The sequence below is a fragment of the Pseudomonas sp. P7759 genome (assembly GCF_013386445.1).
Taxonomy (GTDB): Bacteria; Pseudomonadota; Gammaproteobacteria; order Pseudomonadales; family Pseudomonadaceae; genus Aquipseudomonas; species Aquipseudomonas azotoformans_A.
The window spans coordinates 1-43190 of the sequence record NZ_JACART010000051.1; the positions used below are offsets into that span (position 1 = coordinate 1).

The 43190-nt window shown below is 60.5% G+C and carries 30 protein-coding genes and 1 pseudogene; 12 read left to right on the top strand and 19 right to left on the bottom strand.

The annotated features are described in order from the left end of the window. Window positions 1-32: 32 nt before the first annotated feature. Entirely contained in the window at window positions 33-1970 is a 1938-nt protein-coding gene (iolC, locus tag HX823_RS27230) for a 5-dehydro-2-deoxygluconokinase (RefSeq protein WP_177077627.1), read from the bottom strand. 284 nt (window positions 1971-2254) lie between these two features. On the opposite strand from iolC, the gene HX823_RS27235 reads away from it, so the two are divergent. Next, a complete protein-coding gene (locus HX823_RS27235) occupies window positions 2255-3163 on the top strand; it encodes a MurR/RpiR family transcriptional regulator (RefSeq protein ID WP_038848466.1) in 909 nt (302 codons plus the stop codon). Here HX823_RS27235 and HX823_RS27240 read toward each other — a convergent pair. The 5 genes from HX823_RS27240 to HX823_RS27260 form a co-directional block, all read right to left on the bottom strand. Then, the gene (locus HX823_RS27240; protein WP_177077629.1) at window positions 3093-6251 is read right to left on the bottom strand and encodes an efflux RND transporter permease subunit; all 3159 of its coding nucleotides are present in this window, start codon (window positions 6249-6251) and stop codon (window positions 3093-3095) included. The genes HX823_RS27235 and HX823_RS27240 overlap by 71 nt on opposite strands. Then, a complete protein-coding gene (locus tag HX823_RS27245) occupies window positions 6248-7426 on the bottom strand; it encodes an efflux RND transporter periplasmic adaptor subunit (protein ID WP_177077632.1) in 1179 nt (392 codons plus the stop codon). The genes HX823_RS27240 and HX823_RS27245 overlap by 4 nt, the downstream gene beginning before the upstream one ends. Further along, window positions 7419-8648 carry a TolC family protein gene (locus tag HX823_RS27250; RefSeq protein ID WP_177077634.1) on the bottom strand — a complete coding sequence of 410 codons (1230 nt, stop codon included), beginning with the start codon at window positions 8646-8648 and terminating at the stop codon, window positions 7419-7421. Before HX823_RS27250 ends, HX823_RS27245 begins: the two co-directional genes overlap by 8 nt. Window positions 8649-8743: 95 nt before the next feature. Further along, complete coding sequence (locus tag HX823_RS27255) at window positions 8744-9082, bottom strand: hypothetical protein (RefSeq protein WP_177077636.1); 339 nt, start codon at window positions 9080-9082, stop codon at window positions 8744-8746. A 26-nt stretch (window positions 9083-9108) separates the two neighbouring features. Then, a complete protein-coding gene (locus tag HX823_RS27260; protein ID WP_177077638.1) occupies window positions 9109-10530 on the bottom strand; it encodes a PLP-dependent aminotransferase family protein in 1422 nt (473 codons plus the stop codon). Between the two features lie 92 nt (window positions 10531-10622). On the opposite strand from HX823_RS27260, the gene HX823_RS27265 reads away from it, so the two are divergent. Beyond that, the gene (locus HX823_RS27265) at window positions 10623-11834 is read left to right on the top strand and encodes a multidrug effflux MFS transporter (RefSeq protein ID WP_177077640.1); all 1212 of its coding nucleotides are present in this window, start codon (window positions 10623-10625) and stop codon (window positions 11832-11834) included. 99 nt (window positions 11835-11933) lie between these two features. On the opposite strand, the gene HX823_RS27270 is transcribed toward HX823_RS27265, so the two are convergent. Then, entirely contained in the window at window positions 11934-12839 is a 906-nt protein-coding gene (locus HX823_RS27270; RefSeq protein ID WP_177077642.1) for a hypothetical protein, read from the bottom strand. Between the two features lie 332 nt (window positions 12840-13171). On the opposite strand from HX823_RS27270, the gene HX823_RS27275 reads away from it, so the two are divergent. Then, window positions 13172-13855, top strand: a complete 684-nt coding sequence (locus HX823_RS27275; protein ID WP_010211030.1) for a response regulator transcription factor — start codon at window positions 13172-13174, stop codon at window positions 13853-13855. Beyond that, window positions 13833-15224 carry a HAMP domain-containing sensor histidine kinase gene (locus HX823_RS27280; RefSeq protein WP_038843468.1) on the top strand — a complete coding sequence of 464 codons (1392 nt, stop codon included), beginning with the start codon at window positions 13833-13835 and terminating at the stop codon, window positions 15222-15224. The genes HX823_RS27275 and HX823_RS27280 overlap by 23 nt, the downstream gene beginning before the upstream one ends. 58 nt (window positions 15225-15282) lie before the next feature. Here the strand turns inward: HX823_RS27280 and HX823_RS27285 are convergent, their stop codons facing one another. From HX823_RS27285 to HX823_RS27295, 3 genes and pseudogenes are all read right to left on the bottom strand, one after another. Next, a complete protein-coding gene (locus tag HX823_RS27285; protein ID WP_177077644.1) occupies window positions 15283-15699 on the bottom strand; it encodes an SRPBCC family protein in 417 nt (138 codons plus the stop codon). 29 nt (window positions 15700-15728) lie between these two features. After that, the gene (locus HX823_RS27290) at window positions 15729-16526 is read right to left on the bottom strand and encodes an SDR family NAD(P)-dependent oxidoreductase (protein WP_177077646.1); all 798 of its coding nucleotides are present in this window, start codon (window positions 16524-16526) and stop codon (window positions 15729-15731) included. A 17-nt stretch (window positions 16527-16543) separates the two neighbouring features. Further along, a pseudogene (locus tag HX823_RS27295) lies at window positions 16544-17549 on the bottom strand (aldo/keto reductase). A 113-nt stretch (window positions 17550-17662) separates the two neighbouring features. Between HX823_RS27295 and HX823_RS27300 the strand changes: the two are divergent. Then, the gene (locus HX823_RS27300; protein ID WP_038843462.1) at window positions 17663-18556 is read left to right on the top strand and encodes a LysR substrate-binding domain-containing protein; all 894 of its coding nucleotides are present in this window, start codon (window positions 17663-17665) and stop codon (window positions 18554-18556) included. Between the two features lie 59 nt (window positions 18557-18615). Here the strand turns inward: HX823_RS27300 and HX823_RS27305 are convergent, their stop codons facing one another. From HX823_RS27305 to HX823_RS27315, 3 genes are read right to left on the bottom strand one after another with little or no spacing between them, the layout of a single operon-like run. Continuing rightward, window positions 18616-19908: an FAD-binding oxidoreductase gene (locus HX823_RS27305; protein WP_177077648.1), complete on the bottom strand. Its 1293-nt coding sequence runs from the start codon at window positions 19906-19908 to the stop codon at window positions 18616-18618. Then, window positions 19905-20993 (bottom strand): polyamine ABC transporter substrate-binding protein, encoded by a 1089-nt coding sequence (locus HX823_RS27310; protein WP_033898190.1) that lies wholly within the window; start codon window positions 20991-20993, stop codon window positions 19905-19907. The genes HX823_RS27305 and HX823_RS27310 overlap by 4 nt, the downstream gene beginning before the upstream one ends. A gap of 25 nt (window positions 20994-21018) precedes the next feature. Then, complete coding sequence (locus HX823_RS27315) at window positions 21019-22377, bottom strand: glutamine synthetase family protein (protein ID WP_177077650.1); 1359 nt, start codon at window positions 22375-22377, stop codon at window positions 21019-21021. Window positions 22378-22517: 140 nt separating this feature from the next. Here HX823_RS27315 and HX823_RS27320 point away from each other — a divergent pair, with 140 nt between their 5' ends. Continuing rightward, window positions 22518-23468 carry a helix-turn-helix domain-containing protein gene (locus tag HX823_RS27320; RefSeq protein ID WP_256350280.1) on the top strand — a complete coding sequence of 317 codons (951 nt, stop codon included), beginning with the start codon at window positions 22518-22520 and terminating at the stop codon, window positions 23466-23468. Here HX823_RS27320 and HX823_RS27325 read toward each other — a convergent pair. Then, entirely contained in the window at window positions 23438-27661 is a 4224-nt protein-coding gene (locus tag HX823_RS27325) for a leucine-rich repeat domain-containing protein (protein ID WP_177077652.1), read from the bottom strand. The two genes, HX823_RS27320 and HX823_RS27325, sit on opposite strands and share 31 nt — an antisense overlap. Window positions 27662-27875: 214 nt before the next feature. Between HX823_RS27325 and HX823_RS27330 the strand changes: the two genes are divergently transcribed. Beyond that, window positions 27876-30026, top strand: coding sequence for a TonB-dependent siderophore receptor (locus HX823_RS27330; RefSeq protein WP_177077654.1), 2151 nt, complete (start codon window positions 27876-27878; stop codon window positions 30024-30026). Between the two features lie 3 nt (window positions 30027-30029). Here the strand turns inward: HX823_RS27330 and HX823_RS27335 are convergent, their stop codons facing one another. Next, window positions 30030-30467: a carboxymuconolactone decarboxylase family protein gene (locus HX823_RS27335; RefSeq protein WP_033898184.1), complete on the bottom strand. Its 438-nt coding sequence runs from the start codon at window positions 30465-30467 to the stop codon at window positions 30030-30032. Between the two features lie 310 nt (window positions 30468-30777). Further along, a complete protein-coding gene (sohB, locus tag HX823_RS27340) occupies window positions 30778-31803 on the bottom strand; it encodes a protease SohB (protein WP_038843456.1) in 1026 nt (341 codons plus the stop codon). A gap of 193 nt (window positions 31804-31996) precedes the next feature. Here sohB and HX823_RS27345 point away from each other — a divergent pair, with 193 nt between their 5' ends. After that, entirely contained in the window at window positions 31997-32707 is a 711-nt protein-coding gene (locus HX823_RS27345; RefSeq protein ID WP_038843454.1) for a histidine phosphatase family protein, read from the top strand. Between the two features lie 56 nt (window positions 32708-32763). Further along, on the top strand, window positions 32764-33078 hold the full coding sequence (locus HX823_RS27350; RefSeq protein ID WP_038843452.1) for an SCP2 sterol-binding domain-containing protein: 315 nt from the start codon (window positions 32764-32766) through the stop codon (window positions 33076-33078). Between the two features lie 60 nt (window positions 33079-33138). Here HX823_RS27350 and HX823_RS27355 read toward each other — a convergent pair whose 3' ends face one another. After that, complete coding sequence (locus tag HX823_RS27355) at window positions 33139-35775, bottom strand: glucosidase (RefSeq protein ID WP_177077656.1); 2637 nt, start codon at window positions 35773-35775, stop codon at window positions 33139-33141. Between the two features lie 69 nt (window positions 35776-35844). Beyond that, window positions 35845-37254, bottom strand: a complete 1410-nt coding sequence (locus HX823_RS27360; RefSeq protein WP_177077658.1) for an OprD family outer membrane porin — start codon at window positions 37252-37254, stop codon at window positions 35845-35847. 289 nt (window positions 37255-37543) lie between these two features. Between HX823_RS27360 and HX823_RS27365 the strand changes: the two genes are divergently transcribed. Next, window positions 37544-38920 (top strand): VOC family protein, encoded by a 1377-nt coding sequence (locus HX823_RS27365; protein ID WP_177077660.1) that lies wholly within the window; start codon window positions 37544-37546, stop codon window positions 38918-38920. 322 nt (window positions 38921-39242) lie between these two features. Beyond that, window positions 39243-40145 carry an EamA family transporter gene (locus tag HX823_RS27370; RefSeq protein WP_177077662.1) on the top strand — a complete coding sequence of 301 codons (903 nt, stop codon included), beginning with the start codon at window positions 39243-39245 and terminating at the stop codon, window positions 40143-40145. A 431-nt stretch (window positions 40146-40576) separates the two neighbouring features. Here the strand turns inward: HX823_RS27370 and HX823_RS27375 are convergent, their stop codons facing one another. Further along, the gene (locus tag HX823_RS27375) at window positions 40577-40801 is read right to left on the bottom strand and encodes a DUF465 domain-containing protein (RefSeq protein ID WP_038843444.1); all 225 of its coding nucleotides are present in this window, start codon (window positions 40799-40801) and stop codon (window positions 40577-40579) included. 175 nt (window positions 40802-40976) lie between these two features. Between HX823_RS27375 and tkt the strand changes: the two genes are divergently transcribed. Next, on the top strand, window positions 40977-43031 hold the full coding sequence (gene tkt / locus HX823_RS27380) for a transketolase (RefSeq protein ID WP_177077664.1): 2055 nt from the start codon (window positions 40977-40979) through the stop codon (window positions 43029-43031). Window positions 43032-43190 lie beyond the last annotated feature (159 nt).

Here is a 43190-nt window from a genome sequence, read left to right on the forward strand (position 1 = left end):
CATTTGATTGCATTCCATATCTGGAGCTGTGCTTAGGTTCGAGCACTGCGCCAGGCGTTAATGAGCTGTTCGAAGGTGGCTTGCACCTGCTGGATCAAGGTCTCGTCATCGATCTCCCCCGCCATCCACGCGCGGCTCGGTTCCTGGAAGATCGTGCGTCCCACGGCAAACCCTCGGCAGGTGGTGCTCTGGCTGGCTTGCTGGAAACCGTCGGCGAGAAATTCGGCCGAGGCATTCAGGCCCAGCAGCACCACGCCACGGCAGTACGGGTCGCGCTCCTGGATCAGTTCATCGAGCTTCTTCCAGTCCTCGGCCGATTGCGCCTCGATCTTCCACCACGCCGGATAGATACCCAGGTTGTACAGGCGCTTGAGGCTGCGGTAGAGCACGTCCGGGTAGGTGGACGGGTGATCCTTGGGCGGAATGACTTCCAGCAGCAGTTCATGGCCACTGACAATCGACGCCTCGTACACCGCCTTGAGTTGCGCTTCCTGTTCCAGGCGCAGCATCGGCTCGTCGTCCGGGTGGAATTGCACCAGGCACTTGATGATCTGCTCTTGAGGCCAGGCGATCAGGTTGCTGCCCACTGAACGGCCATGTTCGAACGCCAGGGGGCGCGAGTTCTGCACTTCTACCGGGCGCGCGATCCACCAACCACGGCCACTGGCGGCGTTGAGTGCGTCCTGGCCGAAGCGTTGGTCGGCGAGCAGGCCGACGTCGGCCTCCACCCCTTGCTCGGCGAGTTTTTTCTCGACGCGTTCGATGGCCTGGATAAACAGTTGCTTGGCATCACTGATGCGCGCCGGGTCCTGGCCGCCCTTTTGCGCCAGGTCCACCAGTTGCCAGCGGTGATCGAAGGCAAATACGAACAGCTGTTTCCAGGCCTTGCGCGGCACCGTCACGCGGTGCAGGCGTTGCAGGGTCACGTCCTGGTCCGGACGGGTTATCGGCATGGGGCTGTTGAACAGGTATTCCAGCTCCGCCGGCGTCGGCATGGCCGGCGCGCAGGCGTGGCGGGAGACGACCAGGCCGCCACAGGCATTGGCCAACTGGCTGCAACGCTCGTCACTCGCGTCGTTGATCCAGCCGCTGAGGAAACCCGACATGAACGCATCGCCGGCGCCCAATACGTTGAGCACTTCAACCTGCACACCAGGGTAGATGGCGCCGTCTTCCAGGCGCGCCGGGATGGCGCCGTGGATCACCGTGCAACCCTGCGGGCCGAGCTTGACCACCAAGGTCGCCGGGGTCAGTTCACGCACTCTGCGCAATGCGGCGAGTAAATCTTCACTGCCGCCCGCGATGAGGAATTCTTCTTCGGTGCCGACGATCAAATCAAAACGCGGCAGGATGGTCTGCACGTGCTGGCTGACATTCTGGTCAGCGACAAACCGGGTTTCACCATCGGCCTTGCCCGCCAGGCCCCACAGCACCGGGCGGTAGTCGATATCCAGCACGCGCTTGACGTTGTGCTTGGCCGCGTAGTCCAGGGCCTGGATGCTGGCCTTGTACACGCCGTCGGTGGAGAAATGCGTGCCGGTGATCAGCAACGCCTTGCTGGAGGCGATAAAGGCTTCGCTGATGTCTTCGGCGCGCAGGGCCATGTCGGCGCAGTTTTCGCGGTAGAACACCAGGGGGAAGGTTTCGCGGTCCTTGAGGCCGAGCAACACCAGGGCGGTGAGGCGTTCCGGGTCGACCTTGATGCCGCTGACGTCACAGCCTTCACGGGCCAGGGACTCCACCAGGAAGCGTCCCATATGGTCGTCACCGACCCGGCTCAACATCGCCGACTTGAGCCCTAGCCTGGCGGTGCCGAAGGCAATGTTGGCGGAAGAACCGCCGAGGTACTTGGCGAAGCTGGACACGTCCTCAAGCCGCGCACCCACTTGCTGCGCATAAAGGTCGACGCCCAGGCGCCCGAGGCAAATCAGATCCAATTGACGCCCACTGGCAAAACGAGTCTGGCCCATGCTGGCTCCTGTTATTTTTATCAGCCTGCGTTGTGCCGCCGTGGCGGTGGCAAACGCTCTTGGTGGGAGCAGACTAGAACGTCCGGCGACGCCAATCAATATTTATTCCAGATATTTTTTCATTGGAATATTTTTTCCATTAAGCTTGAACAGAGCCAGTCCCACTACAGTGCATCGTTTCAGCAGGCCACGCCGGCCGTGATGCCGGGGTATTTTTTTGCGCCTACCCTGTAGACTTGCGCCACCCATCAGCGCAACAGACAACAACGCCAGAAGGATTGCCCATGTCCCGCACCGATCCCGAGACCCCCCTGGAAGACACTATCGCCAGCCCTCCGATCAATGCCGAGCGCCTGTTGCAGCTGATCACCGACGAATATGAGAGCCTGCCGCGCCAGCTCAAGCGCATCGCCAGCTACATGAGCCAACAGAGCGACCGAATCATGGTCGACCGCATCAGCGACATCGCCCGCGAGTGCGAGGTGCACCCGTCGGCCATCGTGCGCTTCTCGCAACGCTTCGGGTTCAGTGGCTTCAGTGAGATGCAGGCGTTGTTCCGCGAGGCCTACACCCACAAGACCACGCCGGTGCAGAACTACCAGCAACGCATCCGCAGCATGATCGCCAACAAGTCGCAGAAGGCCAGCGGCGGCGACCTGGCGCGTGAGTGCGTCAACGCGACTTTGTCCGGCATCGAGCGCCTGGGGTTGGAGTTGGATGATGTCGCGTTCGACAAAGCCGTGGACCTGGTGGTCAACGCCGACAATATCTACGTGGTCGGCGTGCGCCGCTCTTTTGCGGTGGCCGATTACCTGGTCTACAACCTGCAGCACACCAACAAGCGCATCCACCTGATCTCGGGACTGGGCGGCAGCTATCGCGAACAGATGCGCAGCGTGCGCGCCAACGACTTGGTGATTGCCATCAGCTTTACGCCCTACGGCAAAGAGACCCAGCACTGTTTGCGGATTGCCCAGCATCATCAGGCCAAGACGTTGATCATCACCGACAGCAACCTGTCGCCCCTGGCCAAGCGGGCGAACGCGGTGCTGTTGGTGAATGAAGGTTCGTCGTTTGCCTTCCGCTCGTTGAGCGCCACCCTGTGCCTGTGCCAGGCGTTGTTTATTGCGGTGGCTTACCGTCTGGAGTTGAAGGTGGATGAGATTCATGAGCAGGTCGGCTTCGACGACTGAGCATCAACCGATAAGCCGCTGGAATCACAAACAGCGACAACAACGGTGCGGTAAGCATCCCGCCGATCATCGGCGCGGCGATGCGGCTCATGACTTCGCTGCCGGTGCCGCCGTCCAGCAGGATCGGCAATAAACCAGCGATGATCACGGCGACGGTCATTGCCTTGGGCCGTACCCGCAGCACCGCGCCCTCGGTGATGGCGGCCAGCAGGTTCCCATCCTTGCGTTCGGCCCAGGCGTTTTTCAGGTAGAGCAGCATGATCACGCCAAACTCCGCCGACACACCGGCCAGCGCGATAAACCCTACGCCCGTGGCCACCGACAGGTTGAAACCCAGCCCGTAAAGCAACCACACCCCGCCTGTCAGTGCGAACGGCAAAGTCGCCAGGATCAGCAATGCTTCATCCGCCCGGCGAAAGGTCAGGTACAGCAGCACGAAGATGATCAGCAAGGTCGCCGGCACCACCAATTTCAAGCGTTGATTGGCCCGCTCCAGGAATTCGAACTGCCCCGAATAGCTGAGGCTCATGCCCGGTTGCAGTTGCACCTGCTGGTTGATCGCTGCGCGCAGGTCCTTCACCACCGACGCCAGGTCGCGATCACGCACGTCGATGTAGACCCAGCCGGAAGGCCGTGCGTTTTCGCTCTTGAGCATCGGTGGGCCGTCGCTCACCTTGACCTTGGCCACCGTGCCCAGGCTGATCTGGCTGCCGGACGGCGTGTAGATCGGCAAGTTTGCCAAGGCCGTCACCGAGTCGCGCCATTCCTTCGGATAGCGCAGGCTGATCGGGAAGCGCGCCAGGCCTTCCACGGTTTCGCCAATGGTTTCCCCGCCGATGGCACCCGACACAATCGACTGCACATCGGCGATGTTCAGTCCGTATTGCGCGGCCGCTGCCCGGTCGATATCCACGTCGATGTAGCGCCCACCGGTCAAGCGTTCGGCCAAGGCTGAACTGACGCCCGGCACGCCCTTGGCGACCTTTTCCACCGCCTGGGTCACTGCGTCGATCTGCATCAGGCTGGTACCGGCGACCTTCACGCCGACCGGGCTTTTCACGCCGGTGGCAAGCATGTCGATACGATTGCGAATCGGCGGAATCCAGATATTGGTCAGCCCCGGCACCTGCACCACGCGGTCGAGTTCCTTCACCAGTTTGTCCGGGGTCATGCCGGGGCGCCATTGGTCACGGGGCTTGAACTCGATAGTGGTCTCGAACATTTCCAGCGGGGCCGGGTCAGTGGCGGTTTCGGCGCGACCGGCCTTGCCAAACACATGGGCGACTTCCGGCACGGACTTGATCAACCGGTCGGTGCGTTGCAGCAACTCACCCGCCGTTTGCGTCGACAGCCCCGGCAGTGCCGAGGGCATGTACAGCAAATCCCCTTCGTCCAGCGGCGGCAGGAATTCCCCGCCCAGTTTGGAGATTGGCCACAGCGCACTGGCGACCACCAGCAACGCCACCACCAGGGTCAGGCGCGGCCGACGCAGCACCGCCTCCAGCGCAGGCTGATAGAGCTTGATCAGGCCGCGATTGAGCGGGTTACGCTGCTCATCCGGAATGCGCCCGCGAATCCAGTAGCCCATCAGCACCGGGATCAAGGTCACCGACAAACCGGCGGCCGCCGCCATGGCGTAGGTCTTGGTGTAGGCCAGCGGACCGAACAGCCGCCCTTCCTGGGCCTGCAAGGTGAACACCGGAATGAACGACAACGTGATGATCAACAGGCAGAAAAACAGCGCCGGGCCGACCTCTACCGCCGCGTCGGTCATGACCTTCCAATGATCTTCGCCCTTCAATTCCCGACCAGGGTTCGCGTGGTGCCAGGCTTCGATTTTCTTGTGGGCGTTTTCGATCATCACCACCGCCGCATCGACCATCGCGCCGATGGCAATCGCGATGCCGCCCAAGGACATGATGTTGGCGTTGATGCCCTGGAAACGCATGACGATAAAAGCGATCAACACCCCAACCGGCAACGAGATGATCGCCACCAGGGACGAACGCAGGTGCCATAGGAAAATCCCACAGACCAGCGCCACCACCACGAACTCTTCCAGCAGCTTGTGGCTGAGGTTGTCCACGGCGCGGTCGATGAGTTTGCTGCGGTCGTAAGTGGTGACGATCTCCACGCCGGGCGGCAGGCTGCTTTTCAGTTGCTCAAGCTTGGTCTTGACGGCGGCGATGGCCTCCCGCGCGTTCTTGCCACTGCGCAGGATCACCACCCCGCCCACGGCTTCGCCCTCCCCGTCCAGCTCGCTCACGCCCCGGCGCAGGTCCGGGCCCAGCTGAATGGTTGCGACGTCGCCAAGCGTCACGGGCACATTATTCGTGTCCAGCCGCAAGGGAATCCCACGAAAATCCTGCAGCGACTTTAGGTAACCGGACGCCCGCACCATGTACTCGGACTCGCCCATGTTCAGTACCGAGCCGCCGGTTTCCTGGTTGGCTTTGCCGATGGCATCCACCACCTGTGCCTGGGTAATGCCGCGACTGGCCAGGGCCAGCGGATCGAGCTGCACCTGGTACTGCTTGACCTGGCCGCCGATGGTCGCGACTTCGGCCACATTGGGCAGGGTCTTGAGTTCGAACTTGAGGAACCAGTCCTGCAAGGCACGCAACTGCGCCAGGTCATGCTGGCCGCTGCGGTCAACCAATGCGTACTGGTAGATCCAGCCAACGCCAGTGGCGTCCGGCCCCAACGCCGGTTTGGCCGATGCGGGCAAGCGCGCCTGCAACTGGCTGAGGTATTCCAGCACCCGCGAGCGCGCCCAATACAGGTCGGTGCCTTCGTCGAACAGCACATAGACGTAGCTGTCGCCGAAGAATGAAAACCCGCGCACGGTCTTGGCGCCCGGCACCGAGAGCATGGTGGTGGTCATCGGGTAGGTGACCTGGTTTTCCACGATCTGCGGCGCCTGGCCGGGATACGGCGTGCGGATGATCACCTGCACATCGGAGAGGTCCGGCAGTGCGTCGACCGGCGTATTTTGCACCGCCCAGACGCCCCAGGCCGTGACAAACAACGTCGCGAGCACTACCAGAAAACGGTTGGCGACTGACCAACGAATCAATAAGGCGATCATGGTTGGATAATCCCGCGCAAACTGGCTTCAGAGTCCAGCAGGAATTGACCGGACGCGACCACCTGCTGGCCTTCCTGCAAACCGCTGCGGATCACCGTCATCTCCTGGCTTTGCGCGCCGACCTCGACATCCACCGGACGGTAATGCCCGCCCTCCTCGGCCAGCATCACCAACGTGCGTTTACCGGTACGGATCAACGCTTCGCTGGGCACTTGCAGCACGGATTGCGGGGAGGATTGCGCCAAACGCACTTGGGCGGTCATGCCGGGGCGCAAGGTGCCGTCTGTATTGGGCAGTTCAACGCGAACCTGCACGGTACGGCTGTCGCCGGCAATCGCCGGCAGAATGGCACTGACGGTGCCCTTGACGACTTGCCCCGGCAGCCCGACAAAGCGGCTCTCCACCGCCTGCCCCACAGCCAGGGTCGCACCTTGAGATTGCGGCACGGCGACCTGCAACCACAGGCGATCCAGGCCATTGATGCGCGCCAGGGTCTGCCCCGCCGCCATCGTCATGCCTTCGCGCACGTCGAGGGTTTGCACCACACCGCCGATGGGGCTGATGACGGTCATTACCGATTGCGCACGGCCGCTGCGCTCCATCTGCGCGATCAACCCGGCGGGCATGCCGCTAAGGCGCAAACGCTGACGCGCTGCCCCCAACAAGCTCGCATCCGCGCTGCGGCGCAAGGCCAGGAATTCTTCCTGAGCCGCCGCCCATTCGGGTATCAACAGGTCAGCCAGAGGCGCACCGGCCTTGAGTACATCCCCTGGCGCGCGGTCATACACGCGCTCGACAAAACCACTGGCCCGCGCCTGTACCACGGCGACGTCGCGCTCATTGAAGGCGAGGATGCCGGAGAGGTCCAGTGTGGACGCCAACACACCACGGGTGACCGTAGCCAGGCGCACACCGAGGTTTTGCGCCACACGGGGGTCGATCTGCACGGCGGCGCTGTCTGCGGCGCCTTCCGCGTAACGCGGCACCAATTGCATGTCCATGAAAGGCGATTTGCCGGGCTTGTCGAATTTCTGCTGTGGGTACATCGGGTCATACCAGTACAGCGCCGGTTTGTTGTCGGCCATGGCCGCGACCGGAGCCGGTGCCTGCGCCAGCCAGTAACCAGCGCCCAGGCCGCCGCCCAACAACGCCACTGCGAGGAGTCGATTAATCATGGGAAGCTTCTCCGTAGGCGAAATACAGCTGCGCGCCAACCAAGGCACGTTGCTCAAGGGCATCGATCTGTTTGAAACGGGCCTCGACCAGCTCACGGCGGGCACTGACCAGGTTGAGCAAGTCACCCTTGCCAGCGCGATAACCGGCCAGGCTCAGTGCGACCTTCTCTTCGGCCAGGGGCACCAGACTGTCCTGGCTGCGCTGCACGGCGCGGTCCAGGCGTTGGTATTGCGCGAGGTCATCATCCAGTTGCTGGGTGTGTTCGCGAGTGACCGCTTCGCGCTCGGCGTCCAGTTGATCCAGTTCGGCTTGCTTGGCGGCGATCCGGGGGTTTTGCCGGCGACCGGGGAAGATCGGCAGGTCGAAACTCAATTGCAGGCTGACCATATCGCCGTATTCACGGCCACGGTGCTGGTAGTCCACTTCCCAACTCCAGTCCGACGTCTTTTGCGCCTTGGCTTCGCGCAACCGCGCTTCGGCTTCGCGGGTGCGCGGTGCAAAGGCTTGTAGCTCAGGGTGTTGATGCAGGTTATAACGCCCGTCGATGGGCCAGTTGGGCAGCTGGCCGCTGGGTGCTTCATTGGCGGCCGGGCCGATCCAGCGCTTGAGCGCCGCGCGGGCCTGGGCGCGTTGCTGGGTCAGTTCGTCTTCACGCCCGGCCAGTTCGGCGGCTTCCTGTCGCGGTATCACCGCATCCGAAGGCTGACCGCGACCACCGGCCAGTTGCGCACGCACGCTGTCTTGCAGCAGGCGGTTCTGCTGGTAGAAGTCCTTGAACAAGGCCTCCTTGCGTTCCACCGCATAGGCACGGATCCAGGCCTGGGCCGTGGCCTGGCGCACGTTCAGGCGTTCGATCCGACCTTCAGCCGCGGTGCGTTCCACCGTGGCATCGGCCAGTTCGATACGCGCCTTGCGCTTGTCGCGGCTGGGCACCTGCTGTTGGATACCGATCATTTGTTCGGTCATGTCATCGCCATACAACGTGCCGCGATTGGGCCCACCGATGGGGAAGTTCTGCAGGCCAACCACCAGCTTCGGGTCGGGCAATTCACCCGCCGGGATCGCCGCCTGGGTCGCGGCCTGCAACTTGGCCGACTCAGCAGCGAGCGACGGTGCGTTGTTCTGCGCCAGGCGCAGGGCGTCGTCCAGGGTCAGCGCACTCGCCCACGCCGGCCACGCCAGCACGCCCACCACCAGGGCGCGCATGTAGAGGGGATTCATGTTGAAGATTCCTGTTCCGTTGCGCTGCGCGCCGCATTACGCGGCCCACAGCAAAGCCATCCCGATCAGGGATGCGTCTTGAGGTGCAACAGGAATCAGGAACGGGGTGGGCGCCAGACGCCGGACGGCGTGCGGTCGGGGATGAAGTCCGAAGCGGCGCTGACGAGCAGCGGATGGGCCAGGGTCAACGGCGCCGTGAGCACCGGCAGGGACAGTTGCAACAGGCCGCCGGTCTTGCATTCCTGGCCGGGTTTGCAAGCCTTGCCATGATCGACGCCGTCCTGGCAGCAGTCCGGGTTCATGTCGGTCATCACCTGCATGTCCGACATCTTCATCGGGCAAGGTTCGGTGCTCGACGGCACACCCGCCATCCCGGTCAGGGGAAGCGTGAGGCTTAAAAGCATGACGAGGATGACGCGTAGAAGGCGGCTCATGGGGCGCGAGTCTAGCCAAGCACGGGTTAAGCCGCTATTAACAATTGCGTGAGAACTCGGCCGTGAAAGCGGATCTGGGCCAGGGTCAACGCGGTGTAGCCGATGATCACCGCCGGCGGCAAGCTCACGCCGTGACAGAACTTGCCCAGAGGCTGCAGCGTCAACCCGGCTTCGGCGGCATGGTTGCAGAAATCGCCCTCTTCGACACCACCTGGCAGCCACACCACAAAATGCAACCCTGCCTGCTCGCCGCTGACCGCGCAGTGCCCACCCAGGCATTCCAACAACGCATCGCGACGGGCCTGGTACGCCTGGCGCGAAGCACGTAGATGACGCACGAAGGCACCGCTGCGCAAGAACTCCACCAATCCCAATTGATCAGTGGCCCCCACCGAATGCCCGGTGAGTTGCAAGGTGCGCAACAGCCCACGACGCAACGCCTTGGGCACCACCATGAAGCCCACGCGCAAACCGGGGAACAGGTTCTTGTTGAAGCTGCCGCAGTAGATCACGCGGTCGGCCGAATCCAGGGACTTGAGGGCGGCCAGTGGCGCAGTGTTGTAGTTGTACTCGCTGTCGTAATCGTCTTCGACCACCCAGGCGTCGGCGCGGGCTGCCCAGTCCAGCAGCGCCAGGCGACGGGACACCGACAGCGTCATGCCCAGGGGCGCCTGGTGCGCCGGGGTGACGTAGGCCAAGCGGGCTGTCTCCGGAAGTTGCGCGGTATCGAGGCCCTCGGCGGTGACGGAGATGCCCTGCACATTGGCGCCTGCCAGCGTGAATAGGCGCCGTGCTGGCAGGTAGCCGGGATCCTCGACACAGGCCCTATCGCCGGCCTTGAGCACGCTGCGCGCGATCAGGTCCAGGGCGTGGCGGATGCCGGTGGTGACAATCACTTCATCGGCTTCGCAATGCAGGCCGCGATAGCTGCGCAGGTAGTCGGCGATCTGCGCGCGCAACTCGGGCAGGCCGGCGGGATGTGACGCTTCCAACACGCCCGGCCCGACTGACAACAGCCCACGGGTGATACAGCGGGCCCAGCTCTTCAGATCGAACAGGCTGGCATCCGGGCGCCGTGCGACAAAGGGCACATGACTCTGCACACCACTGTCCGGCAGATCAGACTCCACAGGCCGACGGGGTATGTCCTTGGCCAACGGTGCGGCGATGAACTGCTCGGGGATCACCGCGCACACCCGCGTGCCGGACCCGGCGACCCGCTGCACGTAGCCTTCGCTGTGCAGGCGGTCGAACACGGCTTCCAGCGTGCCACGGGAAACCCGCCAGCGTTCGGCCAGGCTCCGCGTGGAGGGCAAACGGCTGCCCGCCGGCAGTTGGCGGTTCAGGATCGCACCGCGCAAGGCTTCGTAGGCGCCCTGCTGCTTGCCCGCCTCCAGCGTGTCGGGGCGCGGCAAATCGAGGGCGGATGCGGTTTTTCCTCGGCTCATAGTGGTCCTATCGAACAAGGCACAAGTGGTCCTAATGATTAAACCACAATGCGACTAGAGTCCGGGCTCTACTCTTTGCATCGAGACGTCCCATGACTCAACGCGCCCTCTCCACCGGGTTCTGGCTGGTGCTGCTGACCGTGCTCATCGCCTTGCCACGCATCACCTTGGACATGCACCTGCCGGCCCTGCCCGCTATGGCCGATTACTTCCAGACCAGCGACAGCCAGTTGCAACTGACCCTGACGCTGTACGCCCTCGGCTCGGCGATTTCGCTGCTGGTCAGTGGCCCGCTCACTGACCGCTTTGGTCGTCGTCCGGTGTTGCTGGCAGGGTTGTTTCTGTATGTCCTCGCCACGGCAGCTTGTGCCCTGGCTGACAACATCGCCGTGCTGATCATCGCCCGACTGTTCCAAGCCTTGGGTGGCTGTTGCACCACCGTGATCGGCCGTGTGATCGTGCGCGATTACTTCGACCGCGACGAACAGGCACGCCTGCTCGGTCTGATCTCCATGGCGATGGCAATTTCGCCAATGGCCGCGCCGGTACTGGGTAGCCTGGTGCTGCCGTTCATCAACTGGCGCGGGTTGTTTGTGCTGCTGGGCGTAATCGGAGCTGTGCTGTGCCTGGTGGTGTATCGCCGCCTGCCTGAAACCCGCCCGCCGGAAGTCGCCGCCGCCCCGCCGCGTGGGTTGCTGCGCCTCTACGGCCAACTGCTGCGTGACCGCTACTTCCTGCGTTATTCCCTGGCGATCGGTTGCGTGTACAGCACCTATTTTCCGTTTATCAGCGAGTCATCGGCGTTGCTGCAACGGGGGTTTGATCTGTCCGCGACTGCTTACGCACTGGTATTCGCAGCCACGATCAGCGGCTACATGCTGGGCGCGAACCTGTTTCGTCGGCTGGTGCGGCGCTTCGAGGCAGACCGTTTGATCGTCGCCGGCATAGGCGTGAACGTGCTGGGCAGTGGGATTCTCGCGCTGGCGACCGTCGCGCTGCCAGGGGAATGGCTGGCGATCGTGCTGCCGATGGTACTGATCATGGTGTCGGTGGGGATGGTGATTCCGGCCTGTCAGCTGTCGGTGCTGCAGCCCTATGGTGCAATCGCGGGAACGGCATCCGGGTTGTTCTTTTTCACCCAGATGTTCCTGACGGCTGTGAGCAGTTGGGCGACCGGACTGTTGTCCGATGGCACGTCGGCACCGTTGGTGATGATGACGGCACTGGCAAGTGTGTGGCTGGTGGCAAGCTGGCTGGCCTTGCAGCAAAAAGCCGCGCCTGTTGCTCAGGCGCGGCTCGGGTAACGCAACAATCAGTGCATGAAGATCGCGATCAGGATGATCACCGGAATAGGCACACCGAGGAACCAAAGCAGTAATGAGCGCATCTTGTTCTCCTAATAATTAACGGACGAAGTGTTCGGTTTCGACATACACCACGGCATCGCGACGGCGACCGCCAAAGGTGGCTGCGAAGCTGGCGAAGAACGCGCCGATCAACAGGGCGACAAAGGTCCACAGCGAGGTATAGGCAGCGACCTTGGCGGCGGTATCAGCGGCTTGCTTGGCTTTGAGCTTGGCGTCTTCCACCGCTTTGCGGGCATCGCCGTAGACTTTGTCGATACGCGCTTCGGCATCTGCCTGGCTGAGGTTGGTGCGCTGGCTGATCAACTGGGCCAGGTAGGCACGGTCTTCAGGGGCCAGTTGGCCGTCGTTGCTCAGGGTGCGGGTGAAGATGCGGGCAACCACACCATGGGCGGCGTCATCGCTGACGGCGACCGGACGGTCGTCGCGAAACAGGCTGTCGACGTAGTAATCGAAGTCGCCGCCGTTGACACCTTTGGCGGCACTGCCAGCGGCTTGGGTGATGCCGCTGGCCGCACCGGCTGCGACGCTGGCACCGGCTTTCACGCCGCCGCTGACGACACTGCTCACCGAACCGACCACCAGTACCGCAGTGATCAATGTAGCGACAGCCCAGGCCAGGAAACCATGGGCAGTGTCGCGAAAGTACACCTCATCGCCGTGCATATTCGCCCACTTCACACGCAACCGACCGGCGATGTAGCCGCCCAGCCCTGACGCGACGATTTGGGTAAACGCCAGCCAGACAATCGTGGAAATGCCAAGCCCCTTGGCACTGATACCGCTGTCAGCCCACGGCGACACCGCCGAAAAGCCCAGGCCGAAACCCAGCAGTACCAGGATCAGCGACAACGCGGCCGCAGCGGCCGCCCCGGCAAAAATCGCCCCCCAGGAAACCCCGGAGAGCGTGCTCGACTCTTGCAGCGTGGATGAGGATGTGATCATTGTTGTTGTGCTCCAAGGCAGAAAAATAGTGTTACAAGTCTCAAAAGGGACAGTGCAGGCACCATGCCAGTCGCCACGAAATTAAAAATTCATATATTTCAACGAGTTAACTAATTTGAACTTCTATAAACCATGCAACTTGCAAGAATTGACCGTTTGAGGCGGGCGTTATGCATTCTCTGTAGTGAGCGGGCTTGCCCGCTCACTACAGTCGTCTGCAACCATGAAATCTGTGTCAGTGTTGCCAACATGAAGTTTTATTTAGGAAGCGTTCAGCCATTTCTTGGCAAAATGCCCGTACTTCTAGTGTGAATCGCTCACCAGGTAATCCTATGACCCGTATTTTGACCATCGAGGATGACGCCGTAACGGCCCGCGAGATCGTCGCCGAGCTGAGTAGCCATGGACTGGATGTAGATTGGGTAGACAACGGCCGCGAAGGCCTGGTCCGCGCCGTGAGTGGCGATTACGACCTGATCACCCTCGACCGCATGCTGCCGGAGCTCGATGGGTTGGCCATCGTCACCACGCTGCGCACGATTGGTGTGTCGACGCCGATCCTGATGATCAGCGCCCTCTCCGACGTGGATGAGCGTGTACGCGGCCTGCGTGCCGGCGGTGATGATTACCTCACCAAACCGTTCGCTTCGGATGAAATGGCCGCCCGCGTCGAAGTGCTGCTGCGGCGCAAAAGCACGGTCCAGGAGTTCGAAACCGCCCTGCGCGTGGCCGACCTGGAGCTGAACCTGATCAGCCGCGAAGCCAGTCGCGCCGATCAGCCCCTGAGCCTGCTGCCCACCGAATACAAGTTGCTGGAATTCCTGATGCGCAACACCGGGCAGATCCTGTCGCGGATGATGATCTTCGAAGAAGTCTGGGGCTATCACTTCGACCCCGGCACTAACCTGATCGACGTGCACATCGGCCGTCTGCGCAAGAAGATCGACCCACCGGGCCTCACGCCGCTGATCCGCACGGTACGAGGTTCCGGTTATGTCATTGCTGAACCCCTCTAAGGGCTGGCGCTCTTCCAGCAGCCGTTTGCTGGCGCTGTACAGTTCGTTGTTCGTGGCGTGGAGCTGCATCCTCATGGGGGTGCTGTATTACGAGGTGTCGGGTTACCTGGGCGACCTGTCGCGCCATTCCCTGATGCAGCGCCAGCACTTGTTCCAGCGCTTTGACGGCGAGGAACTGGTGGAAGCTCTGACCACCAGCATGACCTTCGACATGAAGGGCGTGGACGCCTACGGCTTGTTCGACGAGCAATTTCGCCCGTTGAGCGGACCAATTCGCGCGGTACCGCCCGACCTGCCGCTGGACGGCAAGATCCACGCCCTGGCCAATTGCGTCGACTCCGACGACCCCAAGTTGCCCAAGGACAGCTGCGACGCCGTCGCCACCCACACCGAAGACGGCCGCTGGCTGGTGCTGGTGCGCGCCAACGGTTCGCTGTTCGGCGTGACCCGGATCATCTGGCATGCCCTGCTGTGGGCGCTTTCGTTGACAATTATCCCTGGCGCTGCCGGCTGGCACTTATTGCGTCGACGCCCGTTGCGGCGAATCCGCGGGATCCAGGCCAGTGCCGAAGCCATCGTCGCCGGCGACCTGACCCACCGCCTGCCGCTGTCAAACCGACGCGACGAACTGGACATGCTCGCGGCCATCGTCAACGCCATGCTGGATCGCATCGAGAAGTTGATGAATGAGGTCAAGGGCGTGTGCGACAACATCGCCCACGACCTGCGCACCCCGCTGACGCGCCTGCGTGCGCAGCTGTACCGGATCAAGCAGGAGGCCGAGGCGGAGTCGGACTACGCGGTGAAACTGGATGACGCGATTGCCGAAACCGACACCCTGATGGCGCGCTTTCGCGGGCTGTTGCGTATCTCCGAACTGGAAGACCACCAGCGTCGCTCAGGTTTTCTGGTCATGGACCCGTTGCCGCTGTTGCGCGAGTTGCACGACTTCTACCTGCCCCTGGCCGAAGAAGGCGAGCTGCAATTGCGCCTCGAAACCCCGGAATCCCTGCCGTGGATCACCGGCGACCGCGCCTTGCTGTTCGAGGCCCTGGCCAACCTGTTGAGCAACTCGATCAAGTTCTCCCCGCCAGGCGGCGAAGTGATCTTGCGCGGGGTCAATGATGCCGGCAGCACGCGCATTGAAGTGCACGACTCCGGCCCCGGCATACCCGCGGCGGAACGTGACGCGGTGTTCCAGCGCTTCTATCGTGTGGATGAAAGCGACCAGCAAGGCGGGTTCGGGTTGGGCCTGTCGATTGTGGCGGCGATCATCAACTTGCATGGGTTCAAGTTGGAAGTGGGTACCAGCGAGCAAGGCGGTGCCAGATTAGTCCTGGAATGCCGCCAGCAGCTTATGCCCGAATAACACAAGCACCACAAAACCCTGTAATAGCCGGCAAGCCGGCTCCTACAGGGGACGCGGATCAGCCTGGGAAATTGGCGCGCAACGCCTCCAACCCACCGCTGTAGACCCCGGTAAACAACTCCTCCACCGCCGCATCCGTGGTCCCCGCCGCCGGCGTGAACACACCCGACCAGGTCACTTTCGCCGACGACTCGGTCAAGGCCTCAACCTGCAAGGTCGCCAGGTACGCACTCACCGGGAACGGTGACTGCTCGATGGTGTAGCTGTAGGTACGCCCGACGTTGTCAAAACTCTGCAACCGCTCCACCACCACACCACCGTCGGCAGTTTGCAGGTGACGCACGCGGCCGTCGTCGCTTGGCTCGCTTTTGACAATGAACGGCAGCCAATCCGGCAGGCTGTTGAAGCCGCCGACCAATTGCCAGACCTGATCGGCCGAAACCGGGATTTCAATCACAGAAGACGCTGTTGCCACGTTAATTACTCCAGAAAATGAAAAACAATTCAGATGGCCATGCTGTCGACCACACCACCGTCGACCCGCAGCGCGGCACCGGTGGTGGCAGACGACAGGGGTGAAGCAATGTACGCCACCAGGTTGGCGACTTCATCCACATTTGCCGCGCGCTGGATGATCGAGGTCGGCCGTGCGTTACGCACAAACACATCCGCCTCGTCCCGCGCACTGCGCCCCGATTTTGCGGTGGCGTCCTTGAGCATCTGCTCCAGACCGTCGGTAAAGGTCGGCCCAGGCAACACCGCGTTTACCGTCACGCCGGTGCCCGCCAGGCGCTTGGCCAAACCATGGGACACCGCCAGGTTGGCGCTCTTGGTCACGCCGTAGTTGATCATGTCCGCCGGGGTCGCCACGCCGGACTCCGACGACAGGAAAATCACCCGCCCCCAGCCCTGCTCGACCATGCCCGGCGTGTAATGCCGCGCCAGGCGCACGCCGGAGATCACATTGACCTCATAGAAGCGTGTCCACTCGCTGTCCGGGGCTTCAAAAAAATCCACATCGTTGAAGATGCCCAGGTTGTTGACCAGGATGTCGGCACGCGGTTCGGCGGCGAAGAGTTTTTCTGCACCTTCAGCCGTACCGAGATCCGCCACCAAACCACGCAGGTCAGCACCGGGAACAGCCTGGCGGATACTCGCCAAGGCGTCATCCACCTTGCCCGCATCGCGCCCGATCACCACCACCGTGGCGCCGGACTGCGCCAGCGCCTGGCTGATGCCCAGGCCAATTCCAGCGGTGCTGCCGCTGACAATCGCTACTTTGCCGCTTACATCAATTTTCATGGTTGAAACTCCTGAAGTTAAAGCGGCAGTGGTGCACGATCCGAGATCAATCGGGCGTCGCGCAAGGCCTGCCAGAAGGCTGCCGGGATCTTTTTCTGACAACGCGGCAACGTCTTCGGCAATCCTGCCCGGACGGCTGGCACCCGGAATTACCGCCGCCACGGCCGGATGGGCCAGGGAGAATTGCAGCGCGGCGGCTTTCACACTCACACCAAATGCCTGGGCAATCGCCTTGATCTGCTCGACCTTGCTGATGATCGCCGGGCTGGCTTTCTGGTATTCGAAGTGCGCGCCACCGGCAAGGATGCCGGAGCTGTAGGGGCCACCGACGACGATTTCGACGTTCTGTGCCACAGCCGCGTCCATCAGGCGTTGCAGGGCGCGATCGTGGTCCAGCAGAGTGTAGCGGCCGGCCAGCAAAAAGCCGTCGGGTTGCGCTTCCGTAAGGTCCAGGGTCAATTCGCACGGCTCGACGCGGTTCACGCCCAGGCCCCAAGCCTTGATCACGCCCTCTTCGCGCAGGCGGGTCAGCACTTTGAAAGCGCCGGTGCAGGCCTGGTTGAAGTACTCCAGCCACTGGTCGCCGTAGAAGTCCTGGGCGATGTCGTGAATCCACACGATGTCCAGGCGATCGGTGTTCAGGCGGATCAGGCTGTCTTCGATGGAGCGCAAGGTGGCGTCGGCGCTGTAGTCGTTGAGCATCTTGTTCGGGCGGCCGTGTTCGAACACGCCGCTTTTTTCGCCGAGGTCACGCGCGCTGTCTTCGACTTCGTCGAGGATCACCCGGCCGACCTTGGTGCTGAGCACGAAATCATCGCGGTTGTACTGCGACAGCGCTTGGCCCAGGCGGATTTCCGAAAGGCCCGAGCCGTAGAACGGCGCGGTGTCGAAGTAACGCACGCCGGCGTTCCAGGCGGCCTCCACGGTGGCCTGGGCCTCGTCTTCAGGAATCGCGCGGAACATGTTGCCCAGCGGTGCGGTGCCAAAGCCGAGCTGGCCTGGGAGTTTGTCTTTCAAGCTCATGGTGGATCCTCAATGGGTTCAGGGGTCGCTGTGACCGTTGAGCAGATCCTAGATTGCAGATATCGGACCGTCCAAGACATACTACGACCAACTTGAGTCCTCGTAGGTCTAACATGATCGATCTCCGCCAACTGCGCTACTTCGAAGTGGTCGCCGAAGAAGAACACGTCGGCCGTGCTGCCGAACGCCTGCACATCTCCCAGTCGCCGCTGAGCCGGCAGATAGCCCAGCTGGAAGAGCGCCTGGGCCTGACCCTGTTCGAACGCAGCCAGCAACGCATCCGCCTGACCCGTGACGGCCAGACCTTCCTGGCTGAAACCAAAGCGCTGCTGACCCACGCCAACCGCCTGGAGTCCCTGGGCAAGCGCCTGGGCCGTGGTGAAGAAGGTGGGCTGTGCATCGGCTACATCGAAAACGCCATGCATGCCGGTGTGTTGCCCAATGCCCTGCGCATCCTGCGCGACGACCGCCCCACCGTGCATATCAAGCTGTACAACCTGCCCTCTCTCGAACAACTGGAAGGCCTGCGCCAGCGCAGCCTGGATATCGCGCTGGTGAACGAGCCGCCGGCCGACGATGATCCCGACCTGATCGCACTGCAAGTATTGGATGACCCGATGCTGCTGGCCCTGCCTGAACACCACCCATTGGCACGCCAAAGCGAGTTGCTGCCCGAACACCTGGCTGATCAGGAATGGATCGGCGTACAGCGCAAACCCGGCGCACACCCCACCGATGACTTTATCGCCGCCTGCATCCGCGCCGGTTTCACCCCGCAGATCCCCATGGAAGCCGGTGAACCGTTTACCGCCTTGGGCCTGGTCGCTTCGGGCCTGGGCGTGGCCATGGTGCAAAAGGGCCTGAGCCGCAATGCCCCGCCCGGCGTGGTGTTGCGGGAGTTGCCATGGCTGAGCTACACCACGCCGCTGTGGGCGGCGTGGCATCGGATCAACCTGCGGCCACTGGTGGAAACCTTCCGCAAGGTACTCACGGAGCCCAAGGCCTGACGCCGTTCAAAACTGTGGGAGCGGGCTTGCTCGCTCCCACATTTAGATTGTGGTGTCGGTTAGATCAATTCCCGCAACCGATACCACAACATCCCCAACGCCAGCAGCGGCGAGCGCAGCGCCTTACCACCCGGAAAGGTCATGTGTGGCACTTGGCTGAAAATATCCAGGCCCGTGCTGTGGCCGGCGTGGATACCTTCGGCCAGCAGCCTGGCGCACCAGTGGGTCACGTTCAGCCCATGCCCGGAATAGCCCTGGGCATAAAACACATTCGGGTACTGCTTCAACCGGCCCACCTGCGGAAAGCGGTTGGCAGTAATGCCGATCTTGCCGCCCCACTGGAACTCAATGGCGGTATGGGCCAGTTGCGGGAACACCTTGAGCATTTTCGGTTGCATATAGGCGGCGATGTCCGCCGGATCGCGGCCGGAGTAATGGCAAGCGCCGCCGAATAACAGACGGCGGTCAGCGGACAACCGGTAATAATCCAGGCCGACTTTCTGGTCGCACAGCGCGAGGTTCTGTGGGATCAACTGGTTGGCCATCGCCTCGGATAAAGGCTCGGTGGCGATGATATAACTGCCCGCCGGGAGCACCTTGCCGCTCAAGCGCGGCTCCAGTTCCTCCAGATGGGCATTGCACGCCAGCACCAGGTGGTCGGCACGCACGCTGCCGCCAGCGCAGCGCACCTGCACCCTGTCGCCGTGGATCAGTTCGAGGACTTCGGTATGTTCGAAAATCCGCACCCCGAGGGATTCGGCCAACTGCGCCTCACCCAGCACCAGATTCAGCGGATGCAGATGCCCGGAGCCCATGTCTACCAAGCCTCCGGCATACACCGCCGAGCCCACCACTTGCGGCATATCCTGCGGCCCCATCAGGTGGGTTTGGTGGGCATAGCCCAGCGCCGCCAGGTGCGCCTGCTCGCCCTTGAACGCTGCAAATTGCGCCGGGGTATTGGCCAATTCGCAAAAACCCCAGCGCAGGTCGCAGTCGATGTTGTGCTCACGAATACGCTCGCCCACCAACGCCACCGAGTCGATGCCGGCGCGCTCCAGGTAACGCACGCCCTCCCCGCCAACATACTTGGCGAAGCCCGACACGTCATGACCGATACCGCGAATCAACTGCCCGCCATTGCGCCCGCTGGCGCCCCAGCCGATGCGCCGGGCTTCCAGCAAAATCACCGAAAGCCCACGCTGGGCCAGTTCAATGGCGGTATTCACACCGGTGAACCCGCCGCCGATCACGCACACATCGGCGGTCAGGTCGGCGCCCAATGCGGGGCGCTCCGTCAGGGCGTTGGCCGTGGCCCGGTAGTAAGACCGGGCGTGGTCAGTCGACGGCATCATTTGTTGGTCTTCACTTTGCTCCAGGCGCGGGTCATCAGGCGCATGGTCGCCGGGGTCGGCGTGGTGGAAATATAGAGTTTGTCGAGCACCTCCTGAGACGGGTACACCTCAGGGTTGTTCACCAGTTCCGGGTCCATGAACGCCTTGGCGGCCGGGTTGGCGTTGGCATACCCCACCGAGGCGCTAACCTTGGCGATCACCTCAGGGTCGAGCAGGTAGTTGATAAAGGCATGGGCTTCTTTCGGATTGCTCGCGTCGGCGGGAATCGCCAGCAGGTCGAACCACAGGTTGGAGCCTTCCTTGGGAATCGAATAGGCGATGTTCACCCCGTTCTTGGCTTCCTTGGCGCGGTTGGCGGCCTGGAACACGTCGCCGGAATAACCGAAGGCCACGCAGATATCACCGTTGGCCAAATCCGAGATGTACTTGGAAGAATGGAAGTAGGTGATGTACGGCCGCAACGTCAGCAGCTTGGCCTCGGCCTGCTTGTAGTCCTCGGGGTTCTCGCTGCGCGGGTCCTTGCCCATGTAGTTGAGAATCGCCGGGAACAGCTCGTCCGCCGAGTCGAGGAAGGCCACGCCGCATTGGTTGAGTTTCTTGATGTTCTCAGGCTCGAACAGCACCGCCCACGAATCGATATGGTCAATGCCCAGCACCTGCTTGACCTTGTCGACGTTATAGCCGATGCCATTGGTGCCCCACAGGTAAGGCACCGAGTGCGCGTTGCCGGGGTCATTTTTTTCCAGCAGCTTGAGCAGCTTGGGGTCGAGGTTCTTGAAGTTGGGCAGTTGCGCGCGGTCGAGCTTGAGGAACGCACCAGCCTTTACCTGGCGTGCCAGGAAGTGGTTGGACGGCACCACCACGTCATAGCCGGTGCGCCCGGCGAGCAACTTGCCCTCCAGGGTTTCATTGGAGTCGAACACGTCGTAGATCGGCTTGATCCCGGTCTTGGCCTGGAAGTCGGCCAGGGTGGTCTCGCCGATATAGTCGGTCCAGTTATAGACGCTGACCGTCGGCGCCGCCTGGCTGGCGCTGCTGAATGCGGCCACCAGGGCCAGCGGGAGAAGTTGTTTCACAAGACGCATATCGACACCCCTTTTTTTGGTTTTTTTAGACGCTCAACAGCAGGAACTCACGCTCCCAGGAACTGATCACCCGCTTGAAATTCTCGTGCTCGGCACGCTTGACCGCGACGTAGCCCCGCACGAACTTGTCGCCCAGGTACTGCTTGACCGTGTGGCAATCCTCCATGCGTGCCAGCGCATCTTCGAGGGTGAACGGCAGGCGCAGGTTGCGGCGCTCGTAGGCACGCCCTTCCACTGGCGCGCTGGGTTCGATCTGCTCGATCATGCCGAGGTAGCCACACAGCAGACTAGCCGCAATTGCCAGGTAGGGATTGGCATCGGCGCCGGGCAAACGGTTCTCCACGCGCATGGCGTCGGGGCTGGAGGTGGGCACGCGCAGGCCAACGGTGCGGTTCTCTTCGCCCCACTCGACGTTGACCGGTGCCGAGGTGTCCGGCAGGAAGCGGCGGAACGAGTTCACGTTGGGCGCAAACATCGGCAGCAGCTTGGGAATGTACTTCTGCAAGCCGCCGATGTGGTGCAGGAACAGCTGACTCTTGTTGCCATCCGCGTCGACGAACACCGGTTTGCCGGTGGCGATGTCGACCACGCTCTGATGCAGGTGCATGGCGCTGCCCGGCTCGTCGGCCACCGGCTTGGCCATGAACGTGGCGGCCACGTTGTGCTTGAGCGCGGCTTCGCGCAGGGTGCGCTTGAACACAGTGATCTGGTCGGCCAGGTCGAGGGCATCGCCGTGGCGGAAGTTGATTTCCATCTGCGCCGGGCCGTCTTCGTGAATCAGCGTATCGAGGTCCAGGCCCTGGGCTTCGCACCAGTCGTAGACATCTTCGAAGAGCGGGTCGAATTCGTTGGCCGCATCGATGGAAAACGACTGGCGACCGGTTTCGGCGCGGCCAGAGCGGCCTACCGGGGTTTTCAGCGGCAGGTCCGGGTCTTCGCAGCGCTGGGTCAGGTAGAACTCCATTTCCGGCGCGACGATCGGCTGCCAGCCCTGGTCGGTGTACAACTGCAGGACCTTCTTCAGCACGTTGCGCGGCGACAGTTCGATAGGGTTGCCCTGCTTGTCGAAGGTGTCGTGGATCACAATCGCCGTGGGTTCGATGGCCCACGGCACCACATAGGTGGCGTTGGACACCGGGCGGCAGACCATGTCGATATCGGCCGGGTCGAGCAGGTCGTAGTAGATGTCGTCGTCGACAAAGTCCCCGGTTACCGTTTGCAGCAGCACACTTTCCGGCAGGCGCATGCCTCGCTCATGCAGGAACTTGTTGGTGGGCGCAATCTTGCCGCGTGCGATGCCAGTCAAATCACTGATCACGCATTCGACTTCGGTAATCTTGTGTTCTTTCAGCCAGGCGGACAGCTGATCGAAGGGGGCGTTCATAAGGACCTCGTCATGGGTTGGGTGCATGCGCCGGCTTGTACTCCTGGCGCATTGAGGTCTATCTTGATGCCGTCGCCCCTGCGGCATCTATCCACTTTGCACGACCCACAACGCACCAATAGAGTGCGCCCAGGTTACCCATGACACAGGCAACAGCTTTGCGCGTACAGGCCTTCACCACCGGTGATGTGGCCGCTCAATGCAATGCGACACCCGGTTGGGTGCAGCAGTACCAGCAGATGTCCCCAGGGCATTTTGCCGGGCAGATCCGCTACCTCGACCTGCAAGGCGTGGAGGTGTACGAAGAGTGCATGAACACCCGCGTGGAGCAGCATTTCAATGCACCGCCAGGCTCGTTGGCGTTCTGTTTCGACGGCAGCGATAACGCGCTGTACATGCTCAATGGCGAAAGCCACAACACCTGGATCACCCCGGAAAACTACCGAGAAGTGGCGGTGGTGTTCGGGCCGCAGTTCGTGCAACGCCATGGGCTGGATGTGGCGAAACTCGAAGGCCTGTTCATGGCGCCGCTGAACTGCCAGCAGAATGCGCTGTTCACCCGCTGGCTGAGTGGCACGCTGACACGGCTGTCTACAGAAATCGACCCCGTCGCCCTCACCCAGCAACTGCTCGATGACTGCCTGTTTATCCTCGACAACGCCTGCGTGGGTCTGGACCGCAGCTCATTGCAGCGACGCAGCGAAGAACGCCGGCTGATGGCACGCATCGGCGAATGGGCGGCGGATGCGCCGGATGAATCCGTGAACCTGCTGGAACTGGCACAGATTGCCGGTGTGCCCTTGCGCCAGTTGCAGCAGGGGTTCAAAACCTACACCGGCATGAGCCCCGCGCAGTGGTTGCGGTTGCGCCGGTTGAACGGCGCACGGCGGGAGTTGTTGAGTGGCGCCAACACCACCGTGGCCGAGGTCGCGATGAACTGGTCGTTCTGGCATTTGGGGCGGTTTTCCAGCAGTTATCGAGCGCTGTTCAAAGAGCTTCCCAGCGAAACCCTGAAACACCACCCGAATCACCGTTCACCCGCTGTAGCGTCAGCGTGCGGTTATTCCAATCGTGCACGTTTAGGCAACTGAAACATCGGATGGCCTTGCCTCAGGGCATCGTAATTCAATATGGCCTGCTCGAGGCTTTCAAAAAGCACTCTTGGGTTTTCCGTTTGCGCCAAATCCTGATTGATCCCGCGTAGGCGTATTCGAAGTGGCTCATCCGCATAAGCAACTCGCTTGAGAAATACCCACAGTCGGTTCCGCAAGCCTTCATACCCCACTCGGTAATCGAGCGTCATGGACATTCTGGCAAAGCGCGACAGGTAGCCTGGGATGCGAGGATCGGCCCCCCGCTCCTGCGCCACCACTTTTTGCCATAGCGCCGTTCTGGCGACCGCATCAGGCTCAAGCAAGCCCCTGACCCAGGCATCCGGTTGGTTCAGCGGCGCAGCGCTGGTGTCGATCCATAGTTCGAAACCGGTTTCCTGGCGAAACGCGAGCAGACGCTGGAGGGTGTTCAGATCGTCAAAGGGATTTTCGCTCAGGTCCAGCCCCCACCTTAAATCAAGCGTTCGGGGAATAGAGGTAAACCGATTACCCGCCAGCCCCAGAAACTCCAGCGACCTACGGTTAACCAATGCTTGGGGAATATCCACTAGCCCTGTTCGATCAAGCCTGAGGCTGCGTAATTCAGGCAGCGTATCAATCGATGGCGCCGCCCCCAAGGGGTTACCGCTTAGGTCAAGTGACTTCAGCGTTGTCAGCTTGCCGAGCAGCGCATTATTATCCGGCACCATCTGCAGCGCCCCGTCGGTCAACTTCAGGTGTCTCAAACGGCTCATTTTTGCTACATCGGTCGGGATCAAGGCATCGGGAATGCCTTGAAGCTCGAGCGTGTCAAGACGTGGAAAGCAACCTAAATAAAGGTGAAGCTGCGATCCCTGTATTACCGCTGGTTTACTCAGCTCGACCACTGAGTTGAACTCGACGAATCTTTCATCGAAAGGTGCGTTGGGTAATCTGCCAGGGTTCAGACGTGGAAAACCGCCCTCAGGTGTAGCGTCAAACATAAACTTGAAGCCAACCATCCGACCATCGCGATAGACCTTGAGAGCGTCCGGACCACGCCACGTGTATAGCTGACGGAGCCTCTCGTTCATGTCATTTCGGGATACCCCCTCGCGGTCCATCCACGCTTGCTTGTCTTGCTCATCAATTTCGGCGTCAGGATCATCCAGGCTAGTGTAATAATCATCCTCTAGAACGTCGTCCCGCAGCCAATCTTGAAGACACACTTCCAGGTCTGCCTCAGAATCCTTGATACGCTGCAATTCGGCTTGCGCGTCACCAGGCCAATCGAAACAGCCCATAAACTCACTGACCTGTTGATCCGTGAAACCCGGAATGTAACTGTCAACCAGCATTCTGTCGGTCTGCAGGACTTCCCTTGGCACGCCCCCTGCGCCGCCGCGCAACCCGCCCTCTTCAGGCTCAAAAAACGGAGTTCGCAATTGCTGGCGACGCAGTACCGTTTCCAAATCGCGCCTACCCAGGATATTGCGCCGTAGCATGAACTTGAAGTGTTCGAGGCTATCGGCCCGCACACCCATTTGGGTTAACTCTGCGTTCGACAGGTTGTGTAAAATCGCGTCGGCAAAATCGTCTGTGGTATAGCCTGGTTGCAGCACTGAATCAGGGCATTTGTAGAGATTTCCCTCCTGAATGATCGTGCGTTGTTCTGCAAGGGACGGCGCGCCGATCCGATCCAGCACTGCCCCATTGGCCGCCCCTTCGCGGACCGTAATCGACAGCCGAGGACTCCAGCCCTGCATACGCTGGGCGCTGTGCAGCAGCAGCGTGTCGCTGTCTGCATTGCGTACCGTATTCAGATAGACCCCTTCATATGCACGAGCCAGGCGCAACTCCTGCTCACTGGCTGCCACTTGCGGTTCCAGGCGCTGTAGCAACGCCTTGATCTGGCCCAGGGTCAGTGTGCTGTCAGGGCTCAATCGCTGTGAGGCTAATAGTTGATCGAGTATCGATGAAGGCAGCGATGGGTATTCATGCCCGAGGGCTTTCTGCAGATCACTCTGCGGGCTTGTGACGTTTTGGTAATAGCGCTCAAACATGGATACGCGCTGTTCACGAACGATCGCCTGGGCCTTGAGGCGCAGCAGTCGGACCCTTACGTCAATAGAGGGGTAAGGGGCTTCTGGCATCAGGAGTTCACCCAATAAACGCCGGGTTTCCTGCTCGCTCAGACGACGCGCCAAAGACCGGAAAAACGGGCTTTTTGTTTCAATGGTCAACACATCGCCCCTGGCCACGGTTGTCCCCGTTTCCCAGATGATACGATCCCCCTCCTTCAGCCTCAAGCCGACGTCGGCCGGCCACGCCTTATCCGTCGTCAACCAGCGTAATCTGTGCATATCACCCAGTGGCAGCTCACTGCTACCGAGTTGCACGATATAGGCTTCTACCCGTTGGGTGATATTGAAACGCAGCAATGTATCGGCCAGCAGCCCCTGGGGTCGGGCACCCGTGGTGAGTTGCAGGCGCAATTGTTCATCGGTCACGCCACTGACCTGACGGATTAGCTCAAGCCTCTCGTCCGAAAGGCCCTCCACTGCTCGCCCAAAACCACGCATCAATTGTGGACGGGTCCACTGCGAGATTGGCACCCCTTCCGCCCCGGGTGGGATGAACACATCATGGGGCTCGGGTTGAGGCGTTGACGACTGAACAGCTGGTTTTTCCTGGGCTTCAGGCTCTGCCGGCGTCTTGTCAGATACTGCGGGTTCCCGCGACGGCTCGCTCACAGAGTCTGCCAGCCCCGTACCGCCCTTGATCAGCAGCGGCAGTGCATTGAGCAAGCCAAAGACTGTGCGTGTTACGCCTTCGTTAACCTGATCGCGACCTTCGGCACCCAGGATTTCAGACACACCTTGCGCGGCTTGAATCAGCCCGGCCAAGCCCAATAACCCTTCACCGCCGGGGAAGAAAATTGCCAGAGCGCCCCAGCGGTTGAGCCATCCGACGACAGGGTTGACCACCGCTGCCAAGTTGTCGCGATTGACATCGGCATCATCGCGTATCGCTTCCTGGGCAGTGGTCAGGCTTGTCTGCTTGAACACCTTGACCAGTTCGGCAAACGGATCGACTGAGTTGGGGACGATGTCCAGCGTGATGTAATCGTCGGGGTTCCAATAACCGTCATTGTTGAAAAATCCGGAGTCTCGGGTCAGGTGATGTTGACGCGGATACTCGGCCATGGCCTCCAGTGCCGTCAGTACACCGGCATGAAAAGTGCCGTCAATGCGGTCGTCCTTGGCGAAGTGCTCCGCCAGAGCGGTTCTTTTTTCTCGCACCTTGCCCTGTTCTACAATCCATGCGCGCAACGCCTTGACATCTGCGAACTGATGGAGCGGCGACGAATTGCCGGGCACATACAGCAACACCATTGCGCTGACACGGTGACGTAATACCCAAATATCACACGCCGTGTAGCGGTAGATCACCAGCCGGGACACCTCGACATGCGCCGCCGGGTGCGTACGTTGCTCCAATTGGGTTTTGTCGATGGCAGAAAACTCAACCTCGTTATCTCCCAGCCCCGCCGCCGACAATGCTAACTGCAAGCCCGCCAGGGTCAAACTGGACTCAAGCCGTTGCAGAAAGGCAACCATGACAAAAGCCGTCTTCATCGAGGTGCGCAAAGGGTACGGTGCGCTCCCCATTATCACGGCGTCCGATGGCAACGTACGATCCAGGTAGTCCTGATACAGCTCTTTGTATTCGAGGAGCCACACCCATTTCTTGTAGTCCGCCGCAGTGATCGCAAGCTGCGTCGAAGGCCCGTAAGTCTGCGGATCGCTGCGACGGTAAATGCCCTCGTAGTCCCTGTGATTACCACTGCCCACGTAGGCGAACTCATCGACATTCTTGACGATTTTTATCTCTGGCCCTACCGCTGGCGGTGTGTAAAAGCCAAAGGCGGTTTCTCCAAAACGATCATCAGCCACGGCTTGATAATCGCTGAGCAAGGCCTGTACCAGTGACTGTCGGAAGCGAATCTGGCCCTGATGCACACCGTTGATGGGTGGATGGCCGTGGTAGTCGTAGTCCAGAGTCACCAATTGAGTGGTGACGGGGTCAACGTCGTCCCCCCATTTTTGGCGTATCAATGTTGCGCCATGCTCAGCCGGGGTCAGTACCAGGCTGTCTTGCAGCGCACGGTTCAGTGGCGCCAGCGCATTGTCTTGTGAGGCGGAGAGTGTCATGTCATCAGTTCCATCTGCAATTTAAGCCTGCGACTTTAGCGCCGCCTGCCTGAGCGGCAGATCAGCAAAGCGCCCTCCAAAGCGCTCCTGAAGACGATACATTCTGTAGTTCGCGGCCCGTACGTGACGCCTCGCCCTGCACTCGGCCTTGTAATAAACAGCCGATATGCCTAGCTTATGCGCCCCCCGCCCCGCGCTTTAAGGCCCTGCCCCCATGGTTTTGCGTTTTCGTCCCGTCGTTACCTCACGTTTCGCCCTCGGCCTGCTGCTCAGCGGCGGTATCGGCAACAGCCTGGCGGCTGAAATCGAGCTGCCGGCGTTGAACGTCCAGGGCCAGGATGAATCCGGCTACCGCAGTGAAACCGCCTCGGTGGGCGGCTTTGATGACGCGCCGCTGCTGGACACACCCGCTTCGATCACGGTGATCAACGCCGCACTGATCAAGGACCAGCAAGCGCGCCTGCTCAGCGAAGTACTGCGCAACGACGCCTCGGTGGGCGACAGCTACGCGCCCATCGGCTACTACGAGAATTTTGTGGTGCGCGGCTTCTCGCTGAACGCGGCGAGCAGCTACAAGATCAACGGGCGCACCATCACGGGCGAGCAGAACGTCGCCCTGGAAAACAAACAACAGGTGGAAGTGCTCAAGGGCCTGGCGGGCCTGCAAAGCGGGATTTCCGAGCCGAGCGGCGTGATCAACTACGTGACCAAGCGCCCGGAAGATGTGCGCTCGGTGACCGTCTCCACCGACGATCGCGGCAGCGGCTACCTCGCCACCGACGTCGGCGGCTGGTTTGGCAGCGAGCAGCAGTTCGGCCTGCGCGCCAACGTGGCCCATGAAGACCTCAATTCCTATGTGGAACACGCCAATGGCCAGCGCGATTTTGTGTCCCTGGCGTTCGACTGGAACATCAGCCCTGACGCGGTGTTGCAGCTGGATGCGGAATACCAGAACAAGCAACAACGTTCGGTGCCGGGCTACCAGTTGCTGGGCGGCACCGAAGTGCCCCACGACGCCTCGCCAAAAAAACTGCTGGGCCACCAGAGCGGTTCGAAGCAAGTGGGCATTGATTCACTGAACCTTAACGGCAAGTTCGAGTACCGCTTCAGCGATCAGTGGAAAGGCAGTGTCAGCGCCGCCCGCAGCAAGGTGGTGATCGATGACTACAGTTCGTTTGCCTATGGTTGCTTCTACGTGACCGATTGCGGCACCGCCTTTTTCAGCCCTACCGGCGACTACGACATCTACGACTACCGCAGCCCCGACGACACTCGCCGTGACGACGAAGTGCAGGCAGCCATGACCGGGCTGTTCGACACCGGTAGCCTGGGCCATGAACTCACCTTCGGCACCAGCGCCTTCCGCCGGGTGGTCGACAAGCGCAAATCGGTCAACGAATACATCGGCAGTTCCAACATCAACGTCGACGCCCCAACCTTCACCCCCACCGACGTGCCGCTCAACGACAAACACAAGCGCCTCGACAGCCGCCAGTACGGCCTGTTCGTCACCGACCGCATCCGCTTCAACGAGCAATGGCAAACCATCCTCGGGGGCCGTGAAGTGCGTCTGGATGAAAAAGCCTTCGACGAAAACGGCAATCAACAACGCCACACCCAGCGATACGAGTTCCTGCCCCAGGCATCGTTGATCTACAAACCGGTGGAAAACGTGTCGCTGTACACAACCTACAGCAAAGGCCTGTCCCTGGGCGGTGAGGCACCTTGGACGACCCGCAACGACGGCGAAACCCTGGCCCCCACCACCTCACGTCAAATCGAAGCCGGCGTTAAATACGACTGGCGCCGCATGAGCTTCACCGCCGCTGTATTCCAGACCCGCCAGGCCTACCAATACGCCAAACCGGACGGCACCGGCGCATTCGACTACGTGCAACAAGGCGAGCAAAAAAACACCGGACTGGAACTGTCGGCCAACGGCTGGGCCACCGAGCGCCTGCAGATTGCAACCAGCGTGGCGGCGATTCGCGCGCGGGTGAGCGGCAGCGGTACTGCCGACTATGAGGACCACCAAGCGATCAACGTGCCCAAGCTGCGTGCCAGTGTGTATGCCGATTACGCGTTGCCTTGGGTGAACGGCCTGGCGGTACTCGGCGGCGTGCAATACAGCGCCAAGAAGTACGCCAACCGTAGCGGCAATGTCGAGGTGGGGGATTACGCAGTCGTGAACTTAGGCAGCCGCTACACCACCAAGGTGAGCGGCTATGAAACGGTGTTCCGCCTGAGCGTCGACAACCTGTTCGACAAGCGCTACTGGCGCGACGCGGGCGAGTACATGGGCGATGACTATCTGTTCCAGGGCGCGCCGTTGACGGCGCGCCTGAGTGCTTCGGTCAACTTCTGACGCTTACTTGGGCATCTTGCGGAAACCCACGGCCAGGCGATTCCAGCTGTTGATGGTGGCGATGGCCACGCTCAGGTCGATTTGCTCCTGAGGGCTGAACTCGGCGGCCAGGGCGTTGAAGTCTTCGTCCGGGGCGTGAGTGTGGCTGATCAGGGTCAGGCTTTCGGCCCAGGCCAGTGCGGCGCGTTCACGCGGGGTGAAGAACGGTGTTTCACGCCAGGCGCTGACGGTGTACAAGCGGCGCTCGGTTTCGCCGCCTTTACGGGCGTCGGCGGTGTGCATGTCGAGGCAGAAGGCGCAGCCGTTGATCTGCGAGACGCGCAGGCGGACCAGCTCCAGCAGGGGCAGCTCGATGGACAGTTTGCCGACGGCGGCTTCCAGGGCGAGCATGGCTTTCATGGCGTCTGGGGAGGCAGTGTAGAAATCGGTACGGGTTTGCATGGTATTGCTCCAGAACGGTGGGGATTGGCCGCTAGGTTAGCCACCGAGGCACTGGGGAGAAATATCCAATTTTGGGGAAGAGTGGGTGACCAATTCTTCCTGGGGAGGGTGTTTCAATCTATACAGCAGCCCTTTCAAGGTCTTTGAAAAACCGGCGATATCTGGCTGATGCCCTCCCATTAACGGCGAACACTGCCACAGGGTACTTATCGCCATGTCTACCTAAAGACCTTGAAAGGGCTGGGTCTATACAGGCAATGGCTCAAACACCCCGTCTGCGAGCGAGTGCCCGCGACGGGATAATCTGGATTTACCAGAATCGCTGCTGGGTCAATCGGCTCCACCAGCTCAGCAGCACCCGGTCCACCGAGCCACTCGCCGCCAGGCCCACGCGCTCTTGCAAGCTCTTGCGCTCGGCATAGTGCAGGTGGAACACCTCGGCGGTCTTGGCCTTGGTGGCCAGGTATTCATCGCTGGTTTGCAGTTCATCGACCAGTTGCTTGTCGAGCGCTGCAACACCCAGCCACACTTCTCCGGTCGCGACATCATCGATGGCCAACTGTGGGCGGTAACGCGAGACGAAGTTCTTGAACAACTGGTGAGTGATGTCCAGGTCTTCCTGGAACTTCTCGCGACCCTTCTCGGTGTTTTCGCCAAACACGGTGAGGGTGCGTTTGTACTCACCGGCGGTCAGCACTTCAAAGTCGATGTCGTGCTTTTTCAGCAGGCGGTTGACGTTAGGCAACTGCGCTACCACGCCAATGGAGCCGAGGATGGCAAACGGTGCGCTGATGATCTTCTCGCCGATGCACGCCATCATGTAGCCGCCGCTGGCCGCCACCTTGTCGATGCACACGGTCAACGGCACGCCGGCCTGGCGGATACGCGCCAGTTGCGACGAAGCCAGGCCGTAGCTGTGAACCATGCCGCCACCGCTTTCCAGGCGCAGCACCACTTCATCCTTCGGCGTGGCCAGGCTCAGCAGGGCGGTGATTTCATGGCGCAGGCTTTCAGTGGCCGAGGCCTTGATGTCGCCATCAAAATCCAGCACGAACACCCGTGGCTTGGCCTCGGCTTTCTGCTTGCCTTTCTTCTTTTCGGCCTTGCCTTCGGACTTGCGCAGGGCCTTGAGCTGGTCTTTGTCGAGCAGAGTCGATTCCAGGCGCTCACGCAGGCCCTTGTAGAAGTCATTGAGTTTGCTCACCTGCAATTGGCCGGCGGATTTGCGACGACCTTTGCTGCGCAGCGACGCAAAGCTGATCAGTACCACCAGAATAGCGACCACCAGGGTGACGGTCTTCGCCAGAAAGCTCGCGTATTCGGCCAGAAAATCCATAGTTCTCCTTACAAGTGCGGTGCGCCAGGCGCGGATTGCCCAAGCATACCGACGGGGCTTGCCGGGAGCCAGTGCTCAAACCGCCACCAGGCGCCCTCTAACGAGCCTTTAAAACAAGCGTATGTTTTTTCATTGACAGCTCGCAGGCATCCTCATAACCTCGCCAGACTTTCAACGTACCGGGAAAACGGACGTGGGCAGCATCTATCTGATTCGACATGGCCAGGCCTCCTTCGGTGCAGACGACTATGACGTCCTGTCGCCCGTCGGCGTGGAGCAGGCACAAGTGCTCGGCCGCCACCTGGCGGAAATGGGCCTGGTGTTCGACCGCTGTGTGGCCGGCGACCTGCGCCGCCAGCAGCACACCGCCACTGCCGCGTTCGATCAGTACAGCGCCCTGGGCCTGCCGGTACCAGCACTGGAAACCGACAGCGCCTTCAACGAATTCGATGCCGACGCAATCATCCGCGCCCTGCTCCCCGACCTGCTCACCACCGAACCCGAAGCCCTGGAGATCCTGCGCAACGCCGCGCAGAACCGCAGCGAATTCCAGCGCATTTTCGCCCTGATCATCGAGCGCTGGCTGGCCGGCACCTACGACCCGCCAGGGCTGGAAAGCTGGCTTGGCTTTGTGGAACGTGTGCAGGGTGGCCTGCAACGTATTCTTGAAGTGGCGGACAACGCGCAGAAAATCGCCGTGTTTACCTCCGGCGGCACCATCACCGCCCTGCTCCACCTGATTACCCGGATGCCTGCCGCGCAAGCGTTCGAACTGAACTGGCAAATTGTTAACACCTCGCTCAACCAGCTGAAATTCCGCGGTCGCGAGGTGGCACTGGCTTCCTTCAACAGTCATGCCCACTTGCAACTGTTGAAGGCGCCGCAGCTCATCACGTTCCGATGAACTGCGGCCAACCGTGACCCCAAGGTCACTGGACTCTACCCTAAAGGATCGAAACCATGACTGACGTAGCCAAAGCTGTAGAAGCAATGAAAGCCAAATTCAACCCAGCCGCCGCCGACGGCCTGGACCTGGTGTTCGGTTTCCGCATCGACGAAACCAAGAACTTTTCCCTGGTCGTCAAAGACAAGACCTGCGAGCTGCAGGAAGGCGAAAACCCAGACGCCCAAGTGACCCTGGTCATGGACAGCGAAACCCTGGAAGGCATCGTCGACGGCTCTACCGACGGCATGCAGGCTTTCATGGGCGGCAAACTGCGCACCGAAGGCGACATGATGCTGGCGATGAAGCTGAGCGAACTGTTCCCTTCCTGAATCCGCTGAAGCTCAAATGTGGGAGCAAGCCCGCTCCCACATTTTATTCTGCGGTGTGATTTAGATTTTTGGCTGCAATAACAACACCACCAACGCACTCCACCCCGTCTGATGCGAAGCCCCCAACCCGCGCCCGGTCTCGCCATGAAAGTACTCGTGGAACAACACCAGGTCGCGACTCTCCGGGTCAGCCTCCAGCTGCGCATACCCGGCCATCGACGGCCGCAGGCCATTCTCATCGCGTAGAAACAACCGGGTCAGTCGCTGACTGAGGCTGTCAGCCACTTCCTCCAGGGATGACAGATAACCACTGCCCGTCGGGTACTCCACCGAGAAGTTATCGGCGTAATAGCGGTGAAATTCGCGCAACGATTCGATCAGCATGTAGTTCACCGGCATCCACAACGGCCCGCGCCAGTTGGAGTTGCCGCCGTACAGCCGCGAGTCGGACTCGCCAGGTTGGTAGCGCGCGCACAGGGTATTGCCGTTCATCTTCAACGCCAGCGGTTGTTCGGCGAACGCCTTGGACAGAGAGCGCACACCAAACGCCGACAGGAACTCATTGTCATCCAACATGCGTCGCAGCAGGTCCTTGGTGCGTTCGCCACGCAGCAACGCCAGCAACAGGCGATTGCCCTGCCCCGGTTCGTTCCAGCGCGAGACCAGTTTGGCCAGGTCCGGACGGTGCTTCATGAAGCCCAGCAAACGCTCGCGCAACCCTTCCAGGCCTTCATGCTCGCGCTGCTCCAGCACCAGCACGGCAAACAGCGGCATCAGCCCGACGATGGAACGCAGGCGCACCGGCTCGTTCTGGCCATCGGGGCGGTGCAGCACATCGTAGAAAAACAGGTCCTGCTCATCCCACAGGCCTTCCGCGCCGTCGTCGACGCGGTTGATGGCGCCGGCGATATACAGGAAGTGCTCGAAGAACTTCACCGCGATGTCGACATACACCCCATTGCGCTTGGCCAGCTCCAGGGCGATGCGCATCAAGTCCAGCGCATACGCCGCAACCCACGCCGTGCCGTCGGCCTGATCCAGCTGGTAACCCGCTGGCAACGCGGCCGAGCGGTCGAACAAGGCGATATTGTCCAGCCCGAGGAAGCCGCCCTGGAACAGATTGCGCCCCTCGGCATCCTTACGATTGACCCACCAGGAAAAATTCAACAGCAGCTTGTGAAAAATCCGCTCCAGAAAATCCATATCGCCGACGCCGGTCAGCGCCTTGTCCTGTTGATAGACGCGCCAACTGGCCCAGGCATGCACCGGCGGGTTGGCGTCGTCGAAGCGCCATTCGTAAGCCGGCAACTGGCCGTTGGGGTGCATGAAGCGATCTTTCACCAGCAGCAACAGTTGCTGCTTGGCATACCCCGGATCGATCAATGCCATGGCCACTGCCTGGAAGCCTTGGTCCCACGATGCATACCACGGATATTCCCAGGTGTCGGGCATGGAAAGGATATCGAAGTTCGACAAGTGCCGCCAATGGGTATTGCGAATATGCAGGCGTTCGGGCGGCGGCGCGGGTTGTGCCGGGTCGCCGTCGAGCCATTGGTTCACGTCGAAATAATAGAGCTGCTTGGACCACAGTAACCCGGCCAAGGCCTGGCGCTGCACATTGCACGCGTCCTCATCGGCGATGCCGTGTTGCAAGGCGGCGTAGAAGTCATCGGCCTCTTGGCGGCGTTGCTCGAACAGCTTGCGGGCGTTGACTGGCGGCGCGTCGACCGGCGCAAAACGCAGGTAGAGGGTTTTGCTTTCCAGGCCGGCCAGGTCGAGGATGAAACGCGCGGCGACTTTCGTCCCGCTGTTGCGTCGAATCGCAGCGTGGTCACTGCCGACTACGTAATCATTGATTCCATCCTTGAACGGCCCCGGCGCCGCCTGCCCATCCAGCCGGGGAATATTGGTTTCGTTCTCGCAGAATAACCACTCCATCCCGTCCTGGCCCCAGGCGCTGAGATGGCGATCCGCCAATTCATGATGACGCGCCAGCACCTGCTCGCCGTCCAGCGTCAACTGCGGCTTGGGTGCGTCGAAGGTCCAGCTCCAGTCATTGCGCGCCCACAGGTGGGGCAACACCTGCACACGCGTTGGCTGGTCAGAACGGTTGTGTACGGTCACACGCATGAAGATATCGTCGGGCTGATGCTTGGCATATTCGACGCTGACATCGCAGTAGCGGTTGTCTTCGAACACGCCGGTATCGAGGATCTCGTACTCGGCATCCGCCAGGCCACGGCGGGCGTTTTCGCTGATCAGGTCGGCGTAGGGAAAGGCGGCATGGGGGTATTTGTAGAGCATGCGCATATAGGCATGACTTGGGACGCCGTCGACGAAAAAGTACAGTTCCTTGACGTCTTCACCGTGGTTGCCCTCGGCATTGTTGAGGCCGAACAGGCGCTCCTTGAGGATCGCGTCGCGCTCGTTCCACAGGGCCAGGCCCAGGCACCAGCGTTGCGCCTTGTCGCTGAAACCCGCCAAACCATCCTCGCCCCAGCGATAGGCGCGGCTGCGCGCGTGTTCATGGGGGAAGTAGGTCCAGGCGTCGCCATCGGCGCTGTAGTCTTCGCGCACCGTGCCCCATTGGCGTTCACTCAGATAAGGGCCCCACTCGCGCCAACGCTCGGCATCCTGCTGCGCCAGGCGTTGGCCTTCGAGGGTTGCACGTATTCGGTTGTCGGGTGTGGCCGTCATCGGGTCCTCCATCGCCTACCAGATGAGAGGCAGTGTAGAGCCCAATGACGCCCGGGTGCACATGAAGACTTAGAAGATGGCGTAGGTGTAGTTGAAGATCAGGCGGGTCTGGTCCTGGTCGGCAGTGCCGGTGTTCTTGCCGTGATAAGTACCGGTACGGAAAGTCGTACCGAAGCCTTTCAGAGGACCGGCCTGCACGACGTAGTCCAGGCGGAAGTCGGCTTCGTTTTCTTTCTGGTCAGGGCCACCGGCGACCTTCGACTTGATGTCCGAACCGTCCAGGTAAGCCACGGATGCCTTCAAGCCAGGAACGTAGGCCTTGAAGTCATACGAGTACTGGCCAAAGTTGACCTGCTCGCCCGCGCGGGAGAACTGGCCGACCACGGCGTCGGTGAACAGGTAGAAGTCGCTGCCGCCCGCGCCTTGTGCATGCGGATCGGCCAGGCTGCCCTGGTTCACCCACACGAAGCCGCCATCGTCGCCCACGCCAATGTGGCCGAGCATCAAGCTGCTGCCGCCCAGCTGGTAGGTGAAGGCCGCACTGTAGGTTTTGTTGTCCACTTCGCCGGCGTGCTTGGCGTAGCCGCCATTGTTGTTGAACTGGTAGCCGCTCTCGCCGTTCTTGCCGTCGCTGCTGCTGTCGAAATAGCGCAGGTCGGTCTTGAACGACTGGTCATTGCCCAGCGGCAAGACGTGGACCAGGCCGAAGTAGTTCTGCTTGTAGAAGTCTTGCAACTGCGCGTAGTAGTACTGCAACGTCAGGTTTTTCGCGATGACGTTGTCGGAAGAACCAAACGGCTTGTAGTCCACCCCACCGAACTTGAAGCTGTCACTGTCGCGCGTCCCACCGGCCACGCTCAGACCTGTGGAGTTGCTGGAGGCACGGCCTTCGGCACGGTTCAACTCACCGCCGGTAAAGGTGACGTTGGGAATGTCGTTGGATGTCAGGATGCCGCCGTCAAAGGTCTGCGGCGCTACGCGGCTGTCGTTGGACACCAAAATCGGCAGCACCGGCGCCAAGCCACCACCGACATGCAACTCGGTCTGGGAAACGCGGAACTTCACATTGCCCGCCGCACGACCAAAGGAGTCGGCAGGTTCGGTGCCGTTGTTCTTGGTCGGGAAGAAGCTGTTGCCGTTACCCGACAGGCCCGCGCCCGCCGTGTGGCCATCGCCACCGTCCAGGCGCAGCGCGCCGAAGGCCATGACGTCAAACCCCAGGCCGACGGTGCCTTGGGTGAAGCCGGATTTATAGTCAAAACGCAGCGCCGTTGCAGTTTCGCGCAGGTCGTTGTTGGTCCCCGAGCGGTTATCCGCGCTGTAGTACATGGTCCGCGAGCTGATGGCCGCGTGACTGTCTTCAAGGAAACCGCTGTGACCGTTGCCCGTGCCCAGCGAACCGAGCCCGAAATCATCAGCGAATGCCTGTTGTGCAAGAACGGCGGCGGTGATCGACAACGCCAGTGTAGAAATTTTCATTAACGACAGCCCCTAAACATTTTTTTATGTGTCTGGTGTGCATAACGGCGTTTTCATCCTTGCAAACGTGACGATTCTTTCATGCCGACCGGGGCGGACTCCGTGAAGAATTAGTTAGGAAAACCGTCCTTAAATGAAATTTCTCACAGGCTGTTTTTTGTCATATTCACGTCATCTCATTCATTTGCAGAATGAAGTCCTGAGGATTCTTCGTTTGCAAGCGTGCCTTGCGCTCAACAAAATCCAGGAAAAGGTCACCTCAATCGTCATCGCCATCAGGAATTTTTCTATGCCCACCAATTCACATGTCAGCCCAGACGAGATCCGCAAGGGCTTTTCCAAGGCCATGTCCGACATGTACCGAGATGAAGTTCCCCTGTATGGCGCGCTGATGGAGCTGGTGGCCGAGACCAATGCCCACGTGCTCGACACCCAGCCGCACCTGGCGCAGCAGCTGCAACGCACCGGCGAAATCCAGCGCCTGGACATGGAACGCCACGGCGCGATCCGCCTGGGCACGGCAGAAGAACTGGCGACCATCAGCCGCCTGTTCGCAGTGATGGGCATGCAACCGGTGGGCTACTACGACCTGACACCGGCTGGCGTACCCGTGCACTCCACCGCATTTCGCGCCGTGCATGAACAGGCGCTGCAAACCAGCCCGTTTCGCGTGTTCACCTCATTGCTGCGCCTGGAACTGATCGAGAACCCCGACCTGCGCGCCTTTGCCGAAACCGCCCTGGCCAAACGCTCGATCTTCACCCCCGGCGCCTTGGCGCTGATCGAACAAGCTGAAAAAGACGGCGGCCTCAACGTTGCGGACGCCGGTGAGTTCATCCGCCAGGCCCTGGAAACCTTCCGTTGGCACCACACCGCCACCGTCACCAGCGCGCAGTACCAGCAACTGAGCGACCAGCACCGCCTGATCGCCGACGTGGTCGCGTTCAAAGGCCCGCACATTAACCACCTGACCCCGCGCACCCTGGACATCGACCAGGTCCAGGCTGCCATGCCGGGCAAAGGCATCACGCCAAAAGCCGTGATCGAGGGACCGTCGCGCCGCCAGTGCCCGATCCTGCTGCGTCAGACCAGCTTCAAGGCCCTCGACGAACCCATCGCCTTTACCGACGCCCAGGGCAGCCACAGCGCACGCTTCGGCGAAATCGAACAACGCGGCGTGGCGCTCACCCCCAAAGGCCGTGCGCTGTACGACCAGTTGCTGAACGCCGCGCGCGACGAATTGGGCGCTTTCCCCAATGAGGGCAACGCCGCACGTTATATGCAATTGATGGAACATCACTTCCAGGCCTTCCCGGATAACCACGCGCAGATGCGTGAACAGGGCTTGGCGTACTTCCGCTACTTCACCACCGCACAGGGCCTGGCGGCGCGCGGTGCGGCCGAGCAACCGCGTACTCTTGAAGCACTGATCGCAGCGGGCCATATTGATGTGGAGCCGTTGGTGTATGAAGATTTTCTGCCGGTGAGTGCGGCGGGGATTTTCCAGTCGAACCTGGGAGATGCGGCGCAGAGTCACTACGCGGCTAATTCGAACCAAGCCGAATTTGAAAAGGCGCTGGGCCGTCGGACCATTGATGAATTGAAACTGTATGAAGAGACGCAGCAGCGCTCAATTGATGACTGCACAAAGGCACTGCTGGCCTGAAATGAAGTACCCACCCGGCTCACCAGCGCAATCCTTGCGCCGCAACAGTCCCCAGAGCCGGGTGCCCCTCAGTTGTAAATCCCTCCTAATATCCCGGAAAGGTCGTTGCCAGAAACAACCTACACGTTTTTAGGAAGCCCATGGTTTGAGATAAATCCTAATCGAGACGAAGCTGAAAGTACGTGATCCCCGTACAGCGTTAATCGTGTCGAACAGGAGATATCATGACAATAGCCACGAATATTCTGAAGTGCACTGCATTAAAAGAGGAAGAATATTTTGTCCATGCAACACCCAAACCCATAAAACAAAATAACAAATCATGAACTTTCCAAGGAAGATAGACCGACAACACCTGGCAGCAGGTCTATCTGGACTTGCAAACTTGCTCCTCGGTGCATCTTCTCTTTACTGGAAAGCACTGAGCGATTTTTCATACATAACATTACTTATGTACAGGGTCATGTTATCCAGCGCCACTCTCGCTCTGCTCCTACTTGTATTCAGGCGACTTGACCACTTTAAAAACATTACACCAGGATTAATCCTCACGCACTGCGCAGCCGCAACAATGATTGCTTTCAACTGGGGAGCCTTCATTTGGTCATCTCTCAACGGACATCTATTAGAAAGTGGTCTCGGGTACCTTCTAGCTCCTTTCATCTCTATTGGAATGGGCTGCTTGATTTACCATGAACCCATCACACCGCGAAAAATGCTGTCCACCATCGTTGCGCTTAGCTCGGTCGTATCTCTCGTTCTCCTCAGTGAAAATCTAAATCACTGGACCTACCTGCTGATCGCCACGACATGGGGCTCATATACGTATCTAAAAAAAACCACCTCATTAGACGCAGTAAGTGGGTTATTTCTAGAAACGCTTTTTTTGTCCGTACTTCTGACTCTCGCCACTTGGGCATTCAACTTCACCATCATTCAACCCAATGCATCCTCTTACCAAAACTTATTAATCTTGATCGCTGGCGTGGTATCCGTAACGCCACTGCTGATGTTTTCTTTTGCCACTAACAAAATACCACTATCGGTAACTGGGTTTTTACAGTTTATACTACCGCTCACACTGTTCAGTATCGGCATATTTTTCTACGAGCAGACAATACCCAAGTTATCCTTGGCACTCCTCATGACAACAGCCGGCATACTAGCGATACTCCTTGCTTACGATACCTCCACCGCCACATCATTAAATGCAAAAAAACATTAGAGCCGAAAAGCATCTATGAAAGCATCATTATGCGAAATGAGATGAAGGCAGTATTCGAGACAAGTGCATTGCTCTATTGCTTGCGATGCCAGATTGGGCATGCTGAAGAAGCTATCCGTTCGATGGGGGCCGTAGCTCAATTTGGTGGCTGGGTTGAGATCTCGGAAATCCTAGGCTTGGCGTTCAAGCGCTAGCACACGGCCGCCAAACCTATGTCAGATCAGCGTGCTCAGGGTACGGATTTAAACCCGACCGATTCGGCTCAACGTCGCCCCGATAAAGTACCCACCCGGCTCACCAGCGCAATCCTTGCGCCGCAACAGTCCCCAGAGCCGGGTGGGCGGTGGGCATCATAGGCAGTGAAAGCCGCCCTGTCCTTCAGACAATTCTGAACAAATGTGTCCGCGCCCTGTAGGAGCGCGGACCATCGCCTAACCCAACTTCGCCACAATGTCGTCTTTGATCAACAGCCGTTTCTTTTTCAGTTTCTCCACATCCTCATCGCTGGCGCTTGCCGATTCAGCCTTCAGCACTTCCTTGTCAGCGTCATCGTATTGAGTGAGCAGCGAGTCCAGGCGTTTGTCGCTCGCCCTGCGTTCGTGAACCTCTTCCTTGCTCTTCCCCAAATCCAGATACAGGTCGTGTTTCACTGGCATGGCGTACCTCCGCACGTTGATCAATGGCTTACGCCCTAGAAGCTAGACCATTGCGAGGGGTCTTGTCATGTTCGGGGTCAATACTGCCCCGTTCGTCGCGGCGCAGGTGTTTGGATCAAACCTTTGCGGCGCCCTGCCCTCCACTCTAGATAGCCATTCGAGGGAGACCGGTTTCATGACTCATGCCGCCACCGCTGTCGACACCCAATGCATCAACACCATTCGCACCCTGGCCATGGACGCCGTGCAGAAGGCCAATTCCGGCCATCCAGGCACGCCCATGGGCCTGGCGCCGGTGGGTTACACGCTGTGGAGTCGCTTCCTGCGTTATCACCCGGAGCATCCCGACTGGCCCAACCGTGACCGCTTTGTGTTGTCCGTGGGACACGCTTCGATGTTGCTGTATTCGCTGTTGCACCTGGCCGGTGTGGTAGAGATCGATGCCCATGGCAAGCGCACGGGCCAGCCGGCGATCAGCCTGGACGACATCAAGCAATTTCGGCAGGCCGATTCGAATACGCCGGGCCACCCCGAGTACCGCATGACCACTGGCGTGGAAACCACCACCGGGCCACTCGGCCAGGGCTGCGCCAACAGCGTCGGCATGGCGATGGCCGAGCGCTGGTTGGGTGAGCGTTTCAACCGCGATGGCAAGGTGTTGTTTGACTACGACGTCTATACCCTGTGCGGTGACGGCGACATGATGGAAGGCATCAGCAGCGAAGCGGCGTCGATGGCCGGCCACCTGAAGCTGGCGAACCTGTGCTGGATCTACGACAACAACACCATCAGTATCGAAGGCCACACCGAGTTGGCGTTCAGCGAAGACGTGATCAAGCGCTTCCAGGCCTATGGCTGGCACACGCTGCACGTGACCGACGCCAATGACTTGCAGGCCTTGAGCGCCGCGCTGGAGACCTTCAAAAGCAATACCGGCGCACCGACCCTGATCGTGGTCGACAGCGTGATCGGCTACGGCTCTCCCCACAAGCACAACACCGCCGCCGCCCATGGCGAACCGTTGGGCGATGAAGAAATCCGCCTGACCAAGGCCGCTTACGGCTGGCCGCAGGATTCAAGCTTCCTGGTGCCCGATGACGCGCGTTCTGTTTTGCGTGACGCTCTGCTGGAACGCGCCGAACCGCTGTATCAACAGTGGAACCAGACCCTGTCCGACCTCGACCCGCAATTGGCCGATGAACTGCACCGCATGCGCGCGGGCGAGATGCCGGAACAGTGGCAGGCGCAACTTCCCAGCTTTGAGACCGATGCCAAGGGCGTAGCCAGCCGTGCATCAGGTGGCGAGGTGCTCAACGCCTTCGCCCAGCAGATCCCCTGGCTGCTTGGCGGCTCGGCAGACTTGTCGCCGTCGACCAAGACCAACCTCACCTTCGATGGTGCCGGGCGTTTCAGTGCCGATGACTACAGCGGGCGCAACCTGCATTTCGGCATTCGCGAACATGCCATGGGCGCGATTGCCAATGGCATGGCGCTGTCCTACCTGCGCCCATACACCTCGACCTTCCTGGTGTTCAGCGACTACATGAAACCGCCGATCCGCCTGGCGGCGATCATGGAATTGCCGGTGGTGTTTGTGTTTACCCATGACTCGATTGGCGTGGGTGAAGACGGGCCGACGCACCAGCCGATCGAACACCTCACGCAACTGCGCGCCACACCGGGGTTGCTGACACTGCGGCCCGGCGATGCCAATGAAACCCTGGAGCTGTGGAAGGTCGCCTTGGCGCAAACCCATCGGCCAAGCTGTGTGGTGTTGTCGCGCCAGCCGTTGCCGACGTTGGATCGTGCGAAGTATGCGGCGGCGTCCGGGGCAGCCAAGGGGGCTTATGTGTTGGCGAGTGCCGACGAGCCCAAGGTGATTCTGTTGGCGACCGGCAGCGAGGTCAGCTTGGCGGTGGCGGCGTATGAACAGTTGGAGAATGAAGGGATTGCCGCGCGGGTCGTCTCCATGCCGAGTTGGGAGTTGTTTGAAGATCAGGACCAGGCGTATCGCGACAGCGTGTTGCCGCCAGCGGTGAAGGCGCGGGTCGTGGTGGAACAGGCTGGGCCATTGGGTTGGGACCGGTATGTCGGGCAGACCGGGGCCAAGGTGGTGATGAACAGCTTTGGCGCGTCGGCGCCGTTGGCCAAGTTGCAGGAGAAGTTTGGGTTTACCGTTGAGAATGTGGTGAAGCAGGCTTTATCGCAGGTTCAATTGATTCAGGGTTGAGCTAAAAGTGGGATTACGGGCGAATGCGGGGGGATTTTTTTGATCGGGTACATATCCGTTTCTTCGGTAACGGCTACTTATGGTTCCGCTCTTACAGCGGGTCACTTTTGGAAGAGCGCCAAAAGTAACCAAAAACGCTTCGCCCCAACACTCGGCACC

What these genes read in the sequence shown, in the direction of transcription:
- iolC (WP_177077627.1), bottom strand. Translation starts at nt 1,970, where the DNA reads ATGGGCCAGACTCGTTTTGCCAGTGGGCGTCAATTGGATCTGATTTGC.
- HX823_RS27235 (WP_038848466.1), top strand. Translation starts at nt 2,255, where the DNA reads ATGTCCCGCACCGATCCCGAGACCCCCCTGGAAGACACTATCGCCAGC.
- HX823_RS27240 (WP_177077629.1), bottom strand. Translation starts at nt 6,251, where the DNA reads ATGATCGCCTTATTGATTCGTTGGTCAGTCGCCAACCGTTTTCTGGTA.
- HX823_RS27245 (WP_177077632.1), bottom strand. Translation starts at nt 7,426, where the DNA reads ATGATTAATCGACTCCTCGCAGTGGCGTTGTTGGGCGGCGGCCTGGGC.
- HX823_RS27250 (WP_177077634.1), bottom strand. Translation starts at nt 8,648, where the DNA reads ATGAATCCCCTCTACATGCGCGCCCTGGTGGTGGGCGTGCTGGCGTGG.
- HX823_RS27255 (WP_177077636.1), bottom strand. Translation starts at nt 9,082, where the DNA reads ATGAGCCGCCTTCTACGCGTCATCCTCGTCATGCTTTTAAGCCTCACG.
- HX823_RS27260 (WP_177077638.1), bottom strand. Translation starts at nt 10,530, where the DNA reads ATGAGCCGAGGAAAAACCGCATCCGCCCTCGATTTGCCGCGCCCCGAC.
- HX823_RS27265 (WP_177077640.1), top strand. Translation starts at nt 10,623, where the DNA reads ATGACTCAACGCGCCCTCTCCACCGGGTTCTGGCTGGTGCTGCTGACC.
- HX823_RS27270 (WP_177077642.1), bottom strand. Translation starts at nt 12,839, where the DNA reads ATGATCACATCCTCATCCACGCTGCAAGAGTCGAGCACGCTCTCCGGG.
- HX823_RS27275 (WP_010211030.1), top strand. Translation starts at nt 13,172, where the DNA reads ATGACCCGTATTTTGACCATCGAGGATGACGCCGTAACGGCCCGCGAG.
- HX823_RS27280 (WP_038843468.1), top strand. Translation starts at nt 13,833, where the DNA reads ATGTCATTGCTGAACCCCTCTAAGGGCTGGCGCTCTTCCAGCAGCCGT.
- HX823_RS27290 (WP_177077646.1), bottom strand. Translation starts at nt 16,526, where the DNA reads ATGAAAATTGATGTAAGCGGCAAAGTAGCGATTGTCAGCGGCAGCACC.
- HX823_RS27300 (WP_038843462.1), top strand. Translation starts at nt 17,663, where the DNA reads ATGATCGATCTCCGCCAACTGCGCTACTTCGAAGTGGTCGCCGAAGAA.
- HX823_RS27305 (WP_177077648.1), bottom strand. Translation starts at nt 19,908, where the DNA reads ATGATGCCGTCGACTGACCACGCCCGGTCTTACTACCGGGCCACGGCC.
- HX823_RS27310 (WP_033898190.1), bottom strand. Translation starts at nt 20,993, where the DNA reads ATGCGTCTTGTGAAACAACTTCTCCCGCTGGCCCTGGTGGCCGCATTC.
- HX823_RS27315 (WP_177077650.1), bottom strand. Translation starts at nt 22,377, where the DNA reads ATGAACGCCCCCTTCGATCAGCTGTCCGCCTGGCTGAAAGAACACAAG.
- HX823_RS27320 (WP_256350280.1), top strand. Translation starts at nt 22,518, where the DNA reads ATGACACAGGCAACAGCTTTGCGCGTACAGGCCTTCACCACCGGTGAT.
- HX823_RS27325 (WP_177077652.1), bottom strand. Translation starts at nt 27,661, where the DNA reads ATGACACTCTCCGCCTCACAAGACAATGCGCTGGCGCCACTGAACCGT.
- HX823_RS27330 (WP_177077654.1), top strand. Translation starts at nt 27,876, where the DNA reads ATGGTTTTGCGTTTTCGTCCCGTCGTTACCTCACGTTTCGCCCTCGGC.
- HX823_RS27335 (WP_033898184.1), bottom strand. Translation starts at nt 30,467, where the DNA reads ATGCAAACCCGTACCGATTTCTACACTGCCTCCCCAGACGCCATGAAA.
- sohB (WP_038843456.1), bottom strand. Translation starts at nt 31,803, where the DNA reads ATGGATTTTCTGGCCGAATACGCGAGCTTTCTGGCGAAGACCGTCACC.
- HX823_RS27350 (WP_038843452.1), top strand. Translation starts at nt 32,764, where the DNA reads ATGACTGACGTAGCCAAAGCTGTAGAAGCAATGAAAGCCAAATTCAAC.
- HX823_RS27355 (WP_177077656.1), bottom strand. Translation starts at nt 35,775, where the DNA reads ATGACGGCCACACCCGACAACCGAATACGTGCAACCCTCGAAGGCCAA.
- HX823_RS27360 (WP_177077658.1), bottom strand. Translation starts at nt 37,254, where the DNA reads ATGAAAATTTCTACACTGGCGTTGTCGATCACCGCCGCCGTTCTTGCA.
- HX823_RS27365 (WP_177077660.1), top strand. Translation starts at nt 37,544, where the DNA reads ATGCCCACCAATTCACATGTCAGCCCAGACGAGATCCGCAAGGGCTTT.
- HX823_RS27370 (WP_177077662.1), top strand. Translation starts at nt 39,243, where the DNA reads ATGAACTTTCCAAGGAAGATAGACCGACAACACCTGGCAGCAGGTCTA.
- HX823_RS27375 (WP_038843444.1), bottom strand. Translation starts at nt 40,801, where the DNA reads ATGCCAGTGAAACACGACCTGTATCTGGATTTGGGGAAGAGCAAGGAA.
- tkt (WP_177077664.1), top strand. Translation starts at nt 40,977, where the DNA reads ATGACTCATGCCGCCACCGCTGTCGACACCCAATGCATCAACACCATT.